Annotated in this window: 16 protein-coding genes; 6 read left to right on the top strand and 10 right to left on the bottom strand. The window is 62.9% G+C overall.

Annotated features, from left to right (window positions below; all coding sequences use genetic code 11):
* Positions 1 to 260: 260 nt before the first annotated feature.
* The 4 genes from L6D63_RS27000 to inhA all read right to left on the bottom strand — a co-directional run bounded on the left by L6D63_RS27000 (position 261) and on the right by inhA (position 4,327).
* Positions 261 to 773, bottom strand: coding sequence for a hypothetical protein (locus tag L6D63_RS27000; protein ID WP_131670059.1), 513 nt, complete (start codon positions 771 to 773; stop codon positions 261 to 263).
* A gap of 176 nt (positions 774 to 949) precedes the next feature.
* Entirely contained in the window at positions 950 to 2,515 is a 1,566-nt protein-coding gene (locus L6D63_RS26995) for a methyl-accepting chemotaxis protein (RefSeq protein ID WP_003223402.1), read from the bottom strand.
* Positions 2,516 to 2,617: 102 nt separating this feature from the next.
* On the bottom strand, positions 2,618 to 3,409 hold the full coding sequence (locus L6D63_RS26990; protein ID WP_131670060.1) for a CPBP family intramembrane glutamic endopeptidase: 792 nt from the start codon (positions 3,407 to 3,409) through the stop codon (positions 2,618 to 2,620).
* A 231-nt stretch (positions 3,410 to 3,640) separates the two neighbouring features.
* Positions 3,641 to 4,327, bottom strand: coding sequence for an isonitrile hydratase (gene inhA / locus L6D63_RS26985; protein WP_047291338.1), 687 nt, complete (start codon positions 4,325 to 4,327; stop codon positions 3,641 to 3,643).
* Positions 4,328 to 4,415: 88 nt separating this feature from the next.
* On the opposite strand from inhA, the gene L6D63_RS26980 reads away from it, so the two are divergent.
* Positions 4,416 to 5,399: a GlxA family transcriptional regulator gene (locus L6D63_RS26980; protein WP_121184559.1), complete on the top strand. Its 984-nt coding sequence runs from the start codon at positions 4,416 to 4,418 to the stop codon at positions 5,397 to 5,399.
* On the opposite strand, the gene L6D63_RS26975 is transcribed toward L6D63_RS26980, so the two are convergent.
* The 5 genes from L6D63_RS26975 to L6D63_RS26955 all read right to left on the bottom strand — a co-directional run bounded on the left by L6D63_RS26975 (position 5,368) and on the right by L6D63_RS26955 (position 11,468).
* Positions 5,368 to 6,261 carry an alpha/beta fold hydrolase gene (locus L6D63_RS26975; RefSeq protein WP_131670061.1) on the bottom strand — a complete coding sequence of 298 codons (894 nt, stop codon included), beginning with the start codon at positions 6,259 to 6,261 and terminating at the stop codon, positions 5,368 to 5,370. The two genes, L6D63_RS26980 and L6D63_RS26975, sit on opposite strands and share 32 nt — an antisense overlap.
* A gap of 172 nt (positions 6,262 to 6,433) precedes the next feature.
* On the bottom strand, positions 6,434 to 6,823 hold the full coding sequence (locus L6D63_RS26970; protein WP_131670062.1) for a hypothetical protein: 390 nt from the start codon (positions 6,821 to 6,823) through the stop codon (positions 6,434 to 6,436).
* A gap of 390 nt (positions 6,824 to 7,213) precedes the next feature.
* Entirely contained in the window at positions 7,214 to 9,040 is a 1,827-nt protein-coding gene (locus L6D63_RS26965) for a glycoside hydrolase family 15 protein (protein ID WP_131670063.1), read from the bottom strand.
* Positions 9,033 to 9,833, bottom strand: coding sequence for a glucose 1-dehydrogenase (locus L6D63_RS26960; protein ID WP_131670064.1), 801 nt, complete (start codon positions 9,831 to 9,833; stop codon positions 9,033 to 9,035). Before L6D63_RS26960 ends, L6D63_RS26965 begins: the two co-directional genes overlap by 8 nt.
* A gap of 87 nt (positions 9,834 to 9,920) precedes the next feature.
* Positions 9,921 to 11,468, bottom strand: a complete 1,548-nt coding sequence (locus L6D63_RS26955; RefSeq protein ID WP_121184569.1) for a family 2 encapsulin nanocompartment cargo protein terpene cyclase — start codon at positions 11,466 to 11,468, stop codon at positions 9,921 to 9,923.
* 333 nt (positions 11,469 to 11,801) lie between these two features.
* Here L6D63_RS26955 and L6D63_RS26950 point away from each other — a divergent pair, with 333 nt between their 5' ends.
* Complete coding sequence (locus tag L6D63_RS26950; protein WP_047291351.1) at positions 11,802 to 12,974, top strand: MFS transporter; 1,173 nt, start codon at positions 11,802 to 11,804, stop codon at positions 12,972 to 12,974.
* A gap of 179 nt (positions 12,975 to 13,153) precedes the next feature.
* Here the strand turns inward: L6D63_RS26950 and L6D63_RS26945 are convergent, their stop codons facing one another.
* Positions 13,154 to 14,287 (bottom strand): cupin-like domain-containing protein, encoded by a 1,134-nt coding sequence (locus L6D63_RS26945; RefSeq protein WP_131670065.1) that lies wholly within the window; start codon positions 14,285 to 14,287, stop codon positions 13,154 to 13,156.
* Between the two features lie 133 nt (positions 14,288 to 14,420).
* Between L6D63_RS26945 and L6D63_RS26940 the strand changes: the two genes are divergently transcribed.
* The 4 genes from L6D63_RS26940 (at position 14,421) to L6D63_RS26920 (ending at position 43,742) form a co-directional block, all read left to right on the top strand.
* Entirely contained in the window at positions 14,421 to 15,155 is a 735-nt protein-coding gene (locus L6D63_RS26940; RefSeq protein WP_121184571.1) for a thioesterase II family protein, read from the top strand.
* A gap of 243 nt (positions 15,156 to 15,398) precedes the next feature.
* Entirely contained in the window at positions 15,399 to 27,719 is a 12,321-nt protein-coding gene (locus L6D63_RS26930) for a non-ribosomal peptide synthetase (RefSeq protein ID WP_131670066.1), read from the top strand.
* Positions 27,719 to 42,715 (top strand): non-ribosomal peptide synthase/polyketide synthase, encoded by a 14,997-nt coding sequence (locus L6D63_RS26925; RefSeq protein WP_131670067.1) that lies wholly within the window; start codon positions 27,719 to 27,721, stop codon positions 42,713 to 42,715. Before L6D63_RS26930 ends, L6D63_RS26925 begins: the two co-directional genes overlap by 1 nt.
* Positions 42,716 to 42,782: 67 nt before the next feature.
* Positions 42,783 to 43,742, top strand: a complete 960-nt coding sequence (locus L6D63_RS26920) for an alpha/beta hydrolase (protein ID WP_131670068.1) — start codon at positions 42,783 to 42,785, stop codon at positions 43,740 to 43,742.
* Positions 43,743 to 43,936 lie beyond the last annotated feature (194 nt).

The following is a 43,936-nucleotide window of genomic DNA, read 5'->3' as shown; positions in this document are numbered from 1 at the left end:
GATGGCGGCCTGACAGCCGACCAATCTCTAACTGATGAGACCTGATCCCACTGTGGGAGCTGGCTTGCCAGCGATGGCGGCCTGACAGCCGACCAATCTCTGACTGATGAGACCTGATCCCACTGTAGGAGCATGCTTGCTCGCGAAAGCGGTCTGCCAGGCACCATGAGTTTCAGGTTGGCAATAAAAAGCCCGGACGCTTTCGCCGTCCGGGCTTTAAAAGTCAAAGGATCGCAGCCTGCGGCAGCGCCTGCACGAAGTCATTCTTTCAACGGACGTTGAGGTGGGCTTGCCCGGAGTTGCAGTGAGCCAGCTTCAGTCGGTCTCACCCGGATCATGGTGAAAGTCCCCTTGGGCATCAGACGATAGCGATGACTTTTGAACAAGGCCTCGAATGAACCCGTCGCGATGTCTGTTTCAGGGTCATATTTGATGCTAAGGGTCGCCGAGTCGGCGTCTACCGTAGCCATTCCGATGAACCCCGGTGGCGCAGGGATCCAATGGCTATGTACACATGTCAGCCCTTTTTTGAGGTCATAAACACCTGTGAGAGTCTCATCAGATCGGTAGGGCAGAGTCATCGAGAAAGCAAAATAGTTTTCATCGTCGAAATTCCCTGTTCCACCACTTATGGCCCAATACAACTTGCCCAAAAACTCGTCTTGATAGAAGGAGCTGAATTCCGCTGTTTTCCGTTTGCCGCCCAATCTCCATTCAAATTGTTCAGCGCGCACCAGTGGCCTTTTTGGAAGAAAAATAGCGTGAGTGGTCATTGTTAAACCTGCCTTTTCGAGTAAGAGGAGGTGTTACAACCGACTGCATTTACGGTTTCTGTTGATACCCGCTCGAACAGGTGGGCGTCTACTGTCAGATCTGACAGGTAGCACCGCAATAAAAAACCCGGAAGCTTTCGCTGTCCGGGTTTTCAGATGAAGCGGCGATCTTGCTTTCAGCGGTTAAACCGCTCCACCAACGAATACTGCGTGTTGGCCGTCTTGGTCAGCTCTTCACTCAGCAGCGCCGAGTTATGCGCCTGTTCCGAGGTCTGGTCCGCCAGTTCCGAAATGTTGCTGATGTTGCGGCTGATCTCTTCAGCCACGGCACTTTGCTCTTCGGTCGCGGCGGCGATCTGGGTGGTCATGTCGGTGATGTTGGCTACCGCTTCGCTGATGCCGACCAGTGCCTGGTCTGCTTCCAGAACCCGTGCCACACCTTCTTCCGCCTGGCGATGGCCGGCTTCCATGGTTTGTACGGCGCTGGAGGCGGTCTGTTGCAGCTTGGCGATCAGGGCGTGGATCTGACCGGTGGATTCGCTGGTGCGTTGTGCCAGTTGGCGGACTTCGTCGGCGACCACGGCAAAACCACGGCCCATCTCGCCGGCGCGGGCGGCTTCGATGGCAGCGTTGAGCGCGAGCAGGTTGGTCTGGTCGGCGATGCCTTTGATCACGTCGACCACGCCGCCGATTTCGTCGCTGTCCTTGGCCAGTTGGGTCACGGTCAGGCCGGTTTCCCCGACGACAACCGACAGGCGCTGGATGGCTTCGCGGGTTTCCCCGGCGATGTCGCGACCGCGACCGGTCAGGCGGTTGGCTTCTTGCGTCGCGTCAGCAGTGCGCTGTACGTGGCTGGCCACTTCCTGGGTGGTGGCGGCCATCTGGTTGACGGCGGTGGCGACCTGTTCGGTTTCCACGCGCTGGCGCTCCAGACCGCTGGAGCTGTTGTGCGCCAGGGCGTCGGACTGTTTGGCCTGATCGGTCAGGTGCTCGGCGGTGTCCTGCAGACGGGTCAGGCAGGTTTTCAGGCGCGCTTCCTGGCTGAGGATCGACATTTCCAGACGCGCCTGCGCGCCACGGCTGTCGGTGTACATCTGCGCGATCAGCGGGTCGGAGGTGGTCTGCTCGGCCAGGCGCAGCAGGCGCTTGAGCCCGCGTTGCTGCCATTGCAGGCCCATCAGGCCCAGTGGTACCGACAAACCGGCCGCGAGGGCAAAGCCCCAGTGCGAGTTCAGCGTCGCGCCGATCACGAAGCTCAGCTGGCTGACCAGAATGAACGGCAGCCAGTCCTGCAGCACCGGCAGCCATTTGTCGCTGGAAGGGATCGCCGACTTGCCCTGGTTGATGCGTTGGTAGAGCGCTTCGGCACGGCGGATCTGTTCGGCGGTGGGTTTGATCCGCACCGACTCATAACCGACCACCTGATTACCGTCGAACACCGGTGTCACGTAGGCGTTCACCCAGTAATGGTCACCGGATTTGCAGCGATTCTTGACAATGCCCATCCATGGCAAGCCTTGTTTCAGTGTGCCCCACATGTGCGAAAACACCGCGGCCGGCACGTCAGGATGACGGACCAGGTTGTGCGGCGCACGGATCAGTTCTTCACGCGAAAACCCGCTGATTTCGACGAAAGCGTCGTTGCAGTAGGTGATCACGCCCTTGGCGTCGGTTGTGGAAATCAACCGCTGCTGAGCCGGGAAAGTCCGTTCGCGTTGTGTAATGGGCTGGTTGTTACGCATGGTTTTTCAATCCGCAAGGCTTTGAAAGGTTGTCGGCGCTGACAGGAAATTATTGAAGTTTTTTTTCAGATATAAGTACGGCGTCGCAAAACCGCCCTTGCTTCAACCCGCGAGCATCGGATAGGTGAACAGACCGAAATGCAGCAGGTTCAGGCCAAAGTGTGTGGCGATCGCCGCCGCAAGCCCACCAAAGCGATAGGCCAGACCATAGCCGACACCCGCCAGACCCGCCAGCAGCACCCAGTGCCAGCCGGCACCCACATGCGCCAGGGCAAAGATCAGCGACGCCAGCAGCAGAGCGAGGTTTTCGCCGTAAGGCAGGTGCTTGAACAGGCGGCTCAAACCGCCCTGTATATAGCCGCGAAACAGCGCTTCCTCGACCAGCGTCACCAACAGCAGATTGTTCAGCAGCCACAGCCACGCCTGATCGGGCCACTTCGGCGCCCAAGCAATCATGCCGAACAGAAGCGCTCCACCCAGCGCCATTACGGCGCTCAACGTCAGCCCTAGGACGCTGGCGAACACTGTCAGACGCAGCGAGCGTGCCGCGACAATCCACGGGCAGGCGAGCAACAGCCAGAAGCCGATCAGGGGTTTGTCCAGATTCAGGTACATCGAAAACGGCACGGCGTTGTCGGTGAAACGCAGCGGGGCGATGGCCCGGCCGTTGGCGAATCCTGGCAACCAGTGCAGCGCCAGCGACAGCGCGAGGAAGATGAACACGGCATGCCCCAATAGGCGCGCCACCGGCACCTGTTGTTGGCGCACGGCGAAACCGGCCACCAGCAACAGTCCGAAGGAGATCAGCGCCAGCCAGCCGAGTTGGCCAAAGCTCAGCGCCAGTCCATAACCGAGGCTGAGAAGTCCGAGATAGAGCCATGGCAAAGCTGTCATGGAAAGTCCTTGTGCACGATTCGTGGACTGGCTTTCTACACGGGTGGGGGCGAGGGTACAAGTGAAGTTGAGGCGAGAAACCGGGACAACATGCAGACCTGTGGCTGACGCAAAAAAATGTGGGAGCTGGCTTGCCAGCGATGAGGCTTGTACAGCCGACATCTTCATCGCCTGATGTACCGCCATCGCTGGCAAGCCAGCTCCCACAGGGATTCGTGCAAGGCTGAAAGATCAGCGCAGGTTCAATTTCACCGCCGCGCGCTCGGTGATTTCAGTGCGCAACTTCAACGACGGAGCTGCACGCTTGCGGGCTTCTTCAACAACTGCACTCGGCGCCGTCTCCGGGCTTCCGGAGCTGAACGGCGGCGCCGGCGCATATTCCAGTTGCAACTGAATCAACTGCGCCGCCTCGGCCCCCACCAGTTCGGCGGCCAGCACCAGCGCAAAGTCGATGCCTGCGGTAATCCCGCCACCGGTAAACAGATTGCCGTCGCGCACCACCCGGTCCTGCACCGCAATTGCGCCGAGTTTTGGCAGCAGCTCGTGATAAGCCCAGTGCGTGGTGGCGCGTTTGCCTTGCAGCAGTCCCGCCGCGCCCAGCACCAGCGAACCGGTGCACACCGACGTCACATACCTGGCCTGCGCCGCCTGACGCTTGATGAACCCCAGCGTCTGTTCATCCTCCATCAACGGCCCGACCCCGGCGCCGCCGGGTACGCAGATCACATCCAGATCCGGGCAGTCCTCGAAGGTTGTGGTCGGTTTCAGCACCAGCCCGGTGCTGGCGGTGACCGGGACCAGATCCTTCCAGACCAGATGCACCTGCACGTCCGGCAACGAGGCCAGCACATCATAGGGGCCGGTCAGGTCGAGTTGCTGCACCTGTGGAAACAACAGAAAACCGATCTGCAACGCCATGATTCTTCTCCGTGAAAAGGGGTAGACGGCTTCACTGTAGGCGCGTAGGTTTTGGCGCATACGCCAATCAGCCCACGAATTACGCCAAATGTCGAAAACCATCCACGTTCTCGCGTTCGCCAATGTGCAATTGCTCGATGTTACGGGCCCGTTGCAAGTATTCGCCTCGGCCAACGATATCGCCCGCCAGCAGGGTTTGCCTGCGCCGTACGCGCCAACAGTCATCGCCAGCGGCGGCGGCGCGGTGAACGCTTCCGCCGGGTTGGCGATGCTGGCCGAGCCGCTGCCGAAGCAGCCCAGCGATACCCTGATCATCGCCGGTGGCTGGGGTGTTTACGCGGCTGCCGAAGACGCTGAATTGGTGAGCTGGGTGCGTGAACATGCCGGTGGATGCCGGCGGGTTGCCTCGGTCTGCACCGGCGCGTTTCTGCTGGCGGCCAGCGGCTGGCTCGACGGTCGCCGGGTCGTCACCCACTGGACACGCTGCGAACAACTGGCGCGGCAGCACCCGCAATTGCAAGTCGAGCCCAATCCGATCTTCATCAACGACGGCCCGGTCTGGACCTCGGCGGGCGTCACCGCCGGCATCGACCTCGCGCTGGCCATGGTCGAAGACGACCTCGGTCGCGACATGGCACTGGACGTCGCCCGACAATTGGTGGTGTTCCTCAAGCGCCCGGGCGGGCAGTCGCAATTCAGCGTGACGTTATCACTGCAAAAACAAGGCAACCGTTTCGATGATTTGCACGCCTGGATCGCCGAAAACCTCACCTGCGACCTCGGCGTCCCGACCCTGGCCGAACAGGCTGGCATGAGCGAACGCAGTTTCGTCCGCCACTACCGCGCCGACACCGGCCAGACCCCGGCCCGCGCCATCGAACTGATCCGCGTCGAGACGGCGCGGCGTCTGCTCAGCGACACCGGGCTGCCGGTGAAACGCATTGCGGCCAATTGCGGCTTTGGCAGTGAAGAAACCTTGCGCCGCAGTTTTCTGCGCGCGATCGGGGTGACGCCGCAGGCGTATCGGGAGCGGTTTTCGGTCAGCGCTGGAGCAGATCCAGTAGTGCCTTGAGCGTTTGCTGCGGTGCTTCTTCGGGAATGTTGTGGCCGACACCGGGCAGCACGCGCCTTTCGTACAGCCCGGTGAAGTGCGCAATGTCTTCATCGACTTCCGGCGCCGGACCGACCCCGTCATCGGCACCGCACAGGGAGACAGTCGGCACGCTGATCGGCGGTTGTTTGATCAACGCGTCTTCCATCCATTGCAGTGCCGGATCGCCTGCGGCGTACATGAAGCGATGACGGTAGGAATGAATCACCACGTCCACGAAGTCCGGGTTGTCGAAGGCCGGAGCGCTCAGCGGATAACGTTCGGCGTTGCGTGTCCAGGTCGGTGACCACAAGCTCCAGAGCAATTCACAGAGCGCCCGCCGGTTTTGCGTCAGGCCCGCGACGCCTCGAGGCGTGTGGAAATAGTACTGGTACCAATAACGGTGCTCGGTCTCGGGATCCAGAGGCCGGGTCGAATTGGCGATGTCCTGCACGTTATAGCCATCCCCCGTCACCAACCCGCGCACCCGCTCGGGAAACAACGCCGCAACGATGCACGCTGCCCGACCGCCCCAGTCGTAACCGCAAAGCGTGGCGTGTTCGATACCCAGTGCGTTCATCAACTCCAGCAAATCCTGGGCGAGGGCTGCTTGCTGGCCGGAGCGCAGTGTTTCGGGGTGGTTGAAGCGGGTCGGCCCGTAACCGCGCAGATAAGGGACGATCACCCGATAACCCTCGGCGGCGAGGACCGGGGCGATTTCGTCGTACGCCCGAGGCGAGTAGGGGAAGCCATGCAGCAATACGACCGCGTCGCCGTTGGACGGGCCGTGCTGTTCAAAGGCAACGGTCAGGTTCGGTGTCAGTATGCGTTGAATGTCAGACACGGCAGACTCCACAGCAATTGGGCGTCAGGCAACACTAGACCATTCCGTTGTGGCGAGGGAGCTTGCTCCCGCCGGGTTGCGAAGCGACCCCATACTTAAATGCACTGCTGCGCAGGCCTGCGGGAGCAAGCTCCCTCGCCACAGGGGAAGCGTCACTTGTCGGCGTTGTTTCCTAAGCCTCGGCTTCCGCCACCTGATTGAAATACTTCGTCCGATCCGGCGTAAACGTCACCCGCATCTTCGTCCGCGAACAGGTCATCGAGCGTTCTTCACTCAGATCAATATCCAGATCCTCGCCCCGCAAGCCCTGCCACTGAGCGAGGTATTTCAGCGAGCCGTATTTCTCGTTTTTCTTCAGGCTGCGGCTGACGCCACCTTTCCAGCCGAGTACCGGCAGTTCGCCGGCGAGGCATTGTTGCGCGAGGTCGGGGAAGCGGGTGGCGCGCTGGCGGCCGATTTCCCAGCACTTGATCAGGCCTTTGTCGGCGGCTTCCCAGAGTTGGGTGCGGGTCAGGCCGGTGCGCAGGGGCGTGGCGATGGGGCGGTGGACGTGCTGGGTCATTCTGGTTCCTTGAATTCGGGTTTTATTGGACAGCTCCGCTGTGCCCGTTGCGGTGGATGGTAGGGGGGGATGTAACAGCTGGCAACAGGGTATTTCAGGGTGTAAGTGCAGGTTGCGGGGGAGGGATTTGCCTGGGTGTTGTTTACAAGAAGCAGGAACAAATTACCCAAACTGTGGCGAGGGGATTTATCCCCGATCGACTGCGCAGCAGTCGCAAAGCCATGCAATGCGGTACTGCTGAACAAATAAGCAGGCAAAGAGCGGGGCCGCTGCGCAGCCCATCGGGGATAAATCCCCTCACCACAGGAGATCTGATCTGTTTATTTCTGTGTAGGGGTTAGCCCAGCGAAGCGTGCTGATGCGGCATATTTCCTACAGATACTGGCGAAATTACGGCTGCCACTCACCCTTTTCCCCACTCAAACGCCGATCGAGAAAACTCGCCGCACTGATCAACGCCAGATGCGTCAGCGCCTGCGGGGTGTTGCCCAGATGCCGGCCATGGCTGTCGAACTCTTCGGCGTATAACCCCAGCGGGTTCGCATAGCGCAGCAGTTGTTCGAATTCCAGATGGGCCTTTTCCACCTGACCGGCCCGGGCCAGGCATTCGACGTACCAGAACGAGCAGGCGGCAAAGGCGCCTTCGGTGCCGGTCAAGCCGTCGATGTTGGCGTCATCGTTGCGATAGCGGTAAACCATGCCGTCGCGCACCAGCGTCTTTTCGATCGCTTCAAGGGTCGACAGCCAGCGCGGGTCCTTGGCGCTGACGAAGCGCACCAGCGGCATCAGCAGCATCGAACCGTCGAGCGCGGTGCCGCCCTTGTACTGGACGAAATGCCCGCGCTCCTCGTTCCAGAAGTTGTCCCAGATGTCGGCGTAGATCGCCTGGCGGGTCTGATCCCACTGGGCGAACGGCGCCGGCAGCGAACGCTTCGAAGCGAGCCGTATCGCCCGGTCCAGGGCCACCCAGCACATCAGTCGCGAGTGCAAGAAGTGATGCTGCTCACCGCGCATTTCCCAAATGCCGACATCCGTGGTCTGCCAGGTCTCACACACCTGATCAACCACTTCGCGCACGTGTTTCCAGCCTTGGTGGGAAATCGCGTCGCCGTATTTGTTGACCAGGTACACCGCGTCCATCAGCTCGCCGAAGATGTCGAGTTGAATCTGATCGTACGCGCCATTGCCGATGCGCACCGGTTGCGCGCCGCCATGGCCGCAGAGGTGCGAGAGTTCGGTTTCCGGCAGTTGCTGGCGACCGTCGATGGCATACAGGATATTGAGTTTGGTTGAATGACCATGGCAATCGCTGACCCGTCCGCGCAGCCAGCCCATGTAGGCGTTGGCCTCATCGACAAAGCCCAGGCGCATGAACGCGTAGACGGTGAACGAGGCGTCGCGGATCCAGGTGTAGCGGTAGTCCCAGTTGCGCTCGCCGCCGGGGGTTTCCGGCAGGCCGAACGTGGCGGCGGCGAGAATCGCGCCGTGCTTGCGCGAGGTCAGCAGCTTGAGCGCCAGGGCCGAACGATTGACCATCTCCCGCCAGCGCCCGCGGTAGTTGGACTGGCCGATCCAGTCGCGCCAGAACTTCAGCGTGCGCTCCAGGCACATTTTCGCACCGTCATCCTTGAAGCGCGGATCGTCGGCGCCACCGAGGACGAACTCGGCGTGTTGATTCTGTTGCAAACTGAAGGAAGCAACGGCCGATTCGCCATCAATGCGCAACGCCTGATCCGCCACCAGCCGCAACGACGGTTGACCCTCGGCGCTGAAAATCACCGATTGTTCATCCATCTGCGCCCGGGTGTTGGCGCGCGCGTAGTCATGGCGCACCGCGCAGCGCATGTGAAACGTCGCTTCACCGCTGACCACGCGCACCCGGCGCATCAGCAGCGGCAGATCATCGACGCTGTCGCCGATCGGCAGCAGGTCGGTGATTTCCACAACGTCCTGTTCGCTGAGCCAGCGGGTCTGCAGAACGTTGGTGTCCGGCAGATAGATTTGCTCGCGCCGCGCATCGGGCAAGTCCGGGGCGAGCTGGAAAATCCCCGCTTCTGGGGTATCGAGCAGCGAACAGAAGATCGACGGGCTGTCGAATTCCGGCCAGCAGAAAAAATCCACGCTGCCCTTGTCGTTGACCAGCGCGGCACTGCGCAGGTCGCCGATGATGCCGTGGGCGTCAATCGGGCTTTGTCGTTCAGAATGATGCTCAGCCATTGCCGCGAAACTCCGGATAAAGACTCATGCCGCCGTCGATGAACAGGGTGGTGCCGACGATGTAGTCGGCGGCGTCGGAAGCGAGAAACACCACCGCGTTGGCGATGTCCTCGACGTCGCCGATGCGCCCGTAGGGAATCAGCTCCAGCAGTTTGTCAGCGGCGGCGCCTTCGGTGGCTTGCTGATTGATCGCCGTGCGAATCGCCCCCGGCGCGATGCCGTTGATGCGAATGCGCTGCTGGCTGACTTCCTGGGCGAGGGTCTGCATCAACTGATCGACGCCGCCCTTGGACGCCGCATAGTTGACATGCCCGGCCCACGGAATGCGCTGATGCACCGAACTCATGTGAATGATCTTGCCGGCGGCGCGGGACACGCCTTCACGCACGCCCTGACGGTTGAAAATCCGCAGCGCGGCACGGGCGCAGAGAAACTGCCCGGTGAGGTTGACGCCGATCACCGTGTTCCAGTCTTCCAGAGTCATGTCCACCGCCGCGGCATCCTTTTGCAGGCCGGAATTGGCCACCAGAATGTCCAGCGCACCAAAGGCCTCGAGGGTCTCGGCGAACAGCCGTTCGACTTCATCTTCCTTGGAAATATCGGCGCCGATGGCCAGTGCCTGACCGCCGTCGGCGATGATTTGCTGCGCCAGCGCTTGAGCAGGTTCGGCCTGACGGTGGTAATTGATCACGACGGCGGCGCCGGCAGCGGCCAGCGCTTTGGCGGCGGCATGGCCGATGCCGGAACTGGCGCCGGTGACCAGTGCTACTTGGCGGGCGAGGGAAATCTGCATGCTCGAAATGCCTGGGTTAAGGGCTCAGTCAGCTGACCCATGGCGAGCTGCGAGAGTTCATCCGCATGCATGAAAAGATCGACACGTTCAGCCGTGATAGCGGCCACTGTGCCGGTGCCATTCAAGACTGCCGGAGACCCAGCTTTTTATGCCGGTCAGAAAACGCTGCAGCAGCGGCGATGCATCCGGCAGCACGGCTTGTTCCGCCGCTTCATACAGGTGCACGATTTCGTCATGAACGTGCGCACACTTGATCATCGCTTGTCGGGGCGTGCAATTGTGTTCGCGAGCCAGTAACAGCGGCAGATTGAAATCGCCGATTGCGGTCTGATTTTCCTTGTGTGCGGAATACAGATCGTTGGCGACGATCGTGGCGCTGGCGGCCAGCGTGGTCACGCGCCGCACGGCAGGGGCGCTATAAATGTGTGCTGGCAGTTCGTATCCGCCGATCACGTCGATCAATGACATGCAAGGTAGAAAACTGTTGGTCTGGCGTTGCGCGAGGTATTCCCAGATGGGTGGGGTCAATCCTTCCAGACGCCAGGCCGCTTCGGCAGTCATGGTGACAAACATGGCGATGATTTCGTGGCGTACCCTGGCCACTTGTACGGAAGATGCGAATGCCTGAACGCGGTCCATATAGGCGCGAAGCGCAACCAGTACCGGGTCACTGTTCAGTGCCTGATCAAGACCGCAACGAAAGCGAGAGGGCAGGTGTGCCGGCTCCAGTGCGGCCAGCGCCAGCGAAAGTCGGGGCCCTACCAGGCGCGGTTCGGAGCCGGTTCGCTCGTCATCGCAGTAGTAATCATCCACGGCAAACAGGGCGGCGATGCACTGTGCCGAAAGCAGCAGGCGATCGGGATCGTGAGTGTCGGTATGGCAAAGCATGGCGAAGCGACCGAACCCCATGGCGCGGACCTTTTCGAGTTGTCCCGCAAATATGCCGACCTCCTTGATCCATGGCATAAGCCGATCTTCGACAGCCTCGGCCAGCGCCGTATCAATCCGGAACGGCGCCGGACAATACAACGGCGGGACGGCCCAGGGTGATCTTGCGTTTTTCCCAAAAGCATCAGGCATTGATCGTGCCGCTGACGCATCGCGGGCGGCCTCGAACCATTGCCTTACACCCCCTGTCCCGAACTGCTCGAACATCCGGCGAAACCAGATCGTGAACTGCTCGGGTGTCTGTTCGATCCGTTCGGTGATCTCCTCCAGCGACAGCCACTCCCAACTTTCGACTTCCTCCGGATTGGCTACCGGATCGAGCTGGCTGAGGCCGGCAAACACGTGGTCAAATTCATGCTCGATCAGTTGATTGGACATTTGCTCGTAATAGAGCATCGAGGCGACTTTCTGCAGTTTGCACGTCGTGCCCATTTCCTCCTGCAGTCGACGCAGGGCTGCGGCGGCCGTGCGTTCGCCAGGGCGAGGATGCCCGCAGCACGTGTTGGTCCATAATCCGCCAGAATGATATTTGCCCAACGCGCGTTGCTGCATCAGCATCCGACCTTGTGAGTCGAAGAGCAGAATCGAAAATGCGCGATGGCGCAGTCCCTGGTGATGCACTTCCATCTTTGAGGCTACACCGGTCTGGCGATCCTTGGGCGATACCAGAATAAGCTGTTCTTCCATGGCAAGGCTCCTTGGCGCGTGCGCTACGGGATAGGCTCAAGAGCAGTTGCCCGTTCATTCAGGAGCGGTACGCCATTGAGTCAAGGCCTCATGAGAACTGCAATCGCATGCAAAGGCACCTGTAAAACCTGACAGGTGTGCGCGATTTTCGATTATTGGTTATGTGATTCCAGACGTCGGCGGCAATGCCATTGGTCTTGGGGAGAGATCCTCGGAGAGTGCCTGGAATCGCAAGGTGTCGAGTTTCGCGCCTTCACATTCCACCAACAATTCCCCGCTTCCACGCTCAGCAACCTTTATGGCAACTTGGCGGCCCCTGATGAGGCTGTACCCATGGCAAACCCCTACCGCGAATTATTCACCGCCCCCGGCGCCCGTGCCTTTGTTCTGGCCGGGATGATCGCGCGCATGCCGATTTCCATGACCGGCATCGGCGTGATCACCATGCTTTCGCAACTCAAGGGCGGGTACGCACTGGCCGGTGCAGTGGCGGCGACGTTTGCCCTGGCCACGGCGTTTTGTGCACCGCAGGTGTCGCGGCTGGTGGATCGTTACGGCCAGGGCAACGTGCTGCCGTTGTCGGCGTTGATCGGTGGCGGGGCGCTGTTGATGTTGCTGTTGTGCACGCGTTTGCAGGCGCCGACCTGGACGCTGTTCATCTTCGCCGCGCTGGCCGGGTGCATGCCGAGCATGTCGGCGATGGTGCGTGCGCGCTGGACCGAGATCTATCGTGGCCAGCCGCAATTGCAGACCGCCTATGCGCTGGAATCGGTACTCGATGAGGTTTGTTTCATCGTTGGCCCGCCACTGTCAGTGGGCTTGTGCGTGGTGGCGTTTCCCGAGGCCGGGCCGTTGGCCGCGCTGCTGGCGCTGGCAATCGGGGTGACCGCGTTTGTCGCCCAGCGCAGCACCGAGCCGGCGGTGCACCCGCAGGAATCACAGCAGCAAGGTTCGATCATTCGCTCGACCGACGTGCAATGGCTGCTGGCGCTGATGCTCGCCATGGGCATCATCGTTGGCGTGGTCGATGTGGTCAGCGTCGCCTTCGCCCAGCAGCAGGGCCAGCCGGCGGCGGCGAGCATCGTGTTGTCGGTGTACGCCATCGGTTCGTGTCTGGCGGGTATCGCTTTCGGCGCGATGCGTTCGACACTGCCGTTGCCGAGGCTGTTTCTGTACGGCGGCGTGGCGACGGCGGTGACCACGCTGCCGTTGTTGCTGGCGAGCAATATTGTCAGCTTGTCGCTGGCAGTGTTTGTCGCGGGATTGTTCTTTTCGCCGACGCTGATTGTTGCCATGGCGTTGATCGAGCGTATTGTGCCGCCAGCCAAACTGACTGAAGGGCTGACCTGGCTGGTGACGGGGTTGAGCATCGGCGTGGCGATCGGCGCCGCCGGCTCCGGCGCGCTGGTGGACGCGTTTGGCGCGCGTAGCGGTTTCTGGCTGGCGATTGTGGCGGGGGCGGTGGTGTTGGCGTCGGCGTTTCAGAGCTATCGGCACCTGAAATAACCCGGCATTGATGAGCTGTTGGGGTGAGGGGATTTATCCCCGATGGGCCGCGAAGCAGCCCCAAATCCAGCCAGCTCTTTCCTTGAGAAGAAGCGTGCCGGGTGAGTTTGCGACTGCTGCGCAGTCGATCGGGGATAAATCCCCTCGCCACAGAGTTATCCACACAGACAGCGAATGGGTTACCAACCCCGACCCGAATTCACCCAGAAATTCACCGACAGTGACGTTGACACCGACTCCACCTGATGGAACCAGCCCTCCGGCAAAAACAGCAGATCCCCGGCTTCCAGCGTCACGCGCAGGAACGTCACATCGCGTGCCGCAGGAAAGCGCTGGTAGTCCGGCGCATCGGGGTTGAAGTCGCAGCCGTCCAGGCCACCTTTTGGCGCGGTCGACCAGGTGCCCAGCGCCTCGCGGTAATGTGGGGCGGCGAGGGTGAACTGCTTCTGGCCCCAGACCTGCGCGAACAGGTTGTCGGTGTCGTCGCGGTGCAGCGGCGTCAGCGTGCCTTTGGGGCCGATCCAGATCCGAGGCGGGATGAACAGCGAGGCATCGAAGTAGGGCGGGTACTTGATCTGCTGCAGCAATTGCGCCGGCAGGATGTTGTTGCCCATGTAGGCCGGTGGTTCGCCGTCGGCGCTTTTGACTGCCGGTTGGTCGAGTGAGGCAATGAACTCGGCCATCGACGTCGAGCGGAAATCACGTTCGGTGGAAAAGGTCTTCTTCACGTAATCGCCGTGGCGGGTGATGCCCTGCAATTCGGCGAAATGCACCAGCGACTCTTCACGACTGAGCTTGAACAGCGGCCAGTCCTGCAGGGCATTGCTGATCACCACCGGGATGCCGTTGGGCAAGTATTGGCTTTTGAATTCGCTGACCGACAACTCACTGCGGGCAACACGCTCGACGCGGGTCTGGACCGGCAGCCCGGCGGTGAGTTGTTCACTGAAGCGCGGCGGGGTCGGGTAGCGCTTGTTCATGTCGACTTTTTGCGCCACGGCGCCACCGTGCATCGCGTGCTCGATGATCTGCGGCAGCAGCGTCGCCAGGCCCATGTTGCCGCCGATTTTCAGACGGCCGCTGGCGAACAGTTCTTCGACATTGACCCGGCCGCCCATGATCCCGAGAAAATCACCCTCGGCGACTTCAATGGTCACGTCGGGGCTGGGATGGCGTCCGGGTGCGGTGCGACTGCTGGCCTTGACCTCCGACCAGTAGGCCTGCTGCGGGCCAAACACGAATTGGAAAACGCCTTCGATGCCGACGGCACCGGCGTTGGCGAACAACTTGCCCAGGATGCTCTGCAGGTCCACGGTGAATCCTCATTATTGGTTTTGGCCTGAACAGTTAACGAGCGCCTGTTGGCGCAATTTACCGGCGCGCGACTAATTTGCCGGGGGCGTAATCCGTTTCTCTCTACAGACACATTTTTCGAGGAAAAGCCGGGTGAACAAGCTGACCCTGCTGTGCCTGCCGTACTCCGGCGCCAGCGCCATGGTCTACAGCCGCTGGCGGCCAAAACTGCCGCAATGGCTGCAATTGCAACCGGTGGAGCTGCCGGGGCGCGGTGCGCGTTTCGACGAGCCGCTGCACACGGATATGCGGGCGCTGGCGATGCAGTTGGCCAAGGAATTGCGGCCCAATCTCAAGGTGCCGTATGCGTTGTTCGGCCATAGCCTGGGCGCGCTGCTGGCCTGCGAAATCGCTCACGCGCTGCGCGCATTGGGCTGTCCGGAACCGGTGGCGCTGTTTGCCTCGGGCACGGCGGCGCCGACGATGCGCGCCGATTACGATCGCGGTTTCGCCGAGCCGAAAACCGACGCCGAACTGATCGATCAATTGCGCACACTCAACGGCACCAGTGAAGAGGTATTGGCCAATGCCGAGCTGATGAGCCTGACCCTGCCGATCCTGCGCGCCGACTTCCTGCTCTGCGGCAAATTTGAACCGTTGCAACGGCCGTTGCTCAACTGCCCGGTGCATGTGCTGGGCGGCAAGGCGGATCGCGCGACCACCGAGCAACTGATCGGCTGGAGCAAGGAAACCCGCGGCAGCTTTTCGGTGGACATGCTCGCCGGCGGGCACTTTTTCATTCATGAGCATGAAGCCAAAGTGCTGAAGGTGATCAAGGATCAACTGGAAGGACATCATCGCCGGCATATCATGGCCGCAATCGCCTGAACGCCGTAGAACCTGTGGGAGCGAGCTTGCTCGCGAAGACGCAATATCAGTCAACATCTGTATTGGCAGACATGCCGCTTTCGCGAGCAAGCTCGCTCCCACAGGGTATTTCGCAGATCTGAAATTCCCCGCACTACCTCCCGCCTGACACTTGTTCTCATTCGCTAATTTTTCCGGTCTGCATTCGTTTTATAGGGACGACGTGCCTTTGTGCTTCCTGCCTACTGATCCGGATGCTGAGAAATGAATGCTGAAGACTCCTTGAAACTTGCTCGCCGGTTTATCGGGTTGCCCCTGGAAAAGCGCCAGATGTTCCTCGCGGCCCTGCACAAGGAGGGCGTGGATTTCTCGCGGTTCCCGATACCCGCCGGCATAGAAGCCGAGGATCGTCAGGCGCTGTCCTACGCGCAGCGCCGTATGTGGTTCCTGTGGCAACTCGATCCGCAGAGCGGCGCCTACAACTTGCCCGGTGCGGTGCGGCTCAACGGGCGGCTGAACCTGACAGCGCTGGAGCAAGCCTTCGCCAGCCTCGTGGAGCGTCACGAAACCCTGCGCACAGTGTTCCAGCGCCAGGCCGATGACAGCCTGCTGCAAGTGCCGGCCACCGCGCCGCTGCTGATTAACCGGGAAGACTTCAGCGCTCTGTCGGCCAGTGAGCGCGAACAGGCGGTGATCGATGCCGCCGAACAGCAGTCGCTGCTGCCATTCGATCTGGCGGTCGGCCCGTTGCTGCGAGTGACCTTGCTCAAGCTGGCCGAGCAGGAACACGTGCTGCTGCTGACCCTGCACCACATCGTGTCCGATGGCTGGTCGATGAACGTGTTGATCGACGAGTTCATCCGTTGCTACGACGCGTTCGACGCCGGTCAGGCGCCGCAATTGCCGCCACTGCCGATCCAGTACAGCGACTATGCGCTGTGGCAACGCCGCTGGCTGGAGGCCGGTGAGCAGGCGCGCCAGCTCGACTATTGGCAGGCGCAACTGGGTGACGAACACCCGGTGCTGGAATTGCCACTGGATCATTCGCGCCCGGCGATGCCGAGCTATCGCGGCACCCGTTACGAATTCGCGGTCGATGGCCAACTGGCCGAGCAACTGCGCAGCACGGCGCAACAGCATCAGGTCACCGTGTTCATGTTCCTGCTCGGCGCCTTCAATGCGCTGCTGCACCGTTACACCGGGCAGACCGACCTGCGTGTCGGCGTGCCGATCGCCAACCGCAATCGCGGCGAGATCGAGGGCCTGATCGGCTTCTTCGTCAACACCCAGGTGCTGCGCACGCAAGTCGACGGCCAGACCCGGGTCGACGAGTTGCTGCGGGCGGTCAAGGAAACCGCACTGGGTGCGCAGGCGCATCAGGATCTGCCGTTCGAGCAACTGGTCGAAGCGCTGAAGCTGGAACGCAGCCTCAGCCACACGCCGCTGTTCCAGGTGATGTACAACCACCAGCCGCACGTGGCCGATATCGCCACCCTCCGCACCGCATCCGGCCTGCAACTCGACAGCCTCGACTGGCAGAGCCGCACCACCCAGTTCGACCTGACGCTGGACACCTGGGAGCAGGGCGGCAAGCTGCACGCCGCGCTGACCTACGCCAGCGACCTGTTCTCTGCACCGACCATCGAACGCATGGCGCGGCACTGGCTACGCTTGTTGACGGCGATGGTCGCCGATCCATCGCAGCGCATTGGTGAGTTGCCGCTGCTGGAAGCTGACGAGCAGCGCACGCTGGTGCATGACTGGAACAACGTCCACGCGCAGTACCCGAGCGACACGCCGATTCACCAGTTGATCGAAGCGCAGGTCGCGCGTACGCCGCAGGCACCGGCACTGCTGTTCGGCGAACAGACCCTGAGTTACGCCGAGCTGGATGCCCGGGCCAATCGCCTGGCGCATCTGCTGAGCGAACAGGGCGTGCAAGCGGACAGTCTGGTTGGCGTCTGCGCCCTGCGTTCGGTGGAAATGGTCGTCGCGCTGCTGGCGATTCTCAAGGCCGGCGGCGCCTACGTGCCGCTGGATCCGGAATACCCGCAGGAGCGTCTGGCCTACATGATCGAGGACAGCGGCATCACCATGCTGCTGACGCAACAGGCGCTGCTGGCAACGCTGCCGACTGACGGCGTAAACGTCATCACCCTGGATCAGCCGGGGCTGCTCGACCGTTACAGCGATAGCCGTCCGGAGGTCAGCGTCGATCCGCTGAACCTGGCCTACGTGATTTACACCTCGGGTTCCACCGGCAAGCCGAAGGGCGCCGGCAACAGCCACGCGGCGCTGGTCAACCGTTTGTGCTGGATGCAGCAAGCCTATGCGCTGGACGCCCGTGATGCGGTGCTGCAGAAAACCCCGTTCAGCTTCGACGTGTCAGTGTGGGAGTTCTTCTGGCCGCTGCTGACCGGCGCGCGCCTTGTGGTGGCCGCGCCGGGCGCGCACCGTGATCCGCTGCAACTGATCGATAGCATCAACCGCCACGGCATCAGCACGCTGCACTTCGTGCCGTCGATGTTGCAGGCGTTCATCCACGAACCGGGCGTGGAAAGCTGCAGCAGTCTCAAGCGGATTGTCTGCAGCGGCGAAGCGTTGCCGCTGGATGCGCAGCTGCAAGTCTTCGCCAAGCTGCCGAGCGCCAGCCTCTACAACTTGTATGGCCCGACCGAAGCGGCCATCGACGTCACCCACTGGACCTGTGTCGATGAAGGCGCCGACAGCGTACCGATCGGCCGGCCGATCGCCAACCTGCGCACCCATGTCCTCGATGCCGAATTGCTGCCGGTGCCGAGCGGTGTCGCCGGTGAACTGTATCTGGGTGGCGCCGGGCTGGCGCGCAGTTATCACCAGCGTCCGGCGCTGACGGCCGAGCGTTTTGTGCCGTGCCCGTTCCATGACGGCGCGCGCCTGTACCGCACCGGCGACCGTGTGCGGCAGCGCGCTGACGGGGTGATCGAATACCTCGGTCGTCTCGACCATCAGGTGAAGTTGCGCGGCCTGCGCATCGAGCTGGGTGAAATCGAGACCCGCCTGATGCAGCACTCGCGGGTGCGTGAGGCGGTGGTGCTGGTGCAGGGCGGCAAGCATCTGGTGGCTTACCTTGTGCTGGAACAGGCGCAAGCGGACGAACAGTGGCAGCAAGAGGTCAAGGCGTGGCTGCTCGGCAGCCTGCCGGAATTCATGGTGCCGACCTACCTGATCACCCTCGACAAATTGCCGGTCACCGCCAACGGCAAACTCGACCGCAAGGCCTTGCCGCAACCGGATGCCGCGCCGCAACAGGCGTTCGTGGCACCGCAGGACGCCATGCAAAAAGCCCTCGCGGCGATCTGGGAAGCTGTGCTCGGCCTCGACCGCGTTGGCCTCGATGACAACTTCTTCGAGCTGGGCGGCGATTCGATCATCTCGATTCAAGTGGTCAGCCGCGCGCGGCAAGCCGGGATCCGTATCAGCCCGCGTGACCTGTTCCAGTACCAGACGGTGCGCAGTCTGGCGCTGGTCGCGAGCCACGATCATCTGTCCTCGGTGGATCAGGGACCGGTGAGCGGCGATGCCGTGCTCGGGCCGATCCAGCAGGATTTCTTCAACCGCGCGATGCCGGTGCGCGAGCACTGGAACCAGTCGTTGCTGCTGACTCCGCGTGAGGCATTGAATGCGCACTGGCTCGATGTTGCGCTGACCCACCTGATCAATCACCACGATGCCTTGCGCCTGCGTTTTGTCGAAGGCAGCGAAGGCTGGCAACAAAGCCACGGATCGCTGCTGACCGGCGCCGAGCTGTGGCAACGCGACGCCGAATCTGCCGAACAGTTGCAGGCGCTGTGCAATCAGGCTCAGCGCAGCCTCGACCTGCAAAACGGCCCGCTGTTGCGCGCGTTGTTGGTGACGATGGCCGACGGCTCGCAACGACTGGCACTGATCATTCATCACCTCGCGGTCGATGGCGTTTCCTGGCGGGTGCTGCTGGAAGATTTGCAGCAGGCTTACGAGCAACTGGCGGCGGGTGGCGGCATTCAGTTGCCGGCGAAGACCAGCGCGTTCCAGAGTTGGACCGCGTGTCTGGCGCAGGACGCGTCGCGCTTCGATGAACAATTGGGTTATTGGAAAGCCCAGCATCAGGGCGCCAAGGATCTCCCGTGCGACCGCCCGGATGGCAGCCTGCAAAATTTGCATGGCGAGAAAATCGAATGGCGCCTCGACGCCGAGCGCACCCGCCAGTTGCTGCAACAGGCGCCTGCCGCGTATCGCACCCAGGTCAACGATCTGTTGCTTACTGCACTGGCGCGCACCATCAGTCGCTGGAGCCAGCAGCCGGGCACGCTGATCGAACTGGAAGGGCATGGCCGCGAAGACCTGTTCGATGACGTCGACCTGACCCGCACCGTGGGCTGGTTCACCAGCCTGTTCGCGGTCAACCTGACCGCCAGCGCTGATCTCGACGGCTCGATCAAGGCGATCAAGGAGCAACTGCGCGCGGTGCCGGACAAAGGTCTGGGTTACGGTGTGCTACGGCATCTGGCCGCGCCGTCGGTGCGCGCCGAGCTGGCCGCGCTGCCGCAGCCGCGCATCACCTTCAACTACCTCGGCCAGTTTGACCGCCAGTTCGACGAGGCGGCGCTGTTCGTGCCGGCTGTTGAAACCAGCGGCGTGGCGCAGGATCTGTCGGCGCCTCTGGGCAACTGGCTGACCGTGGAAGGTCAGGTGTATGGCGGCGAACTGTCGATGAGCTGGGGCTTCAGCCGCGAGATGTTCGACAGCGCCACGGTGCAGCATCTGGTCGATCAATACGCCAGCGAATTGCAGGCGCTGATCGAACATTGCTGCACACTGCCCACCGCGCAAGCGACGCCGTCGGACTTCCCGCTGGCCCGCGTGACCCAAGCGCAACTGGATGCGCTGCCGGTGCCGGCCGGTCAGCTCGATGATGTCTACCCACTGTCGCCGATGCAGCAGGGTTTGCTGTTCCATACCCTCTACGAGCAGGCGGCGGGGGAATACATCAACCAATTGCGCGTTGACGTGCAAGGCCTTGACCCTGAGCGCTTCCGCGCTGCATGGCAGGCCACTGTCGCTGCGCAGGACATTCTGCGCAGCGGTTTCGTCTGGCAGGGCGAACTGACGCAACCGCTGCAGATCGTGCACAAACAGGTGCAGTTGCCATTCAGCATTCTTGACTGGCGCGAGCGCGACGATCAGCCGGCAGACCTTGCGGCGCTGGCCGATGCCGAGCGTCAGCAAGGATTCGATCTGAGCCATGCACCGTTGCTGCGTCTGGTGCTGGTGCAGACCGCTGCCGAGCAATGGCACCTGATCTACACCCATCACCACATCCTGATGGACGGCTGGAGCAACTCGCAGTTGCTCGGCGAAGTGTTGCAGCGCTACAGCGGTCGCACCCCGGCCCATGGCGGCGGACGGTATCGCGATTACATCGCCTGGCTGCAGCGTCAGGACGCGCAACTGAGTCAGGACTTCTGGAGCGCTCAGTTGGCCACGCTGCAAGAGCCGACCCGACTGGCCCGCGCCGCTACCGGCGGCGAGCGCGACAGTGGCCACGGTGACCATTACCTGACCTTGAACGTGCCGCGCACTCAGGCGCTGGAAGCGTTTGCCCGGCAGCAGAAAGTCACCGTCAACACCCTCGTGCAAGCCGCGTGGCTGCTGTTGCTGCAGCGCTACACCGGTCATGAAGCGGTGGCATTCGGAGCGACCGTGGCCGGGCGTCCGGCGGATTTGCCGGGCATCGAGCAGCAGGTCGGCCTGTTCATCAACACTCTGCCGGTGATCGGCGCGCCGCGTCCGGACCAAAGCGTGGGCCAGTGGCTGCAAGCGGTGCAGGCGCAAAACCTCAGCCTGCGCGACTTCGAACACACGCCGCTGGCGGACATCCAGCGCTGGGCCGGGCAGGGCGGTGAAGCGCTGTTCGACAACATTCTGGTGTTCGAAAACTACCCGGTTGCCCAGGCGCTGAGCCAGGCCGGGCAGGGCCTGACATTCGGTGAGGTCGGCAACCTGGAGCAAACCCATTACGCCCTGAGCGTGGCGGTCACCCTCGGTCAGCAACTGGCGCTGCACTACAGCTTCGACCGCAGCCAGTTTGCCAGTGAAGTGATCGAAGGCATCAGTGCCCATCTGTTGCAATTGCTTGAGCAGTTTGCGCTGTCGGCCGAACGCAACCTCGGCGAAATCGCTCTGGCCAGCGCTGACGAGCATGCCCGCCAGCAAGCCGAAAACCAGCCGCAGCCGTACCCGCTGGACACCGCTGTGCATCAGCGCATTGCTGCGCTGGCGGTCGAGCGTCCGCAGCGCACCGCAGTGATCTTCAACGGTCAGCACTTCAGTTATGGCGAAATCGAGCAGCGTGCCAATCAACTGGCTTACGCGCTGATCGCCCGTGGTGTCGGCGCCGAGACCCGGGTCGGTGTGGCCCTGCCACGCAGCGAGGCGGTGATCGTCGCGCTGCTGGCGGTGCTCAAGGCTGGCGGCGCCTATGTGCCGCTGGACACCAGTTACCCGCGTGAACGCCTGGCCTATCTGATCGAGGATTCAGGGCTGGCGCTGCTGATCAGCGATTCGTCGGTGTCGGCGCAATTGCCGGTCGGCGAATCGGTGCCGTTGCTGGAGCTGGATCGTCTCGACCTGCGCGAGTTGCCGAGCACGGCGCCACAGGTCGCAGTCGATCCGCATAACCTCGCGTACGTGATCTACACCTCCGGTTCCACCGGCAATCCGAAAGGCGTCAGCGTTGCTCACGGCCCATTGGCGATGCATTGCCAGGCCATTGGTCAGCGCTACGAAATGCGCGACAGCGACTGCGAATTCCACTTCATGTCGTTCGCCTTCGACGGCGCCCACGAACGCTGGCTGACCAGCCTGACCCACGGTGCTTCGCTGCTGATTCGCGACGACACGCTGTGGACACCGGAGCAGACCTACAACGCGATGATCGAACACGGCGTGAGCGTGGTCGCGTTCCCGCCGGTGTACCTGCAACAACTGGCCGAACACGCCGAGCGTGTCGGCCACCCGCCGAAGGTGCGGATCTATTGCTTCGGCGGCGATGCGGTGCCGAACGCCAGTTTCGAGCGGGTCAAACGCGCGCTCGATCCGGACTACATCATCAACGGCTACGGCCCGACCGAAACCGTGGTCACCCCGTTGATCTGGAAGGCTGGCCGTGAAGAGCCATGCGGCACCGCTTACGCACCGATCGGCAGCCGGATCGGCGACCGCAGCGCCTACGTGCTCGACGCCGATCTGAACCTGTTGCCGCAAGGCATGGCCGGTGAGTTGTACCTCGGTGGTACTGGGTTGGCGCGGGGGTATCTGAATCGTCCGGGGCTGACCGCCGAGCGTTTTGTCGCCGATCCGTTCAGCGCAAATGGCGGCTTGCTCTATCGCACCGGCGACCTGGTGCGCCAGCGTGTCGACGGCACGTTCGACTATCTGGATCGCATCGACAATCAGGTGAAGATTCGCGGGTTCCGTATCGAACTGGGCGAAGTCGAAGCGGCGCTGCAAGCCCTCGACGGCGTGCGTGAAGCGGTGGTCGTGGCGCAGGAAGGCAGCGCCGGCAGTGGCAAGCGGCTGGTGGCCTACGTGGTCGGTGATTCGGCCCGTGCCGACTTCACCGACCACCTGCGCGCGCAGCTCAAGGCCAGCCTGCCGGCGCACATGGTGCCGGCGTATGTCCTGCGTCTTGAGCGCATGCCGCTGACGCCGAATGGCAAGCTCGATCGCAAGAACCTGCCAAAACCGGACGTCAGCCAACTGCAACAGACCTACCTCGCGCCACAGACGGCGCTGGAGCAGCAACTGGCGGCGATCTGGCAGGACGTGCTCAAGCTTGAGCAGGTCGGCGTCAGCGACAACTTCTTCGAACTGGGCGGCGACTCGATCATCTCGATTCAAGTGGTCAGCCGGGCGCGGCAGGCCGGGATTCGCTTCAGCCCCAAAGACCTGTTCCAGCACCAGACCATTCAGGCCCTGGCCACGGTGGCGCAGACCGGCGAGGCGGTGCAGCCCATCGATCAGCACGCGCAAACCGGCGAAACCGCGCTGCTGCCGATTCATCAGGCATTTTTTGCCGAGGCGATTCCCGACCGTCACCACTGGAACCAGTCGGTGATGCTCAAGCCGACGCAGGCACTGGATGCTCAGGTACTGGAGCAGGCGCTGGATGCGTTGGTGGTGCAGCACGACAGTTTGCGTCTGGAGTTTGTCGAGCAGGCCGCGGGTTGGTCGGCGTATTACCGCGACGTTGCCACGCAAGCGGGGGAAACCATTCTCTGGCAAGTCGAGGTCGCTGATCTCGCCGCCCTTGAGGCACTGGGCGACAAGGCCCAGCGAAGTCTGCAACTGAGTGGTGGTTCGCTGATCCGCGCGGTGCTGGCGAACCTGGCTGATGGCAGTCAGCGCCTGCTGCTGATCGTCCATCACCTGGTGGTCGATGGCGTGTCGTGGCGGATTCTGTTCGAAGACCTGCAACGTGCTTACCGGCAGATTCTCGACGGTCACGCCGTGCAGTTGCCGGCCAAGACCAGTGCGCTCAAGGCCTGGGCGGCGGCGTTGCAGGACTACGCCAAAACCCCTGCGTTACAGGCCGAACTGGGCTTCTGGCAGCAGCAGTTGCAGGGCGCTTCGGCGGCCTTGCCTTACGACCGTCCGCAGGGTGGTCAGCAACACGATCAGGCGCTGACCCTGCGCCGCAAACTCGATCAGACCCTGACACGTCAGTTATTGCAGGAAGCCCCGGCGGCCTATCGCACCCAGGTCAACGACCTGTTGCTGACCGCGCTGGCGCGGGTGCTGGTGCGCTGGACCGGGGACGACAATGCACTGGTGTTGCTTGAGGGGCATGGTCGCGAAGACCTGTTCGAACACATTGATCTGACCCGCACCGTGGGCTGGTTCACCAGCGTATTCCCGGCACGCCTGGCACCGGCCGCCGAACTCGGCGCGTCGCTCAAGCAGATCAAGGAACAGCTGCGGGCGATCCCCCACAAAGGCATCGGCTTCGGTGCACTCGCGCACCTCGGTGATGAGCCGACGCGTGCCACCCTGCAAGCCTTGCCGGCGCCGCGCCTGACCTTCAACTATCTTGGCCAGTTCGACGGCAGCTTCGATGCTGCCAGCGATGCTCTGTTCGTGCCGACCAGCGAGTCCGGCGGCGCAGAGGTCAATCTGCAAGGGCCGCTGGGCAATCCGCTGGCGCTCAACAGCAAGGTGTTCGGCGGCGAGCTGGACCTGAGCTGGACCTACAGCGGCGCGATGTTCGACACCGCCACCATTCAGCGTCTGGCCGACGACTATGTGCAGGAACTGACCGCGCTGATCAGCCACTGCTGCGACACTGCCAACCGTGGCGTGACGCCGTCGGACTTCCCGCTGGCGCAACTGTCGCAAGCGCAACTCGACGCGCTGGTACTGGAGCCGCAAGGCATCGACGACATCTATCCGCTGTCGCCGATGCAGCAGGGCATGCTGTTCCACACCTTGCTCGAACACGGCAATGGCGACTACATCAACCAGATGCGCCTGGACGTCGACGGCGTCGATCCGCAACGCTTCCGCGCAGCGTGGCAGGCGGCGGTAGATGCCCACGACATCCTGCGCAGCGGCTTCTTCTGGCAAGGCGATCTGCCGCAACCGGTGCAAGTGGTGCAGCGTCAGGTCGAGGTGCCGTTCAGTGTGCTCGACTGGCACGACAGGACTGATCTGGAGGCAGCGCTGCAAACCCTCGCTGATGAAGAGCGCGCATTGGGTCTGGACCTGAGCTGTGCACCGCTGATGCGCCTGGTGCTGGTGCGCACCGCAGCCGAGCGCTATCACCTGATCTACACCAACCATCACATCCTGATGGACGGCTGGAGCAGCGCGCAGTTGCTCGGCGAAGTGTTGCAGCACTACAGCGGCGAAGCAGTCGCCCGTGGCGCGGGTCGCTACCGCGATTACATTGCCTGGCTGCAACGTCAGGATGGCGCGGCGGCGCAAGCCTACTGGCGGACGACGCTGGGCAATTTGCAGGAGCCGACGCGTTTGGCCAATGCCATCGCACGGCCGCAGGCCGGTTTGCCGAGCGTGGGTTACGGCGATCATTACCAGATGCTCGACGCTGAGCTGAGCCAGCGCCTGGGCGAGTTTGCCCGGGCCGCGAAAGTCACCGTCAACACCGTGGTGCAAGCGGCGTGGCTGCTGCTGTTGCAGCGCTACACCGGCAAGGATTGCGTGGCGTTCGGCGCCACCGTCGCCGGGCGGCCGGCGGATCTGCCGGGGGCCGAAGCGCAGATCGGCCTGTTCATCAACACGCTGCCGGTGATCGCTGCGCCGTCCGCGCAGCAGAGCGTGATCGCCTGGCTGCAAGCAGTACAGGCGCAGAACCTCGCCTCGCGCGAGTTCGAACACACGCCGCTGGCGGATATTCAGCGCTGGGCCGGGCAGGGCGGTGACGCGCTGTTCGACAGCCTGATGGTGTTCGAGAACTACCCGATTGGCGAAGCACTGGAGCGTGGTGCGCCGCAAGGTCTGCGCTTCGGTGCGGTGGCCAATCAGGAACAGACCAACTATCCGCTGACCCTGCTGGTGAACATGGGCGCGCAACTGTCGGTGCATTTCAGTTATCAGCGCGACAGCTTCGCGGCGGCCAGCGTGGCGCAGTTGGGCGCGCATCTGCAGCGTCTGCTGAGCCAGATGGCGGATGCCGGTGAGCGTTCGCTCAGCGAACTGAACCTGATCGAACACCGCCCGCCGGTGAACGGCGATTTCGTTACCGAGCGGTGCATCCATCAAGCCATCGCCCATCAAGTGGCGGCGACCCCGGATGCCTTGGCGGTGACCTTCGCCCATAAGCAACTGAGCTACGCCGAACTGGAGGCCCAGGCCAATCGCCTGGCGCACAAACTGCTTGAGTTGGGTGTCGGCCCGGAAGTGCGCGTGGGCGTGGCCATGCCGCGTTCCGAGCAGTTGCTGATTGCCTTGCTCGCGGTGCTCAAGGCTGGCGGTGCGTATGTGCCGCTGGACCCGGATTACCCGGCCGATCGCGTGGCCTACATGCTCGAAGACAGCCGCGCGCGGGTATTGCTCACCGAGCAGGCCGTTGCCGCGACCCTGAGCGTGCCGGGCGATACCCAAGTGCTGCTGCTGGATCAGCTTTCGTTGAGCGATTATCCGAGCAGCGCGCCGCAAACATCGGTCGCTCCGGACAACCTCGCCTACGTGATCTACACCTCCGGCTCCACCGGCAAACCCAAAGGCGTAGCAATTGCCCATCGCAACGTCATGGCGCTGATCGACTGGTCCGCCAGGGTCTACAGCCGCGACGACATTCAAGGCGTACTGGCCTCCACGTCGGTGTGCTTCGACCTGTCGGTGTGGGAGCTGTTTGTCACCCTGGCCAACGGCGGCTCGCTGATCATCGCCCGTAATGCCTTGGAGCTGCCGCACCTGCCGGCGCGCGATCAGGTGCGCCTGATCAACACCGTGCCGTCGGCGATTGCCGCACTGCAGCGTGCCGGGCAGATTCCGCCGAGCGTGCGCATCATCAACCTGGCGGGTGAGCCGCTGAAACAAGCGCTGGTGGAGGCGTTGTGTCAGCAGTCGACGGTCGAACACGTTTACGACCTGTATGGCCCGTCGGAAGACACCACTTATTCGACCTGGACCCGCCGCAGTGCTGGCGGTCAGGCGCGGATCGGGCGTGCGCTCGATTACAGCGCCAGTCATCTTCTGGATGCCGATCTGCACGCGGTGCCACAAGGGGTTTCGGCCGAGCTGTACCTGTCCGGCGCCGGCATCACGCGCGGTTATCTGGGGCGTGCGGCAATGACCGCCGAGCGCTTCGTGCCGAATCCTTTCGTCGGCAACGGCGAGCGCCTGTACCGCACCGGCGACCTGATTCGTCAGCGCGAGGAGGGCGAGCTGGAGTACATGGGCCGGATCGACCATCAGGTAAAAATTCGTGGATTCCGCATCGAACTGGGGGAAATCGAGGCGCGATTGCTCGCCCAGCCGACGGTCAGCGAAGCGGCGGTGCTGGCCGTCGACAGCGACAGCGGTGCGCAACTGGTGGCGTATGTGGTTGCCCCGCAATTGAACATGCACGACGGCGACGCGCAGCGGCAACTGCGCGAGGGACTAAAGACTGGCCTCAAGTCTTCGTTACCTGACTACATGATTCCCGCGCACCTGCTGTTCCTTGAGCAGTTGCCACTGACCCCCAACGGCAAACTCGACCGCAAGGCCCTGCCGGCGGTCGATGCCAGCCAGATGCAGGCCGCGTATGTCGCGCCGCACAGTGAGCTTGAGCAACAGGTCGCGGCGATCTGGCAGCAAGTGCTCGAAGTGCAACGCATCGGTCTGAACGATCACTTCTTCGAACTCGGCGGGCACTCGCTGCTGGCGGTCAACGTGGTGTCGCGCATGGCCCTGGAACTGGGCCTGACGCTGACCCCGCAACTGTTATTCCAGCACCCCGTCCTGAGCGATTTTGTCGCTCGACTCGATACAGGAGGCGGGGCAATCAACGAACAGAAACTGAGCAAGCTGGAAGCCCTGCTTGACGATATGGAGGAAGTCTGATGGACAAGAGTGTTGCTTTGAGGGTAGCCAAGCGCTTTATCACTCTGCCGCTGGACAAACGTAAGCTGTACCTGGAAAAGATGCTCGAAGAGGGTGTCTCTCCGGCCAACCTGCCGATCCCGGAAACACGTTCCGGGTTTGCGGCGATTCCTCTGTCGTATGCTCAGGAACGTCAACTGTTCCTCTGGCAAATGGACCCGCACAGCACTGCGTATCACATCCCCAGCGCCCTGCGCCTCAAGGGCCGGCTGGATGTGGCAGCGCTGGAGCGCAGCTTCAACGCAGTGGCGGCGCGCCATGAAAGCCTGCGCACCACTTTTGCCGAACAGGGTGAAAGCTTTTGCCAGGTGATTCATCCGCCGCTGCCGCTGAGCATCAGCCTGACGCCATTGCCGGAGGGCCTCGACGCCGCCGGTGAAGGCGCCGCGATCAAGGCCTTCGTCGAGAGCGAAACCGCACGCCCGTTCAATTTGCAGCAGGGCCCGCTGCTGCGGGTGGCGCTGCTGAAAGTGGCGGAAGACGACCATGTGCTGGTGCTGATCCAGCACCACATCATCGCCGATGGCTGGTCGATCAAAGTCCTGGTCAACGAGCTGATCCAGCATTACGCCGCCGACACCGCCGGGCAGCCGCTGAGCCTGCCGGAACTGGAAATACAGTACGCCGACTACGCGATCTGGCAGCGCCACTGGCTGGAAGCGGGCGAGCGTGAGCGCCAGTTGGCCTACTGGGTCAAGACCCTGGACGGCGAGCAGCCGGTGCTGGAACTGCCGATCGATTTCCCGCGTCCGGCCGTGCAAAGCCTGCACGGTGCGCGGCTGGAACTGAACCTGCCGGCAGACCTCGGTAATGCCCTCAAACAGCTGGCGCAGCGCGAAGGTGCGAGCCTGTTCATGCTGCTGCTGGCGTCGTTCCAGGCGTTGTTGCATCGCTATAGCGGACAGGCGCAGATTCGCGTCGGGGTGCCGACCGCCAACCGTAACCGGGTCGAGACCGAAGGCCTGATCGGCTTCTTCGTCAACACGCAAGTGCTGAATGCCGAGGTCAGCGGGCAGTTGCCGTTCAACCAGTTGCTGGCTCAGGTCAAGCAGGCGGCGATGGCTGCGCAGGCGCATCAGGATCTGCCGTTCGAGCAACTGATCGAAGCCTTGCAACCGGAGCGCAGCCTGAGCCACAGCCCGGTGTTCCAGGTGATGTTCAACCACCAGACCAGCCGAGACCAAGGCCGCAGCGCGGCGCAGTTGCCGCAACTGAGTGTCGAGGATGTGCAGTGGGAAGGGCGCACCGCGCAGTTCGATCTGACGCTGAATACCTACGAGTCCAGCGACGGCTTTGCCGCCGAGCTGATCTACGCCACTGATCTGTTCAAAGCTGAAACCGTCGAGCGCCTGGCGCGTCACTGGCAGAACTTGCTGCGCGGCATCGTCGCCGCACCGAGCCAGCGCGTCGGCGAATTGCCGTTGCTGGAAAGCGCCGAACACGGCGTGCTGTTGCAGGATTGGCTGCGCATCGCTGACCGCAGCACGCAAGCCGAATGCGTGCAGCAGGATTTCTCCCGACGTGCGCAGCAAACGCCGCAAGCCACTGCATTGATCATCGGCGAACACGTGCTGAGCTACGCCGAGCTGGATGCCCGCTCCAGTCAACTGGCGCACAAGCTGATCGAGGCCGGTGTCGGCCCGGATCAATTGGTCGGTATCGCCGTCGAGCGCAGCGTGGAAATGCTCGTCGGCCTGCTGGCGATCCTCAAGGCCGGCGGCGCTTATGTGCCGCTGGACCCTGCGTATCCACAGGATCGCCTGGCCTACATGATCGAGGACAGCGGCCTGCCATTGCTGCTGACCCAAAGCCATTTGCAGGCGCAGTTGCCGATCCCGCCGGGCGTGCAAACGCTGCTGCTGGATCAACCGCGCGAGTGGCTGGCGGCTTATCCACAGAGCGCGCCGGACGTTGCAGTCAATGGCGAGCACCTGGCCTACACGATCTACACCTCCGGTTCCACCGGCAAACCGAAAGGCGTGATGGTGCGCCACGCGGCGCTGAGCAACTTTGTCGCGAGCATGATCGAGCAGCCGGGCATCGTGGCCACGGATCGCATGCTGTCGCTGACCACCTTCTCATTCGATATTTTCGGCCTGGAAATCTACGCTCCATTGCTGGCCGGCGCTTGTGTGGTACTGACTGGCAAGGACGTGCATCAAGACCCGCAAGCGGTGCTCGAACTGATCGAGCGTCACGCCGTGACGACGCTGCAAGCCACGCCTTCGACCTGGCGCATGCTGCTGGACAACGAACAGGCGCCCATCCTGGCGGGCCGCACGTTCCTCTGTGGCGGTGAAGCGCTGCCGCAGGAACTGGCGCAACGGATGCTCGCACTGACGCCGAGCGTGTGGAACCTCTACGGCCCGACCGAAACCACCATCTGGTCGGCGCAGCACGCCTTGAGTGCGGACAACAGCCGTCCATTCCTCGGCACACCGATCGACAACACCGCGTTGTACATCCTCGGCAGCGACCTTGAGCTCAATCCGCTCGGCGCCCCGGGGGAATTGCTGATCGGCGGCGACGGCCTCGCTCGTGGTTACTTCCAGCGCCCGAGCCTGACTGCCGAACGTTTTGTCCCGGATCCCTTTTCGCAATCCGGCGCGCGCCTGTACCGCACCGGCGACCTGACCCGTTACCGCGCCGAAGGCGTGATCGAGTACATCGGGCGGATCGACCATCAGGTGAAAATCCGTGGTTTCCGGATTGAACTCGGCGAGATCGAAGCGCGTTTGCTCGCCCTCGACAGCGTGCGCGAAACCGTCGTAGTCGCTCAGGACGGCCCGACCGGACCGCAACTGGTCGGCTATGTGGTGTCGACCGCCGACGCTTTTGATGAAGGCGAACTGCGCGCCGAATTGAAAGCCAGCCTCAAGGCCGAACTGCCGGAATACATGGTGCCGGCGCACCTGTTGTTCCTCGCGCAACTGCCACTGACGCCGAACGGCAAAGTCGACCGCAAAGCCTTGCCGGCACCTGACGCCAGCCAACTGCAATCGACTTACATCGCCCCGCAAACCGCCACTCAACACAGCGTCGCCGAGATCTGGCAAGCGGTGCTCAAGCTTGATCGCGTAGGCCTGAGCGACAACTTCTTCGAACTGGGCGGCCACTCGTTGCTGGTCACGCAAGTGGTCTCGCGGGTGCGTCAGGCGCTGAACGTGCAGGTGCCGCTGCGCACGTTGTTCGAACACAGCACGCTGGAAGATTTTGTCGCCGCGCTGGGTGTCGATCAGGCGCATCAGGAGCCGCCGATTGTTGCGTTGCCACGTCTGCAACCGCTAGCGCTGTCCTATGCCCAGGAACGTCAATGGTTCCTCTGGCAACTGCAACCGACCAGCACCGCTTATCACGTGCCGGCGGCGTTGCGTCTGCGCGGTGAGCTGGATCTGCCGGCGTTGCAGCGCAGCTTCGACGCGCTGATCGAGCGCCACGAATCGCTGCGCACCTGCTTCGTCGAACAACAGGGGCAGACCCTGCAAGTGATCCAGGCTCATGGCACGCTCGATCTGCAGGTACAGGAGGTGGCAGCGGATCTCGACGAGGCGGCGCTGCAAGCGCTGGCCGCCGCCGAAACCCTGCACCTGTTCAATCTGCAGCAAGGCCCGTTGTTGCGGGTCAAACTGCTGCGCCTGGCCGCCGATGACCACGCGCTGGTCATCACCCTGCATCACATCGTTGCCGATGGCTGGTCGATGAATGTCATGGTCGATGAGCTGGTGGCGTTGTATGCCGCCCACAGCCAGGGCCAGCGCGTGCAATTACCGGCGCTGCCGGTGCAATACGCCGACTACGCCGCGTGGCAGAAACAGTGGATGGACGCCGGTGAACGCGAGCGTCAATTGAGCTACTGGACCGCACAACTCGGCGCTGGCGATCAACCGCTGCTGGAGTTGCCGACCGACCGTCCGCGTCCAGCCGAGCAGAGCTATCGCGGCGCCCGTCGCGAGATCCCGCTGAGCCTCGAACTGGCCACCGCGCTCAAGCAACTGGCGCAGCGCGAGAACGTCACGCTGTTTGCGCTGTTGCTGGCGTCGTTCCAGACCTTGCTGCATCGCTACAGCGGTCAGGTCGATATCCGCGTCGGGGTGCCGGTGGCCAACCGCAACCGGGTCGAGACCGAAGGCCTGATCGGCTTCTTCGTCAACACCCAAGTACTGAAGGCCGAGTTCGACAGTCAGCAGACGTTCCGCAGCCTGCTGCAGCAAGTGAAAAATACGGTGCTGGGTGCGCAGGCGCATCAGGATCTGCCGTTCGAGCAACTGGTCGACGCGCTGCAACCGGAACGCAGCCTCAGCCACAGCCCGCTGTTCCAGGTGATGCACAACCATCAGAGCCAGGTGCGTCAGGCGCAGGGCGCCACGCGTCTGCCAAAACTGGCGATTGAAGGCTTGCCTTGGGCGTCCAGTACCGCGCAGTTCGACCTGACCCTGAACACTTTTGAATCGAGCGACAACGTCTGGGCCGAGCTGACCTATGCCACCGATCTGTTCGACGTCGAAACCATCGAACGCCTGGCGCAGCACTGGACCCGTCTGCTGCAAGGCATCGTCGCCGACTGCGCTCAGCGCATTGCCGAACTGCCGCTGCATGACGCCGCCGAACACGCGGCGACCTTGCAGCAGTGGAACCCGGCCATCCGCGATTTCCCGAGCGAGCAGTGCCTGCATCAGCGGATCGAACAACAAGCCGCCCGCGCCCCGCAAGCGATTGCCGTGAGCTGTGCCGGGCAGTCCCTGAGCTACGGCGAGCTGAACAGCCGCGCCAACCAGTTGGCCCACAAGCTGATTGCCAGCGGTGTCGGCCCGGACGTGCGCGTCGGTCTGGCGGTGGAGCGCAGCCTCGACATGCTGGTCGGCCTGCTGGCGATTCTCAAGGCCGGCGGCGCCTATGTGCCGCTGGATCCGACCTACCCGGAAGAACGCCTGAGCTACATGATCGGCGACAGCGGCATCGCCTTGCTGCTGACGCAAAGTCATCTGCTCGGTCGTCTGCCGGTGCCGGATTCGCTGTGCAGCCTGATGCTCGATCAGGAACGTGATGGTCTGGAAGGCTACAGCGATAGCAATCCGCAGGTGCGCATGAGCCCGGACAACCTGGCTTACGTGATCTACACCTCCGGTTCTACCGGTCAACCGAAGGGCACGTTGCTGGCCCATCGCAACGTGCTGCGCCTGTTCGAGGCCACTGATGCGTGGTTCGGTTTCGACGCCACGGATGTCTGGAGCCTGTTCCATTCCTACGCTTTCGATTTCTCGGTGTGGGAGATTTTCGGGGCACTGCTGTACGGCGGCAAACTGCTGGTGGTGCCTTATGAGGTCAGTCGCTCGCCGGAAGATTTCTTCGCCTTGCTCTGCCGCGAAGGCGTCACCGTGCTCAACCAGACGCCGTCGGCGTTCAAGCAATTGATGCAAGTGGCCTGCGCCCCGGAGCACGCGGCGCAAGCACTGGCGCTGCGTTACGTGGTGTTCGGCGGCGAGGCGCTGGAGGTCAAGAGCCTGCGCCCGTGGTTCGAGCGTTTCGGCAATCAGGCACCGCAACTGATCAACATGTACGGCATCACCGAAACCACCGTGCACGTGACCTACCGGCCGATTACGCTGGCCGACTTGCAGCGTGACGCCAGCAGTCCGATCGGCGAGCCGATCCCGGACCTGTCCTGGTACTTGCTCGACGGAGATCTGAACCCGGTCGCCAAAGGTTGTATCGGTGAGCTGTATATCGGTCGTGCCGGCCTGGCTCGCGGTTACCTGAACCGCGCGGACCTGACCAGCCTGCGCTTTATTCCCGACCCGTTCGCCGCCGATGGCGGGCGTCTGTACCGTACCGGTGACCTGGCGCGTTACTGCGCCGACGGCGTGATCGAGTACATCGGGCGCATCGATCATCAGGTGAAGATTCGCGGTTTCCGTATCGAACTCGGCGAGATCGAAGCGCAACTGCTGGAACAGGCTGCCGTGCGCCAGGCTGTGGTGCTGGCGCAACCGGGGCTCAGCGGTCAGCAACTGGTGGCGTATCTGGTGCCCGGTGACGCCGCGCTGCTCGACGCAAGTCCGGCCGAACAGGCGCTGTGGCGCGACAGCGTGCGCGCCGAACTCAAGGCCAATCTGCCGGACCACATGGTCCCGGCGCACCTGTTGCTGCTGGCGCAATTGCCGTTGACCGCCAACGGCAAACTCAACCGCAACGCCTTGCCGTCGCCGGACGCCAGTCAGGCGCAGCAGACCTATCAGGCGCCGCAAAGCGCGATGGAGCAGGGGCTGGCCGCGATCTGGCAGGACGTGCTGAAGCTGCCGCAAGTCGGCATCCACGACAACTTCTTCGAACTGGGCGGCGACTCGATCATCTCGATTCAGGTGGTCAGCCGCGCCCGTCAGGCCGGCATTCGCCTCAATCCCAAAGACCTGTTCCAGCACCAGACCGTGCAGCGTCTGGCGCTGGTCGCGCAGTGGGGTGGCGACGAATCGAGCATTGATCAGCAAGCCGCAAGCGGTGCAGCGTTGCTGCTGCCGATCCAGCAGCAATTTTTCGCCGACGAAATTCCGCAGCGTCATCACTGGAACCAGTCGGTGCTGCTGCAACCGCGGCAGACGCTGGACGCTGAGAAAATCGAGCAAGTGTTGCGCGCCCTGGTGGCCCATCACGATGCCTTGCGCCTGAGCTTCACCCTGCACGATGGCGTGTGGCAGGCCGAGCACCGCGCGGTCGAAGCGCTGCCACAGAACCTGCTTTGGCAGGAAGACGTTGCTGATGCCGCCGCCCTTGAAGCCTTGGGTAATCGCGCCCAGCGCAGCCTCGATCTGCAACACGGGCCGTTGCTGCGTGCGGTGCTGGCGACTCTGGCCGATGGCACGCAGCGGTTGCAGTTGGTGATTCATCACCTGGCGGTGGACGGCGTGTCGTGGCGGATTCTGCTGGAGGACCTGCAAAACGCTTATCAGCAGCTGCTCAACGATCAGCCGTTGAGCCTGCCGTCCCGGACCAGTGCCTTCAAGGACTGGGGCGAGCACTTGCAGCGCTACGCCAACAGCCCGGCGTTGCAGGCCGAACTGGATTATTGGCAGGCCTGCCTGAGCGATGTGAGCACCGATCTGCCGTGCAAGCGCGTTGATGCCAGCCAGGACAATCGTCTGGCCCAGACCGTACAAACCCGCCTCGGCACCGAGCTGACCCGGCAACTGCTGCAAGAGGCCCCGGCGGCGTACCGCACCCAGGTCAACGATCTGTTGCTGACGGCATTGGCGCGGGTCATCGGCCGCTGGAGCGGGCAGGCGTCGACGCTGATCCAGCTCGAAGGCCATGGTCGCGAAGCACTGTTCGACGGCGTCGATCTGACCCGCACGGTGGGCTGGTTCACCAGCCTGTTCCCGGTGCGCCTGACGCCGGCAGACACGCTTGACGAGTCGATCAAGCAGATCAAGGAACAACTGCGCTCGATCCCCAACAAGGGCATCGGTTTCGGTGCCTTGCGTTACCTCGGTGATGCCGGAGCGCAGCAGCGCCTGCAGGCCTTGCCGAGCCCGCGCATCACCTTCAACTACCTCGGGCAGTTCGACGGCAGTTTCGCCGGCGATGACGCTGCGCTGTTCGTGCCGTCGCCGGACAACGCCGGCCTTGATCAGAGCCCGGAGGCGCCGCTGGGCAACTGGTTGACCCTCAACGGTCAAGTGTATGGCGGCGAGCTGCGGGTGGGCTGGACGTTCAGCCGCGAGCGTTTTGACAGCGCGGTGATCGAAGCCCTGGCCGCAGATTACGCCGCAGAACTCGCAGCGTTGATCGGCCATTGCCTGACCCCGGGCGTCGAAGGCCTGACCCCGTCGGACTTCCCGCTGGCCGGCCTGACGCAGGCGCAGCTCGACCAGTTCCCGCTGGCGCCACGCCAGGTCGCCGATGTGTATCCGCTGTCGGCGATGCAGCAGGGCATGTTGTTCCACAGCCTCTACGAGCAGGCCACCGGCGATTACATCAACCAGGTCCGGCTCGATGTCGAAGGCCTCGATCCGCAACGCTTCCAGCACGCCTGGCAAGCAGCAGTGGACAACCACGACATCCTGCGCAGCAGTTTTGTCTGGCAGGGTGAACTGGCGCGTCCGGTGCAGGTGGTGCACAAGCAGCTGGACATGCCGTTCCGCGTGCTCGACTGGCGTGCTCGCGACGCTTGCCAGAGCGATCTGAATGCACTGGCGGCTGCCGAACAGGCGCAAGGTTTCGACCTGAGCCAGGGGCCGCTGTTGCGTATGGTCGTGGTGCGGCTGGACGAGCAGCGCTGCCACTTGATCTACACCAACCACCACATCCTGATGGACGGCTGGAGCAACTCGCAGTTGCTCGGCGAAGTCCTGCAACGCTACAGCGGGGTTGCCCAACCGCCACTGGCCGGGCGTTATCGCGATTACATCGAATGGCTGCAGCGCCAGGACGTGCAGGCCAGCGAACGTTACTGGACCGCGCAACTGGCTGACTTGCAAGCGCCGACCTTGCTCGCACAAGCGTTGCAGGCGCAGCGCGGCGATGCACCGCGTGACGGTCATGGCGAACATTTCTGCGTGCTCGACGCTGAACAGACGCGGCGTCTGGGCGAGTTCGCGCGCCAGCAGAAAGTCACCCTCAACACGCTGATTCAGGCGGCCTGGCTGCTGCTGTTGCAGCGCCTGACCGGCCAGCCGTGTGTGGTGTTCGGTGCCACGGTGGCGGGGCGTCCGGCTGAACTCAAAGGGGTCGAGCAGCAGATCGGTCTGTTCATCAACACCTTGCCGGTCATCGCCAGCCCGCAGTCCTCATCGAGCGTTGGCGAATGGTTGCAGAGCGTGCAGGCGCAGAACCTGGCCTTGCGTGAACATGAACACACCCCGCTGTTCGATATTCAGCGTTGGGCCGAGCGCAACGGTGAGGCGCTGTTCGACAACATTCTGGTGTTCGAGAACTATCCGGTGTCCGAGGCGCTGGCGCAGGGCGCACCACAAGAACTGCGCTTCGGTGAAATCCACAATCACGAGCAGACCAACTACCCGCTGACGCTGCTGGTGCACTTGAGCGACGAATTGTCGATGCACTTCAGCTACCAGTGCGAAAGCTTTGCCGCGCACAGCGTGGTGCAACTGGCCGGGTATCTGCAGCGTTTGCTCGGGCAGATGAGCGAGTCGGGGCAGCGTTCGCTCAGCGAGCTGAACCTTATCGAGCACAGCCCGCAGGTGAATACCGACTTCTCCACCGATCTGTGCATCCATCAAGCCATCGCCCGCCAAGTGGCAGCTAACCCGGATGCCTTGGCGGTAACCTTTGCCCATAAGCAACTGAGCTACGCCGAACTGGACGCCCAGGCCAATCGGCTGGCGTACAAACTGCTTGAGTTGGGTGTCGGCCCGGAAGTGCGCGTGGGCGTGGCAATGCCGCGTTCCGAGCAGTTGCTGGTCGCCTTGCTCGCGGTGCTCAAGGCTGGTGGCGCTTACGTGCCGCTGGACCCGGACTACCCGGCGGATCGCGTGGCTTACATGCTCGAAGACAGTCGGGCGCGGGTGTTGCTGACTGAGCGGGCCGTTGCCGCGACCCTGAGCGTGCCGGGCAATACCCAAGTGCTGCTGATGGATCAGGTTTCGCTAAGCGGCTATTCGGCTGTTGCACCACAGACTGCGGTGCAGCCGGATAACCTCGCCTACGTGATCTACACCTCCGGTTCCACAGGCAAACCGAAAGGCGTGGCGATTGCCCATCGCAACGTCATGGCGCTGATCGACTGGTCGGCCAAGGTCTACAGCCGCGACGACATTCAAGGCGTACTGGCCTCGACGTCGGTGTGCTTCGACCTGTCGGTGTGGGAGCTGTTTGTCACTCTGGCTAACGGTGGCTCGCTGATCATCGCCCGTAATGCCTTGGAGCTGCCGCACTTGCCGGCCCGCGATCAAGTTCGTTTGATCAACACTGTGCCGTCGGCGATTGCCGCGCTGCAGCGTGCCGGGCAGATTCCGTCGAACGTGCGCATCATCAACCTCGCTGGCGAGCCGCTGAAACAAGCGCTGGTGGAGGCGTTGTATCAGCAGTCGACGGTCGAGCACGTCTACGACCTGTATGGCCCGTCGGAAGACACCACCTATTCGACCTGGACCCGCCGCAGTGCTGGCGGTCAGGCGCGGATCGGGCGTGCCCTTGATCACAGCGCCAGTCATCTGCTGGATGCCGATCTGCACGCGGTGCCGCAGGGCGTTTCGGCCGAGCTGTACCTGTCCGGCGCCGGCATCACGCGCGGTTATCTGGGACGTGCGGCGATGACCGCCGAGCGTTTCGTGCCGAATCCTTTCGGCGGCAACGGCGAGCGCCTGTACCGCACCGGCGACCTGATTCGTCTGCGCGAGGAGGGCGAGCTGGAGTACATGGGCCGGATCGACCATCAGGTGAAGATTCGCGGCTTGCGTATCGAGCTGGGCGAAATCGAAGCGCGTCTGCAGGCGCATGCCGCCGTGCGTGAAGCGGTGGTCGTCGCCAGCGAAGTGTCGGGCAGTCAGCAACTGATTGCCTATCTGGTGCCGAGCGATCCGGCGATCATCGACACCAACGCCGAACAACAGGCCGAACTGCAGCAAGCCCTCGGCAATTGGCTGGGTGCGACCCTGCCGGATTACATGGTGCCGACCCACCGCCTATGGCTGGCGCAGTTGCCGCTGACCCCCAACGGCAAGATCGATCGCAAGCGCCTGCCGGCACTGGAACTCAGCGCCGCGCAGTTGCATGTCGAACCGGCGAATGCCATTGAGCAGGCGCTGGTGCAGATCTGGAAAGAGGTATTGGGCCTTGAGCAGGTCAGCACCCACGACAGTTTCTTTGCCTTGGGCGGCGACTCGATCATCTCGATTCAAGTGGTCAGTCGCGCCCGTCAGCAAGGGCTGGAGCTGAGCCCGAAAGACCTGTTCCAAAAACCGACCATTCAACAATTGGCCCTGTGCGTGCAGGCTGCCGAAGGTCGCGAGGCGCCGGTGCCGGTGCTGATCGACCTGCCGCTGCACGGCTTGAGCGAGGCGCAAGTGGCGCAGCTGCCATTGCCGGCGGGGCAACTCGACGGGCTCTATCGCTTGTCGCCGATGCAACAGGGCATGCTGTTCCTCGGCCTGAATTCGCCGGAATCGGACCTGTACGTCAACCAGTTGAGCGTTCCGGTGGAGGGCCTTGAGCCGCTGCGTCTGCAAGCCGCGTGGGAAAGCGTCAGCCGTCGCCACGATATTTTGCGCACCGGTTTCCTTTGGCAGGACATGGCCGAGCCGCTGCAATTTGTGCTCGCCGATCCGCAGTTGCCGTTCAGTCTGCTCGACTGGCGTGAGCGGGATTATTCGGCCGAAGCCTTGCAAGGTCTGGCGGATGCCGAGCGGGCCAAGGGCTTCGACCTTGACCAGCCACCGCTGCAACGCCTGACGCTGGTGCAAGTCGGCGAGCACAGCTATCAGTTGATCTGGACCTACCATCACATTCTGATCGACGGCTGGAGCAGTTCGCAGTTGATCGGTGAGGTGCTGAGCCAGTATTCCGGACGACCACTGGCCGACGCGGTGCCGTATCGCGGTTACATCAACTGGCTGCAACAGCAGGACGCGAACGCCAGCGAAGGTTTCTGGCGTCAGCACCTGAGCCTGCTCGACGAACCGACCTATCTGGCGGACGCGGTGACGCGTACCGGCAGCGGTCGCGGTCACCAGGCGCTGTACAGCCGTCTGGACGAGGCCCGCACCGAACAGTTGAAAGCCTTTGCCCAGGCGCAGCAGGTCACCCTCAATACCTTGGTGCAGGGCGCGTGGCTGGTGCTGCTCAGCCGTTACAGCGGCCAGCGTTGCGTGGCGTTCGGCGCCACGGTGGCGGGGCGTCCGGCGAGCCTGCCGGCTTCGGAATCGATCCTGGGCCTGTTCATCAACACCTTGCCAGTGATCAAGGACGTGCCGGCCGAGCAGGCCGTGGGCGCCTGGTTGCGCGAGTTGCAGGATTTCAACCTGGAGATGCGCGAGCGCGAGTACACCCCGCTGACCGACGTCCAGCGTTGGGGCGGGCGTGCCGGGCAGTCGCTGTTCGACAGCATCATTGTGTTCGAAAACCACCCGATCGATCAGGCGCTGCGCGAGTGGCGCGATGATTCGCTGACGTTTGGCGAGATCAACAACTCGGGCCTGACCAACTTCCCGATGGACCTGATGGTCACCCTCGAAGACGGGTTGGTGATCGAGTACATGTTCCTGCGCGAACATTTTGATCTGGCGACCGTGGAGGGCATCCGCAGCAACATGGAAGGTCTGCTCACCGCACTGGTTCAGGACGCCGGGCAGGCGCTGGGACGCATCGGTCTGCCGACCGGGCAAGTCGCGCCCGCGCCGGAGGTTGTCGCGCAAGCGCAGACCACACCGGTGCACCAGCGCATTGCCGGGTGGGCTGCGCAGCGGGCCGAACAAACCGCCGTGATCTTCAATGAGCAAGCCTTCAGCTACGGTCAGATCGACGCGCGGGCCAATCGTCTGGCGCATGCGCTGATCGCCGAAGGTGTCGGTCCGGAAGTTCGGGTCGGTGTGGCCCTGCCACGCAGCGAAAACATGATCGTCGCGCTGTTGGCGGTGCTCAAGGCCGGTGGCGCCTATGTGCCGCTGGACGCGACCTATCCCCGCGAGCGCTTGAGCTATCTGATGCACGATTCGGGCATCGCCTTGCTGCTCAGCGATTCGAGTCTGCGTCAGGTGCTGCCGACCCAGGCCAACCTGCAGGTGCTGGAACTCGATCAGCTGGATCTGCGTGCTCAGCCGGATTCGGCGCCGCAGGTGGCGGTGCAGCCGGGCAACCTGGCCTACGTGATCTACACCTCCGGCTCAACCGGTCAGCCGAAAGGTGTCGGCGTGGCGCACGGGCCGCTGGCGATGCACTGCCAGGCGATCGGTCAGCGTTACGAAATGAGCGCGGCCGATTGCGAGTTGCACTTCATGTCGTTCGCCTTCGACGGCGCGCATGAGCGCTGGCTGACCACCCTCACGCACGGCGCTCGTTTGCTGATTCGTGACGACAGCCTGTGGACGGCCGAACAAACCTTCGACGCCCTGCATCAGCATGGCGTGACTGTGGCCGCGTTCCCGCCGGTGTACCTGCAGCAACTGGCCGAACACGCCGAACAGCACGGCAATCCGCCGCCGGTACGGATCTACTGCTTCGGCGGGGATGCGGTGCCGGTGGCAAGTTTCGAACTGGCCAAACGCGCACTGCAACCGCAGTACATCATCAACGGCTATGGCCCGACCGAAACGGTGGTCACGCCGCTGATCTGGAAGGCCGCGGTCGACGATCAATGCGGCGCGGCCTATGCGCCAATCGGCAGCGTGGTCGGCGAGCGCACGGGTTATGTGCTCGACAGCGACCTCAATCCGCTGCCGGCCGGCATTGCCGGTGAGTTGTACCTGGGTGGTGCGTTGGCGCGCGGTTATCTGGGACGCGCCGGTGGCACCGCCGAACGTTTCGTTGCCAACCCGTTCAGCGCCGACGGCAGTCGCCTGTACCGCACCGGCGACCTGGTGCGCCAGCGTGCCGACGGCACCGTCGACTATCTCGGGCGGATCGACCATCAGGTGAAGATCCGTGGTTTCCGCATCGAACTGGGTGAAATCGAAGCGCGCCTCAAGCAGCAGCCGGGCGTGCGTGACGCCGCCGTGGTGGCCCGCGAGGGTGTCAGCGGCAAACAACTGCTCGGCTATGTACTGGCCGCTACCGACACGCCGGCCGACGGTTTGGGCGAGCGTCTGCGCGAGCAACTCAAGGCCAGCTTGCCGGATTACATGGTGCCGGCACACTTGATGGTACTTGAGCGCATGCCGCTGACGCCGAACGGCAAGCTCGACCGCAAGGCCTTGCCGAATCCGGACGTCGAACAGCGTCTGGCCTACGTCGAACCGCGCACCGAGCTGGAAAAAGCCCTGGCGAAGATCTGGCAGGAAGTGCTGAAAATCGAACGGGTCGGGCTCACCGACAATTTCTTCGAACTGGGTGGCGATTCGATCCTCAGCCTGCAAGTGGTGGCCCGCAGCCGCGCGCTCAAGGCTCAGGGCCTGAGCCTGAAACTGCGCGATCTGATGCAGAAACCGAGCATCGGCGAACTAGTGGCCAGCGTTCAGGGCACGGCGGAAAAAGCCTCCGGGTTGCTGGCGATGAATGCCGAGGTCGAGGGCGTGGCGCCGCTGTTCTGCCTCCACGCCGGATTCGGCACGGTGTTCGACTACGAGCCGCTGGCGCGCCGTTTGAGCGGTCGGCGTCAGGTGTTGGCGATTCAGTCGCGGATGCTGCTGGATCCGGCGTTCAACGACACCTCGCTGCAGGAAATGGCCAGTGAGTATCTGGCGCAGATTCGCCAGAAACAGCCGCAGGGGCCGTATCACCTGCTGGGCTGGTCGCTGGGCGGTACGCTGGCGATGTTGATCGCCGCGCAACTGGAGCAGGCCGGGCAACAGGTCAAGTTTGTCGGGCTGGTCGACAGCTTCGTGCCGTCGGCGGCGGTCGACGCCGGGGCGGTCGATGACTGGCAAGCCGACCTGCGCGACTTCCTGCAGGTGACGTTGCCGGACGCCGCACCGGGCTTGTCCATCGACGGTGAAGAAACGCCGCACAACCTGCGCGCGCTGTTCCAGCGTGCCATGAGTGCCGAGCGCGGGGCGTCGACTTACGTGGCACTGGGTGCCGATGAACTGGCGCATGTGTTCAGCGTGGCGCGCCGGCTCAAGCAGCTGTCGCTCAAGCTTGAGCGCTGCGCGCCGTTGGCCGTCAACCCGACGTGCTGGTGGACATTGGGGCGCGAAGCCGAGGCACTGGAGTTGGCGGCGCAACTGGGCCAGCCGGGCATGGGCGGCGAATGGCTGGATTGCGGGCACTTCCAGATCCCGCGCGATGAAACTTTCCTGTCCGAGGCTGAAGAAATGCTCGGCCAGATCGTTGAATCAGTAGTCATGTCCTGAAACCTGCTGTGAAACCCAAGTAAAACCGATCGGGCGCTGCTGGCGCCCGATCGGTTTGGAGATTTGAATGTCATTGAATCCTGATATCGCCGCATTTCTGCAACTGGTCGGCAACGGCCGGGCCAGTGGCAAACGCGTCGGCATGCACGAGTTGAGCCCGACCGAGGCCCGTGAACAATTCGATCAGTCGTCGTTGCTGATGGACGCCGGCGGTGAAGAACTGGTCGTGGTGGATGAGCTGCAATTGCCAGCGCGTGACGGTGCACTGTTGAACGCACGGATCTACAGTAACCATGCGTTGCAGGCGGGCGCCGGTCGTCCGGCGCTGTTGTATTTCCATGGTGGCGGCTATGTGGTCGGCAGCCTCGACTCGCATGATTCGCTGTGCCGCGCGCTGGCCTCGCTGGCCGATTGCGTGGTGCTGTCGGTGGCGTACCGACCGGCGCCGGAACATCGTTTTCCAACAGCGGCCGATGACGCCCGCGATGCCTGGGACTGGCTGGTGGCGAGTGCGGCTGATCTGGGCATCGACACGGCGCGGCTGGCGATTGCCGGTGACAGCGTCGGTGGCAGTCTGGCCACGGTGCTGGCTGCGCAACTGACGGCTGCTGCCGTGCAGCCGCGTTTGCAGGTGCTGATTTATCCGGTCACCGATGCCAGTCGCAGCACGCCGTCGATCGAGCGTTTTGCCGAAGGCTATCTGCTGGAGAAGGCTTCGCTGCAGTGGTTCTACGCGCACTATCAGCGTGATGCCAGCGATCGTCTCGATCCGCGTTTCTCGCCGTTGCTCGGCGAAGTCCCGGCAAATCTCGCGCCGGTGCTGATGGTGTTGGCCGAGTGTGATCCGTTGCACGATGAGGGGGTGGCTTATGCCCGGCATTTGCAGGCGGCGGGGGTTGCTGTGGCGCTGAAGGTTTATGAGGGGATGACCCACGACTTTATGCGTATGGGGGCGATTGTTGATGAGGCTGAGGAGGCGCTGGGGTTGATTGCTGGGCGCTTGGTGGAGGTGTTTGATTTGGCTTGACCGGGGGGGGGGGGAATATCCGTTGCTGCGGTAACGGCCACCTAGGGTTCCGCCCTGACGGCGGGTCACTTTTGGCAAACGCCCCAAAAGTAACCAAAAGGTCTATGCCCTGACGTTCGGCCCTCGCTTAGGCTCGGGTTCCTTCGCTGCGGGATTCATCCGGGGGGCAGCGCCTACGGTTTGCTTCGCTGCAC

Origin of the sequence: Pseudomonas parakoreensis, assembly GCF_021602155.1 — a bacterium.
Lineage (GTDB): Bacteria > Pseudomonadota > Gammaproteobacteria > Pseudomonadales > Pseudomonadaceae > Aquipseudomonas > Aquipseudomonas parakoreensis.
Note: the sequence above shows the minus strand (reverse complement) of the source record. Positions and strands in the feature narration are given on the sequence as shown.

Coding starts and splice junctions, on each gene's coding strand:
- L6D63_RS26950 (WP_047291351.1), top strand. CDS start 11,802: ATGGCAAACCCCTACCGCGAATTATTCACCGCCCCCGGCGCCCGTGCC.
- inhA (WP_047291338.1), bottom strand. CDS start 4,327: ATGGCGTTGCAGATCGGTTTTCTGTTGTTTCCACAGGTGCAGCAACTC.
- L6D63_RS27000 (WP_131670059.1), bottom strand. CDS start 773: ATGACCACTCACGCTATTTTTCTTCCAAAAAGGCCACTGGTGCGCGCT.
- L6D63_RS26965 (WP_131670063.1), bottom strand. CDS start 9,040: ATGGCTGAGCATCATTCTGAACGACAAAGCCCGATTGACGCCCACGGC.
- L6D63_RS26980 (WP_121184559.1), top strand. CDS start 4,416: ATGTCGAAAACCATCCACGTTCTCGCGTTCGCCAATGTGCAATTGCTC.
- L6D63_RS26955 (WP_121184569.1), bottom strand. CDS start 11,468: ATGGAAGAACAGCTTATTCTGGTATCGCCCAAGGATCGCCAGACCGGT.
- L6D63_RS26925 (WP_131670067.1), top strand. CDS start 27,719: ATGGACAAGAGTGTTGCTTTGAGGGTAGCCAAGCGCTTTATCACTCTG.
- L6D63_RS26930 (WP_131670066.1), top strand. CDS start 15,399: ATGAATGCTGAAGACTCCTTGAAACTTGCTCGCCGGTTTATCGGGTTG.
- L6D63_RS26970 (WP_131670062.1), bottom strand. CDS start 6,823: ATGACCCAGCACGTCCACCGCCCCATCGCCACGCCCCTGCGCACCGGC.
- L6D63_RS26920 (WP_131670068.1), top strand. CDS start 42,783: ATGTCATTGAATCCTGATATCGCCGCATTTCTGCAACTGGTCGGCAAC.
- L6D63_RS26995 (WP_003223402.1), bottom strand. CDS start 2,515: ATGCGTAACAACCAGCCCATTACACAACGCGAACGGACTTTCCCGGCT.
- L6D63_RS26990 (WP_131670060.1), bottom strand. CDS start 3,409: ATGACAGCTTTGCCATGGCTCTATCTCGGACTTCTCAGCCTCGGTTAT.
- L6D63_RS26960 (WP_131670064.1), bottom strand. CDS start 9,833: ATGCAGATTTCCCTCGCCCGCCAAGTAGCACTGGTCACCGGCGCCAGT.